The 52,171-nt window shown below is 63.2% G+C and carries 54 protein-coding genes and 1 tRNA gene; 50 read left to right on the plus strand and 5 right to left on the minus strand.

Going from position 1 to position 52,171, the window contains the following annotated elements:
- Positions 1–188: 188 nt before the first annotated feature.
- A complete protein-coding gene (locus JJE66_RS37355) occupies positions 189–974 on the minus strand; it encodes an SDR family NAD(P)-dependent oxidoreductase (RefSeq protein WP_200520794.1) in 786 nt (261 codons plus the stop codon).
- A gap of 133 nt (positions 975–1,107) precedes the next feature.
- Here JJE66_RS37355 and JJE66_RS37360 point away from each other — a divergent pair, with 133 nt between their 5' ends.
- On the plus strand, positions 1,108–1,806 hold the full coding sequence (locus JJE66_RS37360) for a histidine phosphatase family protein (protein ID WP_200520795.1): 699 nt from the start codon (positions 1,108–1,110) through the stop codon (positions 1,804–1,806).
- A 69-nt stretch (positions 1,807–1,875) separates the two neighbouring features.
- Positions 1,876–2,643: an SDR family NAD(P)-dependent oxidoreductase gene (locus JJE66_RS37365; RefSeq protein ID WP_200520796.1), complete on the plus strand. Its 768-nt coding sequence runs from the start codon at positions 1,876–1,878 to the stop codon at positions 2,641–2,643.
- 50 nt (positions 2,644–2,693) lie between these two features.
- Here the strand turns inward: JJE66_RS37365 and JJE66_RS37370 are convergent, their stop codons facing one another.
- A complete protein-coding gene (locus JJE66_RS37370) occupies positions 2,694–3,917 on the minus strand; it encodes a serine hydrolase (RefSeq protein WP_200520797.1) in 1,224 nt (407 codons plus the stop codon).
- 162 nt (positions 3,918–4,079) lie between these two features.
- On the opposite strand from JJE66_RS37370, the gene JJE66_RS37375 reads away from it, so the two are divergent.
- The 12 genes from JJE66_RS37375 to JJE66_RS37430 all read left to right on the plus strand — a co-directional run bounded on the left by JJE66_RS37375 (position 4,080) and on the right by JJE66_RS37430 (position 22,446).
- Positions 4,080–4,155: transfer RNA gene (locus tag JJE66_RS37375), tRNA-Trp, on the plus strand.
- A gap of 343 nt (positions 4,156–4,498) precedes the next feature.
- Positions 4,499–4,690, plus strand: coding sequence for a preprotein translocase subunit SecE (gene secE, locus JJE66_RS37380; protein WP_200520798.1), 192 nt, complete (start codon positions 4,499–4,501; stop codon positions 4,688–4,690).
- On the plus strand, positions 4,690–5,250 hold the full coding sequence (gene nusG / locus JJE66_RS37385) for a transcription termination/antitermination protein NusG (protein WP_129268045.1): 561 nt from the start codon (positions 4,690–4,692) through the stop codon (positions 5,248–5,250). The genes secE and nusG overlap by 1 nt, the downstream gene beginning before the upstream one ends.
- Positions 5,251–5,383: 133 nt before the next feature.
- A complete protein-coding gene (gene rplK, locus JJE66_RS37390) occupies positions 5,384–5,812 on the plus strand; it encodes a 50S ribosomal protein L11 (protein WP_200520799.1) in 429 nt (142 codons plus the stop codon).
- Positions 5,813–5,818: 6 nt separating this feature from the next.
- Positions 5,819–6,511, plus strand: a complete 693-nt coding sequence (gene rplA, locus JJE66_RS37395) for a 50S ribosomal protein L1 (protein ID WP_014494487.1) — start codon at positions 5,819–5,821, stop codon at positions 6,509–6,511.
- Between the two features lie 108 nt (positions 6,512–6,619).
- On the plus strand, positions 6,620–7,576 hold the full coding sequence (locus tag JJE66_RS37400; protein ID WP_200520800.1) for a 2-hydroxyacid dehydrogenase: 957 nt from the start codon (positions 6,620–6,622) through the stop codon (positions 7,574–7,576).
- Positions 7,577–8,157: 581 nt separating this feature from the next.
- Positions 8,158–8,676 (plus strand): 50S ribosomal protein L10, encoded by a 519-nt coding sequence (rplJ, locus tag JJE66_RS37405; protein ID WP_200520801.1) that lies wholly within the window; start codon positions 8,158–8,160, stop codon positions 8,674–8,676.
- 54 nt (positions 8,677–8,730) lie between these two features.
- On the plus strand, positions 8,731–9,102 hold the full coding sequence (rplL, locus tag JJE66_RS37410; RefSeq protein ID WP_148750326.1) for a 50S ribosomal protein L7/L12: 372 nt from the start codon (positions 8,731–8,733) through the stop codon (positions 9,100–9,102).
- Between the two features lie 483 nt (positions 9,103–9,585).
- Positions 9,586–13,707 carry a DNA-directed RNA polymerase subunit beta gene (gene rpoB, locus JJE66_RS37415; protein WP_200520802.1) on the plus strand — a complete coding sequence of 1,374 codons (4,122 nt, stop codon included), beginning with the start codon at positions 9,586–9,588 and terminating at the stop codon, positions 13,705–13,707.
- Positions 13,708–13,836: 129 nt separating this feature from the next.
- Positions 13,837–18,033, plus strand: a complete 4,197-nt coding sequence (gene rpoC, locus JJE66_RS37420) for a DNA-directed RNA polymerase subunit beta' (RefSeq protein WP_200520803.1) — start codon at positions 13,837–13,839, stop codon at positions 18,031–18,033.
- Between the two features lie 192 nt (positions 18,034–18,225).
- Complete coding sequence (locus tag JJE66_RS37425; protein ID WP_200520804.1) at positions 18,226–20,286, plus strand: FAD-dependent oxidoreductase; 2,061 nt, start codon at positions 18,226–18,228, stop codon at positions 20,284–20,286.
- 129 nt (positions 20,287–20,415) lie between these two features.
- Entirely contained in the window at positions 20,416–22,446 is a 2,031-nt protein-coding gene (locus JJE66_RS37430; RefSeq protein WP_200520805.1) for an ABC transporter ATP-binding protein, read from the plus strand.
- On the opposite strand, the gene JJE66_RS37435 is transcribed toward JJE66_RS37430, so the two are convergent.
- The gene (locus tag JJE66_RS37435) at positions 22,362–23,612 is read right to left on the minus strand and encodes an NAD(P)/FAD-dependent oxidoreductase (protein ID WP_200520806.1); all 1,251 of its coding nucleotides are present in this window, start codon (positions 23,610–23,612) and stop codon (positions 22,362–22,364) included. The two genes, JJE66_RS37430 and JJE66_RS37435, sit on opposite strands and share 85 nt — an antisense overlap.
- Before the next feature lie 601 nt (positions 23,613–24,213).
- Here JJE66_RS37435 and rpsL point away from each other — a divergent pair.
- The 32 genes from rpsL to JJE66_RS37595 all read left to right on the plus strand — a co-directional run bounded on the left by rpsL (position 24,214) and on the right by JJE66_RS37595 (position 44,509).
- The gene (gene rpsL, locus JJE66_RS37440; RefSeq protein ID WP_007603006.1) at positions 24,214–24,585 is read left to right on the plus strand and encodes a 30S ribosomal protein S12; all 372 of its coding nucleotides are present in this window, start codon (positions 24,214–24,216) and stop codon (positions 24,583–24,585) included.
- A 15-nt stretch (positions 24,586–24,600) separates the two neighbouring features.
- Entirely contained in the window at positions 24,601–25,071 is a 471-nt protein-coding gene (rpsG, locus tag JJE66_RS37445; RefSeq protein ID WP_200520807.1) for a 30S ribosomal protein S7, read from the plus strand.
- Between the two features lie 30 nt (positions 25,072–25,101).
- On the plus strand, positions 25,102–27,174 hold the full coding sequence (fusA, locus tag JJE66_RS37450; RefSeq protein WP_200520808.1) for an elongation factor G: 2,073 nt from the start codon (positions 25,102–25,104) through the stop codon (positions 27,172–27,174).
- A 40-nt stretch (positions 27,175–27,214) separates the two neighbouring features.
- The gene (gene tuf / locus JJE66_RS37455) at positions 27,215–28,405 is read left to right on the plus strand and encodes an elongation factor Tu (RefSeq protein ID WP_129268061.1); all 1,191 of its coding nucleotides are present in this window, start codon (positions 27,215–27,217) and stop codon (positions 28,403–28,405) included.
- Positions 28,406–28,488: 83 nt separating this feature from the next.
- Complete coding sequence (gene rpsJ / locus JJE66_RS37460; RefSeq protein ID WP_002712302.1) at positions 28,489–28,797, plus strand: 30S ribosomal protein S10; 309 nt, start codon at positions 28,489–28,491, stop codon at positions 28,795–28,797.
- A gap of 53 nt (positions 28,798–28,850) precedes the next feature.
- Entirely contained in the window at positions 28,851–29,567 is a 717-nt protein-coding gene (gene rplC / locus JJE66_RS37465) for a 50S ribosomal protein L3 (RefSeq protein ID WP_200520809.1), read from the plus strand.
- Between the two features lies 1 nt (position 29,568).
- Positions 29,569–30,189, plus strand: coding sequence for a 50S ribosomal protein L4 (rplD, locus tag JJE66_RS37470; RefSeq protein WP_027535291.1), 621 nt, complete (start codon positions 29,569–29,571; stop codon positions 30,187–30,189).
- Complete coding sequence (locus JJE66_RS37475) at positions 30,186–30,488, plus strand: 50S ribosomal protein L23 (protein ID WP_195803897.1); 303 nt, start codon at positions 30,186–30,188, stop codon at positions 30,486–30,488. Before rplD ends, JJE66_RS37475 begins: the two co-directional genes overlap by 4 nt.
- Positions 30,489–30,500: 12 nt before the next feature.
- The gene (gene rplB, locus JJE66_RS37480) at positions 30,501–31,334 is read left to right on the plus strand and encodes a 50S ribosomal protein L2 (RefSeq protein ID WP_200520810.1); all 834 of its coding nucleotides are present in this window, start codon (positions 30,501–30,503) and stop codon (positions 31,332–31,334) included.
- Between the two features lie 12 nt (positions 31,335–31,346).
- On the plus strand, positions 31,347–31,625 hold the full coding sequence (gene rpsS, locus JJE66_RS37485) for a 30S ribosomal protein S19 (RefSeq protein ID WP_008136357.1): 279 nt from the start codon (positions 31,347–31,349) through the stop codon (positions 31,623–31,625).
- A gap of 10 nt (positions 31,626–31,635) precedes the next feature.
- Positions 31,636–32,025, plus strand: coding sequence for a 50S ribosomal protein L22 (gene rplV / locus JJE66_RS37490; protein WP_057745488.1), 390 nt, complete (start codon positions 31,636–31,638; stop codon positions 32,023–32,025).
- Positions 32,026–32,043: 18 nt separating this feature from the next.
- Positions 32,044–32,763 carry a 30S ribosomal protein S3 gene (rpsC, locus tag JJE66_RS37495; protein WP_027535295.1) on the plus strand — a complete coding sequence of 240 codons (720 nt, stop codon included), beginning with the start codon at positions 32,044–32,046 and terminating at the stop codon, positions 32,761–32,763.
- Positions 32,764–32,794: 31 nt separating this feature from the next.
- Positions 32,795–33,208: a 50S ribosomal protein L16 gene (gene rplP / locus JJE66_RS37500; protein WP_148750337.1), complete on the plus strand. Its 414-nt coding sequence runs from the start codon at positions 32,795–32,797 to the stop codon at positions 33,206–33,208.
- A gap of 5 nt (positions 33,209–33,213) precedes the next feature.
- Positions 33,214–33,420: a 50S ribosomal protein L29 gene (rpmC, locus tag JJE66_RS37505; RefSeq protein WP_094895733.1), complete on the plus strand. Its 207-nt coding sequence runs from the start codon at positions 33,214–33,216 to the stop codon at positions 33,418–33,420.
- A 13-nt stretch (positions 33,421–33,433) separates the two neighbouring features.
- Entirely contained in the window at positions 33,434–33,682 is a 249-nt protein-coding gene (gene rpsQ, locus JJE66_RS37510; RefSeq protein ID WP_200520811.1) for a 30S ribosomal protein S17, read from the plus strand.
- 83 nt (positions 33,683–33,765) lie between these two features.
- Complete coding sequence (gene rplN, locus JJE66_RS37515) at positions 33,766–34,134, plus strand: 50S ribosomal protein L14 (RefSeq protein WP_007603030.1); 369 nt, start codon at positions 33,766–33,768, stop codon at positions 34,132–34,134.
- Entirely contained in the window at positions 34,134–34,448 is a 315-nt protein-coding gene (gene rplX / locus JJE66_RS37520; RefSeq protein WP_200520812.1) for a 50S ribosomal protein L24, read from the plus strand. Before rplN ends, rplX begins: the two co-directional genes overlap by 1 nt.
- Entirely contained in the window at positions 34,441–34,998 is a 558-nt protein-coding gene (gene rplE, locus JJE66_RS37525; protein ID WP_200520813.1) for a 50S ribosomal protein L5, read from the plus strand. Before rplX ends, rplE begins: the two co-directional genes overlap by 8 nt.
- Before the next feature lie 46 nt (positions 34,999–35,044).
- On the plus strand, positions 35,045–35,350 hold the full coding sequence (gene rpsN, locus JJE66_RS37530; protein ID WP_200520814.1) for a 30S ribosomal protein S14: 306 nt from the start codon (positions 35,045–35,047) through the stop codon (positions 35,348–35,350).
- Positions 35,351–35,364: 14 nt separating this feature from the next.
- On the plus strand, positions 35,365–35,763 hold the full coding sequence (rpsH, locus tag JJE66_RS37535) for a 30S ribosomal protein S8 (protein WP_200520815.1): 399 nt from the start codon (positions 35,365–35,367) through the stop codon (positions 35,761–35,763).
- Between the two features lie 16 nt (positions 35,764–35,779).
- The gene (gene rplF / locus JJE66_RS37540) at positions 35,780–36,313 is read left to right on the plus strand and encodes a 50S ribosomal protein L6 (RefSeq protein WP_200520816.1); all 534 of its coding nucleotides are present in this window, start codon (positions 35,780–35,782) and stop codon (positions 36,311–36,313) included.
- A gap of 11 nt (positions 36,314–36,324) precedes the next feature.
- Entirely contained in the window at positions 36,325–36,687 is a 363-nt protein-coding gene (rplR, locus tag JJE66_RS37545; protein ID WP_200520817.1) for a 50S ribosomal protein L18, read from the plus strand.
- Between the two features lie 44 nt (positions 36,688–36,731).
- A complete protein-coding gene (gene rpsE, locus JJE66_RS37550; RefSeq protein WP_027535306.1) occupies positions 36,732–37,325 on the plus strand; it encodes a 30S ribosomal protein S5 in 594 nt (197 codons plus the stop codon).
- 25 nt (positions 37,326–37,350) lie between these two features.
- Positions 37,351–37,545: a 50S ribosomal protein L30 gene (rpmD, locus tag JJE66_RS37555; protein WP_011088137.1), complete on the plus strand. Its 195-nt coding sequence runs from the start codon at positions 37,351–37,353 to the stop codon at positions 37,543–37,545.
- 75 nt (positions 37,546–37,620) lie between these two features.
- Positions 37,621–38,106, plus strand: a complete 486-nt coding sequence (gene rplO / locus JJE66_RS37560) for a 50S ribosomal protein L15 (protein WP_200520818.1) — start codon at positions 37,621–37,623, stop codon at positions 38,104–38,106.
- 150 nt (positions 38,107–38,256) lie between these two features.
- Positions 38,257–39,588: a preprotein translocase subunit SecY gene (gene secY, locus JJE66_RS37565; RefSeq protein WP_200520819.1), complete on the plus strand. Its 1,332-nt coding sequence runs from the start codon at positions 38,257–38,259 to the stop codon at positions 39,586–39,588.
- Between the two features lie 277 nt (positions 39,589–39,865).
- Positions 39,866–40,723, plus strand: coding sequence for an adenylate kinase (locus tag JJE66_RS37570; protein WP_200520820.1), 858 nt, complete (start codon positions 39,866–39,868; stop codon positions 40,721–40,723).
- A gap of 185 nt (positions 40,724–40,908) precedes the next feature.
- The gene (gene rpsM / locus JJE66_RS37575; protein WP_014494511.1) at positions 40,909–41,277 is read left to right on the plus strand and encodes a 30S ribosomal protein S13; all 369 of its coding nucleotides are present in this window, start codon (positions 40,909–40,911) and stop codon (positions 41,275–41,277) included.
- Positions 41,278–41,399: 122 nt separating this feature from the next.
- On the plus strand, positions 41,400–41,789 hold the full coding sequence (gene rpsK / locus JJE66_RS37580; RefSeq protein WP_007603045.1) for a 30S ribosomal protein S11: 390 nt from the start codon (positions 41,400–41,402) through the stop codon (positions 41,787–41,789).
- 111 nt (positions 41,790–41,900) lie between these two features.
- A complete protein-coding gene (locus JJE66_RS37585) occupies positions 41,901–42,932 on the plus strand; it encodes a DNA-directed RNA polymerase subunit alpha (protein WP_200520821.1) in 1,032 nt (343 codons plus the stop codon).
- A 137-nt stretch (positions 42,933–43,069) separates the two neighbouring features.
- Positions 43,070–43,486, plus strand: a complete 417-nt coding sequence (rplQ, locus tag JJE66_RS37590) for a 50S ribosomal protein L17 (protein ID WP_200520822.1) — start codon at positions 43,070–43,072, stop codon at positions 43,484–43,486.
- Positions 43,487–43,720: 234 nt separating this feature from the next.
- The gene (locus tag JJE66_RS37595; RefSeq protein ID WP_200520823.1) at positions 43,721–44,509 is read left to right on the plus strand and encodes an SDR family NAD(P)-dependent oxidoreductase; all 789 of its coding nucleotides are present in this window, start codon (positions 43,721–43,723) and stop codon (positions 44,507–44,509) included.
- 112 nt (positions 44,510–44,621) lie between these two features.
- On the opposite strand, the gene JJE66_RS37600 is transcribed toward JJE66_RS37595, so the two are convergent.
- On the minus strand, positions 44,622–45,635 hold the full coding sequence (locus JJE66_RS37600) for a zinc-binding alcohol dehydrogenase family protein (protein ID WP_200520824.1): 1,014 nt from the start codon (positions 45,633–45,635) through the stop codon (positions 44,622–44,624).
- A gap of 127 nt (positions 45,636–45,762) precedes the next feature.
- On the opposite strand from JJE66_RS37600, the gene JJE66_RS37605 reads away from it, so the two are divergent.
- Entirely contained in the window at positions 45,763–46,146 is a 384-nt protein-coding gene (locus tag JJE66_RS37605) for a helix-turn-helix domain-containing protein (RefSeq protein WP_200520825.1), read from the plus strand.
- Positions 46,147–46,187: 41 nt separating this feature from the next.
- On the opposite strand, the gene JJE66_RS37610 is transcribed toward JJE66_RS37605, so the two are convergent.
- On the minus strand, positions 46,188–47,804 hold the full coding sequence (locus tag JJE66_RS37610; protein WP_200520826.1) for an OprO/OprP family phosphate-selective porin: 1,617 nt from the start codon (positions 47,802–47,804) through the stop codon (positions 46,188–46,190).
- 316 nt (positions 47,805–48,120) lie between these two features.
- Here JJE66_RS37610 and JJE66_RS37615 point away from each other — a divergent pair, with 316 nt between their 5' ends.
- The 3 genes from JJE66_RS37615 to JJE66_RS37625 are packed head-to-tail and all read left to right on the plus strand — an operon-like array spanning position 48,121 to position 52,127.
- A complete protein-coding gene (locus JJE66_RS37615) occupies positions 48,121–49,527 on the plus strand; it encodes a DegQ family serine endoprotease (RefSeq protein WP_200520827.1) in 1,407 nt (468 codons plus the stop codon).
- Positions 49,524–50,861, plus strand: coding sequence for a replication-associated recombination protein A (locus JJE66_RS37620; RefSeq protein WP_200520828.1), 1,338 nt, complete (start codon positions 49,524–49,526; stop codon positions 50,859–50,861). The genes JJE66_RS37615 and JJE66_RS37620 overlap by 4 nt, the downstream gene beginning before the upstream one ends.
- A 51-nt stretch (positions 50,862–50,912) precedes the next feature.
- A complete protein-coding gene (locus JJE66_RS37625) occupies positions 50,913–52,127 on the plus strand; it encodes an RluA family pseudouridine synthase (protein WP_200520829.1) in 1,215 nt (404 codons plus the stop codon).
- The last annotated feature ends 44 nt before the right edge of the window (positions 52,128–52,171 follow it).

Raw genomic sequence — 52,171 nt, forward strand, 5'->3', positions numbered from 1 at the left:
GCCATTCCTCACGGAACCAGCCCATCATAGCCCGGCCCGCCAATACAAGGGTGGGTTTGGCGAAGACTCGTCGTCCGGTACTGCTATCGAGCCCTGCAGATAAATCACGCCGTATGGGTCCCGGCCTTCGCCGGGACGACACCAAGAGTGTGGCGGCGCTGCGTAAACCGAAGCCGAAGATACGCCTGCTAAACCGGTTTCCCCGCATACGGCATCGACGCCGTCAGTCCGCCGTCCACCGGGAACGCCTGGCCGTTCACATACGACGCCTCGTCGCTCGCCAGGAACAATCCCATCGCGGCGAGTTCGTGCGGCTGGCCGGGGCGCTTGAGCGGATTGAGCTGGCCGATCTTGTCGGCGGTGCCGCGTTCTTTCGCACGATCGAAGATCGGCTTGGTCATGCCGGTCTCGATCAGGCCGGGGCAGACTGCGTTGATGCGCACGCCGGTGCCGGTCAGCGAATAGGCGGTGGTCTGCACCAGCGAGATCACGCCGGCCTTGCTCGCCGCATAGGGGTGTCCGCTGGCGCCGGCCTTGAGGCCCGCGACCGACGCGGTCAGCACGATGGCGCCGGACTGCTGCTTCACCATGTGCGGCATCGCATGCTTCACCGCGAGGAACGGCCCGATCAGATTGACGCGCAAGACCTCCTGCCACTGCTCGACGGTCTGCTCGCCGAGCGGGACCAGTCCGCCGGAGACGCCGGCATTGGCCCAGATCACGTCGAGCCGGCCGTGCGTCTTCACCGCCTTGTCGATGACGGCCATGACGTCCTTCTCGGAGCCGGCATCGGCGATCATGGCCTCCGCGACGCCGCCGGCCTTCTTCACCTCCTCGACAGTCTCCTTCACCGCCTCGGTGCGATCGACCGCGATCAGTTTCGCGCCTTCCCTGGTGAACAGGAGCGCTGCCGCGCGACCGATGCCGCTGCCGGCGCCGGTGATGATGACGGATTTGCCTTGCAGACGGCCCATGCGTTTCTCCCTTTGGTTGGTCCGCAACGCTTGCCGCGCAACGGAATTTCAAACAGAATTTCAAACGGTAAAGTGTCTTGAGACACGTTCACACCTGACGTACAGCGACATCACACGGGATGGAAGGGTTTCGATGGCAGCCGCAGACAAGTCGAATGTGGTCACGACACGGTGGTGGTGGGTCCGTCACGCGCCGGTGCGCAATGACGGCGGCAACATCTACGGTCAGTCCGATCTCGCCTGCGACACCAGCGACGCCTACGTCTTCAATGCTGTTGCCAAGGTGCTGCCACGCAACGCGGTCTGGTATTCGAGCAATCTGATGCGCACGCACCAGACCGCGGAAGCGATCTGGGAGGCGGGCTATCCGCGGCCCGCGTCGATGACGTGGGAGGCGGATCTCGCCGAACAAAATCTCGGCCGCTGGCAGGGCATGAACCGCGCCGCCTTCATTGCGAGCCGCCCCGTGGGCGCGAGCTGGTTTGCCGATATCAACGAGCCGGCGCCTGGCGGCGAAAGTTTCATGGATCTCTACAACCGCACACGCCGTACCGTCGAGCGCATCAACAATGAAGCGGCCGGGCAGGACGTGATCGCTGTTGCCCATGGTGGCACCATCAAGGCGGCGATTGGCCTCGCACTCGACGGCCAGGTGGAGCGGGCGCTATCGTTCGACATCGACAATGTCTCGATCACGCGGCTCGATTATTTCGCAAGCCCCGAGCGCTCGATCTGGCGACTGCCGATGGTGAACCAGCAGCCGTGGATCGCCGATGACGCGCATGCGGAGATGCATCAGCCGGCCGGACCGGAAGTCAAGAAGCTCGCCTGAGCAATTGTACGATCGCACGGACCCGGCGTAAGCCTCACACCGATCAAAATCATACTCTGGGAGAGAAACATGACCTTGTTCGACATGAAGGGAAAAGTCGCCGTCATCACCGGCTCGACGCGCGGCATCGGGCTTGCGATCGCCGAGCGCATGGCCGAGCACGGCGCCAAGGTGGTGATCTCCTCGCGCAAGGCCGATGTCTGCGATGAGGTGGCGACGTCAATCAACGACAAGTTCGGCAACGGCACAGCGGTGGCGATCGCCGCCAACATCTCGTCGAAGGAGAATCTGCAAAACCTGATCGACGAGAGCAACCGCGCCTTCGGCAAGATCGACGTGCTGGTCTGCAACGCGGCATCGAACCCGTATTACGGTCCGCTCGCCGGCATTTCCGACGATCAGTTCCGCAAAATTCTCGACAACAACATCGTCGCCAACAACTGGCTGATCTCGATGGTGGTGCCGCAGATGATCGAGCGCAAGGACGGCTCAATCATCATCGTGTCCTCGATCGGCGGCCTGAAGGGGTCGACCATCCTGGGTGCCTACGCAATCTCGAAAGCCGCCGACATGCAACTCGCGCGCAACCTCGCGTGCGAATACGGCAAGCACAACATTCGCGTGAATTGCATCGCGCCCGGACTGATCAAGACCGACTTTGCCAAGGCGCTGTGGGACAATCCGGAGAATTTGAAAGCCTCGACCGCGCGCTCGCCGCTGCTCCGCATCGGCATCCCCGACGAGATCGCGGGTGCCGCCGTGTTCCTGGGATCGAGGGCCGGCGACTTCATGACCGGTCAGACCATGGTGATCGACGGCGGCGCGACGATTAGCTGATCTGGCGTGTCCCGGACGCGGTGCATTGCGTCGCGTCCGGGCGCGCAAGCTCAATCGACCGCCGCGTAAACCAGATCCCGCACCAGTGTCCGCGTAAAATCGCGCTGTCCCGGGCCCTGGCTCATGAACACGACGAACATATCCTCCTTCGGATCGATCCAGAAGAACGTCCCCGCAATGCCGCTCCAGAAATACTGGCCGACGCTGCCGGGGAAGGGCGCGATGCCGGTGTCGCGGCGCACGGCGAAGCCGAGGCCAAAGCCGTGGCCGGGCGACAGCAGCGTGCCATTGGTCACGACGTGCGGCCCGAGATGATCGGAGGCCATCAGCTCCAGCGTCTTGCGGCCGATGATCCTGTTGCCGTCGAGCGTGCCGCCGTTGCGCAGCATCAGCGCGAAGCGGGCATAGTCCATCGTGGTTGAGACCAGACCGCCACCACCGGACTCCATGATCGGCTGCTCGAGCATGTTGAAGAGCGCAACCTTGTCGCCGGTCCAGGGATCGGCCGCGAACGGCTCGGTGAGGCGGGCGGCATTGGCCTCAGAGGTCGCGAAGCCGGTTTCGGTCATCTGCAAGGGCGCGAGGATGCGTTCGGTGAGGAAGGCGCCGAGCGATTTGCCGCTGATGATTTCGATGATGCGGCCGAGGATGTCGGTGGAGCGGCTGTAGTTGAACTCGTCGCCGGGGTGGCAGACCAGCGGGAAGCTCGCCACCAGCGCGGCGTGCTCGGCATTGGTGATCTTGCGGCTGCGGACGCGGGACTCCTGGTAGATCTTGTGCACGGGGCCGTCGCCCTGGTGCTCGTAAGTGAGACCCGAGGTGTGACGGAGCAGGTCCTGCACCGTCATCGGCCGCTTCGGTGGAACCAGTTCCAGTCTGCCCCCGCTGACTACGCCGACCTTCTGGTCGGCGAATTCCGGAATGAATTTGGCAACGGGATCGCCGAGGAGGAGGTGGCCGTCCTCGACCAACGTCATGATGCCGACCGAGACGATCGGCTTGGTCATCGAGAAGATCCGGAAGATCGAATCAAGCGCCATCGGCGCGGGGCCAGCCGGGCTCTGCTTGCCGAGCGCCTCGAACCAGCCGACCTGACCGCGGCGGGCCACCAGCACGGTCACACCGGGCACGGTTCCCTTGTCGATCTCGCGCCTGAACGCATCCGACATTGCCTGCAAGCGGGGCCGCGATAGCCCCAACGTCTCCGGCTCGGCCTCAGGCAAAGGCGGGGTTTTCGGCGCGATCGCGGCGTGAGAGGCGGCTGTGGCGGTCATGTTCACTCCCGGGGGCACATTATTATCGGGAACGAACTCTGGCCCAGAAGCAGCCGTACAAACAAGCGAAGCCAGCGCGCTTCACCCTTGCATTCCGGCCTTGCAATCCAGCCGTCCCCTGTGCTTGAAAGCGCCCCTGATCCGCGGCGACGCAGGGTCCGTAGGAGTGTAGCTCAATTGGTAGAGCACCGGTCTCCAAAACCGGGGGTCGCAGGTTCGAGCCCTGCCACTCCTGCCAGCTAATCCCAGACAATCAGGATTGAACGGTAGGACGGCGGCGGGCCGAAAGCTCGAATCGTGGTTCATGGGGATCGGCTAAGCCCTTGATCCCGATCGGGTCCACGGCAAGCGGCTGCGCACGTCCCGGCCCGCCACACCTTGACCTTTGGCCCCATCCGCAGTATCTACCCCCCACTCGCAGCCGGCCCGTTAGACGCGGATCTCCGGCGCGGCTTTGAAATCCCCGAACAATCGAGCCCGGTTTTCCGGCTCATCCTTCGAGACAGAGGGCTGGGCCAACGGCGGCTGTTCGGATCCCTGAAATTCATTCGCGTCTGTCAACGGACGTTGGACCTCAAACGATGGCAGTCAGCCCGTTCAAGTTCTTGCAGGAAGTGCGCTCGGAGACCAACAAGGTCACCTGGCCGACCCGTCGTGAGACCACGATCACCACCATAATGGTGTTCATCATGGTCGCCGTGGCCTCGATCTTCTTCTTCGCCGCCGACCAGATCATCCGTTACCTCATCACCTTCCTTTTGGGCATTCACTGATGGCAACAGCAGCCGCTGCAACCCAATCGACCGACAAGCGCTGGTACATCGTCCACGCCTATTCGAACTTCGAGAAGAAGGTCGCCGAATCCATCCGCGAGCAGGCCAAGCAGCGCGGGCTCGAAGAGCTGTTCGAGCTGGTGCTGGTTCCGACCGAGAAGGTCACTGAAGTGCGCCGCGGCCGCAAGATCGATGCCGAGCGCAAGTTCTTTCCGGGCTACGTGCTGGTGAAGATGAAGCTGACCGACGAGGCGTTCCATCTGATTAAGAACACGCCGAAAGTCACGGGCTTCCTCGGTGCGGAAAACAAGCCGATGCCGATTTCGGAAGCCGAGGCCATGCGGATTCTACACCAGGTGCAGGAGGGTGTGGAACGGCCGAAGGCGTCGGTGTCGTTCGAGATCGGCGAGAACGTGCGCGTGGCCGACGGTCCGTTCGCCTCGTTCTCGGGTGTGGTCGAGGAAATCGACGAGGCGCGCTCGCGCGTGAAGGTCGCGGTGTCGATCTTTGGTCGCGCCACGCCGGTCGAGTTGGAATTCGGTCAGGTCGAGAAGGTCTGATCGGGTAACGCGGGAAGCCGAAAGGCTTCGCGCAACAAGAGGCCGTGGGAGGGAGAGGGCGGTTGCCAGCCGCATCCGACCCAGACCACGAACCTGAAACCGCTGGCCCAGGCCGGCACAACAGGAGTGATACATGGCAAAGAAAGTGACCGGATACCTGAAGCTTCAGGTCCCGGCCGGTGCGGCGAATCCTTCGCCCCCGATCGGTCCCGCGCTTGGTCAGCGCGGTCTCAACATCATGGAGTTCTGCAAGGCGTTCAACGCCCAGACCCAGAAGGAAGAGAAGAACACCCCGATCCCCGTCGTGATCACGATCTACGCCGATCGTTCGTTCACGTTCGAGATGAAGACCCCTCCGATGTCCTTCTTCCTCAAGCAGGCTGCCAAAATCCAGTCCGGCTCGAAGGCGCCGGGCCGTGACAAGGCCGGTGCGGTGACACGCGCGCAGGTGCGCGAGATCGCCGAGAAGAAGATGAAGGATCTGAATTGCGACACCATCGAATCGGCCATGAAGATGGTCGAGGGCTCTGCCCGTTCGATGGGTCTGGAAGTGGCGGGGTAAGGGCTCATGGCAATCGGAAAGCGTTTGAACAAAGCCCGCGAAGGTGTTGACCGCGAAAAGCTTTACCCGCTCGCGGACGCCATCAAGATGGTCAAGGAACGCGCGAAAGCGAAGTTCGACGAGACCATCGAGGTCGCGATCAATCTCGGCGTCGATCCGCGTCACGCCGACCAGATGGTCCGCGGCGTCGTAACCCTGCCGAACGGCACCGGCCGTACGCTCCGCGTCGGCGTGTTTGCCCGCGGCGCCAAGGCCGATGAGGCCAAGGCCGCCGGTGCCGACGTCGTCGGTGCCGAAGACCTGGTCGAGAAGGTGCAGAACGGCTCGATCGATTTCGACCGTTGTATCGCCACCCCCGACATGATGCCGCTGGTCGGCCGCCTCGGTAAGGTGCTCGGCCCGCGCGGCCTGATGCCGAACCCGAAGATCGGCACCGTGACCATGGACGTCACCGGTGCGGTGAAGGGGGCCAAGGGCGGCTCGGTCGAGTTCCGCGTCGAGAAGGCCGGCATTCTGCAGGCCGGCGTCGGCAAGGCCTCGTTCTCCGAGGAGAAGCTGGTCGAGAACATCAAGGCGCTCGCGGATGCGGTCTCGAAGGCCAAGCCCGCCGGCTCCAAGGGCACCTACATCCAGCGCGTTGCGGTGTCCTCGACGATGGGCCCGGGCGTGAAGGTCGAGCCGGGCACCATTCTCGGCTAAGGTCTGCCTCGGTGAGAGGTTTGGAAATTGCATGAGGCGAGGGGCGGAATTGGGCAACCGATTCCGCCCCTCGTCGTTTGTGGGCGACACTCGCCGGAAATAAGAACAATGGCTGACAAGGTCCTGATCTACTCGCGCTTTCCCAAGACGATGATGGCGCGCTTCGCCGAACGGTTCGAGCTGCTCGACACCGGTGGCAAGCCGGCGCGGGAGGTGTTTCCGGCGGACGAGCTCGGCGGCATCCGCGCGATCCTCACCGCGGGCGGCACGCCGCTGGGCGCCGAAGCGATGGACCTGTTTCCAAAACTCGGCGCGATCGTCTGCTACGGCACGGGCTACGACGGTGTCGACCTGAAGGTCGCCGCCACACGCAACATCGCGGTCGGCCACAGCCCGGGCGCCAATGCGGCCTCGGTCGCCGACATCGCGATGACCCTGATGCTGGCGACGACGCGGCGGATCCTGATCGCCGACCAATATGTCCGCAGCGGCGACTGGGCGGCGTCAAAACAGTCGCCAATGATGCGCCCTCGGGCCGGCATGTCCGGTCGCCGCATTGGCATCTACGGCATGGGCGAGATCGGCCGCAAGATCGCTGCACGCTGCGCCGCGTTCGAGGCCGACGTGGGCTATTACAGCCGTACTCGGCGCGACGTGCCGCCCTATCAGTATTTCCAGTCGCTGGAAGCGCTCGCCGACTGGTGCAGCGTGCTGATGATCGCGGTCCGGGCAGGGGCCGAGACCCAGCACGCCGTCAACGCCGATATCCTGAAGCGCCTTGGTGAAGACGGTTATGTCGTCAACATCTCCCGCGGCTCGGTGATCGACGAGAAGGCCCTGGTCGCGGCCCTGACCGACAAGATCATCGCCGGCGCCGGCCTCGACGTCTTCGAGAAGGAGCCGCACGCCCCCGACGGGCTGACGGCGCTCCCCAATGTCGTGTTCGCCCCCCATCTCGGCGGCCACACCCTCGAATCGCACGCCGCCATGCAGAACTGCGTGCTGGCCAACCTGAGCGCGTTTTTCGAGGGCAAGCCGCTGCCTTACGGGGTCAAGTCGGCCTGAATCGGCCATTGCCAGGCCGGGTCAAGCCCGGCCGGCAACGGTTTGGAACTGGTGTGAATTTTGCTCTTGGCAAGCAGGCAGAGAGCGGTTAAAGAAGCGCTTCCGGACGTGCCGGCCTTGGCTGGCGCGTCTGTGCGCGCATTCCGAAAACCCGACGCGACAGGAGATCATTCCTTTTCAGGACGTCCGTAAGGATTTGCCCGAAAAGGAAGGAAAATCCATCGGTTGGTGGGATGCGGGCAGAGGTCAGGCGGTTCGCCGGCTGGCCTTGTCCTGTCCAAGACTGCAGGCGCCCGCGGGAAGTTTCGATTTCTCAACGGCTTAATCGCATGGCCTGCATAGACGGGTGAAGACCGGATTTCACGTCGCATTCCACTCCTTAGGGTGGTTGCGAAACGGGTCTGGTTCGGACCTCGACACGCCGTGGGCTCTGATGGGCTCCCGGAGGGCAGGCTTTGAATTGTCGTCTTGCCCGGCGTGTCCGATGGGGTTTGACCCTGAGGTTCAGGTTTGGGCGGGACGATGGGTGCAACCCGGCGGTCCCGCTTTTTGCGATGACCGCCAACCGGAAAGAGCTTGCTGTGGAACGAGCGGCAAAAAAAGAGGCGGTCGAACAGCTCAATGGGGTCTTCAAGACCACGAGCGTCGCGGTCGTTGCTCAATATTCCGGCCTGACCGTTGCCCAGATGCAGAAGCTGCGCATGCAGATGAAGCAGGCTGGTGCCTCGGTGAAGGTCTCGAAGAACCGTCTCGCCAAAATTGCTCTTGAAGGCACTGACGTCGTTGCCATCGGCCCCATGCTGAAGGGACCGACCGTGATCGCCACTTCGAACGATCCGGTAGCGGCGCCAAAGGTCGCCGTCGAATTCGCCAAGGCGAACGAAAAGTTCGTCATCATTGGCGGATCGATGGGTACGACCGTCCTGAATGTCGACGGTGTGAAGGCGCTTGCCTCGCTGCCGTCGCTTGACGAACTGCGCGCCAAGATCGTCGGCCTCCTCGTGGCCCCGGCGACCAAGCTGGCTCAGCTCGCCAACGCGCCCGCGGGCAAGCTCGCGCGCGTCATCCAGGCTTATGCCTCAAAGAGCGAAGCGGCCTGACGCCCTTCGCAAAACTCAAACCCGAACCAGACTTACATTCAAGGAAACTGAACAATGGCTGACTTGCAGAAGATCGTTGACGACCTTTCGAGCCTCACCGTGCTCGAAGCTGCTGAGCTCGCGAAGCTCCTCGAAGAAAAGTGGGGCGTCTCGGCCGCCGCGGCTGTGGCTGTGGCCGGCCCCGCCGCTGCTGCCGCTGCTCCGGCTGAAGAGAAGACCGAGTTCACGGTCGTTCTGGCCGCCGCCGGCGAAAAGAAGATCGAGGTCATCAAGGAAGTCCGCGCCATCACTGGCCTGGGCCTGAAGGAAGCAAAGGACCTCGTCGAGGGCGCGCCGAAGCCTGTCAAGGAAGGTGTGAACAAGGACGAGGCCGAAAAGCTCAAGGTCCAGCTGGAGAAGGCTGGCGCCAAGGTCGAGCTCAAGTAAGCAACGCTTACTGGCGAGGTCCCGGGCAAGCGTCACGCGAAATCCGGGATCTTGGTCCGCCTCGCAAAGGGGTGGGGCCAGATGCAAAAGGCGTGCGACGGATCGTCCCGACGCAGGCCGAACACGAAAAAGTGTGGGGATTTGAGGGTTTACCCCTCGAATCTCCACTATTGTCGCCCCATATCGGTTCGGCAGCACGAAAGCGCGGTGGGCAGGGATGCCGGATTTCCCTGTAAGCCGTTGGGAGAGCAAGCTATTTCGGGCTTTTGCAGTCCGTGAAGACGATCGTTGTGACGGGCGGGCGTGCCTATGCGCCCCGCGCGTCGTTTTGCGTTTTGAAGGTCTGAAGAACAGATTCGGGCATGACGGCCTGAAACTGGATTTTCGGTCCCCAAGACGGGTTCGAAAAATTCAACCCGGGGAGCGGCGGTAGCCGCGTCCTGGACGGCGCGCCCAGAGCGGGCGACGAAATGAGAGGCCACAATGGCGCAGCAGACATTCACCGGTCGCAAACGCGTTCGCAAGTTCTTCGGACACATCAAGGAAGTCGCCGAGATGCCGAACCTCATCGAGGTTCAGAAGGCGTCCTATGACCAGTTCCTGATGGTCGATGAACCCGCCGGCGGGCGCCTCGACGAGGGCCTGCAGGCCGTGTTCCGTTCGGTGTTCCCGATCTCTGACTTTTCGGGCACCTCGATGCTGGAATTCGTCCGCTACGAGTTCGAGCAGCCGAAGTATGACGTCGACGAGTGTCGCCAGCGCGGCATGACCTTCGCGGCCCCCCTCAAGGTGACGCTGCGCCTCATCGTGTTCGATATCGACGAGGAAACCGGCGCGAAGTCGGTCAAGGACATCAAGGAGCAGGACGTCTACATGGGCGACATCCCGCTCATGACGATGAACGGCACCTTCATCGTCAACGGCACCGAGCGCGTTATCGTCTCGCAGATGCACCGTTCGCCGGGTGTGTTCTTCGACCACGACAAGGGCAAGACCCATTCCTCGGGCAAGCTGCTGTTCGCTGCCCGCGTGATCCCGTATCGCGGTTCCTGGCTCGACATCGAGTTCGACGCCAAGGATATCGTCTATGCGCGTATCGACCGTCGCCGCAAGATTCCGGTGACGTCGCTGATGTTCGCGCTCGGCCTCGACGGCGAGGCGATCCTATCCACCTTCTACAAGAAGATCCTTTACAAGCGGACCAAGGAAGGCTGGCGCGTTCCGTTCGACGCCAACCGCTTCCGCGGCTACTCGACCATCAACGATCTGATCGACGCCGACACCGGCAAAGTCGTGCTCGAAGCCGGTAAGAAGCTCACCGTGCGCGGTGCGCGTCAGATGCAGGAGAAGGGCCTGAAGGCGCTGCGCCTCTCGGATGAGGAGCTCGTCGGCAACTATCTCGCAGAGGATCTCGTCAACCCGAAGACCGGTGAGATCCACGCCGAAGCCGGTGAAGAGATCACCGACAAGTCGATGAAGGCACTCAACGAGCACGGCTATAAGGAGTTGCCGCTGCTCGACATCGACCACGTCAATGTCGGCGCCTACATCCGCAACACGCTCTCGGCCGACAAGAACATGACGCGTGAGGACGCGCTGTTCGACATCTACCGCGTGATGCGCCCGGGCGAGCCGCCGACGCTGGATTCGGCGCAGGCGATGTTCCAGTCGCTGTTCTTCGACGCCGAGCGTTACGACCTCTCCGCGGTCGGCCGCGTCAAGATGAACATGCGCCTCGACCTCGATGCGCCCGACACCCAGCGCACGCTGCGCAAGGAAGACATCCTCTGCGTCATCAAGACGCTGGTGGATTTGCGCGACGGCAAGGGCGAGATCGACGACATCGATCATCTCGGCAACCGCCGTGTGCGTTCGGTCGGCGAGCTCATGGAGAACCAGTACCGCATCGGCCTGCTGCGCATGGAGCGCGCGATCAAGGAGCGTATGTCCTCGGTCGACATCGACACGGTCATGCCGCAGGACCTGATCAATGCGAAGCCGGCGGCTGCCGCCGTGCGCGAGTTCTTTGGCTCCTCGCAGCTCTCGCAGTTCATGGACCAGACCAACCCGCTGTCGGAGATCACCCACAAGCGCCGCCTGTCGGCGCTTGGACCGGGCGGTCTGACCCGCGAGCGCGCCGGCTTCGAGGTGCGCGACGTGCATCCGACGCATTACGGCCGCATCTGCCCGATCGAGACGCCGGAAGGTCCGAACATCGGCCTGATCAACTCGCTCGCCACCTTCGCGCGCGTGAATAAGTACGGCTTCGTCGAGACGCCGTATCGCAAGGTCAAGGACGGTCGCGTCACCGACGAGGTCGTGTACCTCTCGGCGATGGAGGAAGGCCGCTATTCGGTCGCTCAGGCCAACGTGCCCATCGACGCCAAGGGTCGCTTCACCGAAGACCTGGTGGTCTGTCGCGCGAGCGGCACCCGCGACGTCGTGCCGTTGTCGCCGGACAAGGTCGACTACATGGACGTGTCGCCGAAGCAGCTCGTTTCGGTTGCCGCGGCGCTGATCCCGTTCCTCGAGAACGACGACGCCAACCGCGCGCTGATGGGCTCGAACATGCAGCGCCAGGCGGTGCCGCTGGTTCGCGCCGAGGCGCCGTTCGTCGGCACCGGCATGGAAGGCGTGGTTGCGCGTGACTCGGGTGCCGCGATCGCGGCACGCCGTTCGGGCGTGATCGATCAGATCGACGCGACCCGCGTCGTCATTCGCGCCACCGAAGATCTCGATCCGACCAAGTCGGGCGTCGATATCTATCGTCTGATGAAGTACCAGCGTTCCAACCAGTCGACCTGCATCAACCAGCGTCCGCTGGTGAAGGTCGGCGACATCGTCAAGAAGGGCGACATCATCGCTGACGGTCCGTCGACCGATCTCGGTGAGCTCGCGCTCGGCCGTAACGTGCTGGTCGCGTTCATGCCGTGGAACGGCTACAACTTCGAAGACTCGATCCTGCTCTCCGAGCGGATTGTGAAGGAAGACGTCTTCACCTCGATCCATATCGAGGAGTTCGAGGTGATGGCCCGTGACACCAAGCTCGGACCTGAGGAAATCACCCGCGACATTCCGAACGTCTCGGAAGAAGCGCTGAAGAACCTCGACGAAGCCGGTATCGTCTACATCGGCGCGGAAGTGCGCGCCGGCGACATCCTGGTCGGCAAGATCACGCCGAAGGGCGAAAGCCCGATGACGCCGGAAGAAAAGCTTCTGCGCGCCATCTTCGGCGAAAAGGCCTCCGACGTTCGCGACACCTCGCTGCGCGTTCCCCCGGGCGTGCAGGGCACCATCGTCGAAGTCCGTGTGTTCAACCGTCACGGCGTCGACAAGGACGAGCGTGCGCTGGCGATCGAGCGGGAAGAGATCGAGCGTCTGGCCAAGGACCGCGACGACGAGCAGGCGATCCTGGACCGCAACGTCTACAACCGTCTTGCCGAGCTCCTCGAGGGGCGGCAGGGCATTGCCGGTCCGAAGGGCTTCAAGAAGGACACTAAGATCACCCGTGCGGTGCTCGAGGAGTACCCGAAGTCGCAGTGGTGGCTGTTCGCTTCGCCGAACGACAAGCTGATGGCCGAGATCGAGGCCATGCGGAAGCAGTACGACGAATCGAAGAAGGGGCTCGAGCAGCGCTTCCTCGACAAGGTCGAAAAGCTTCAGCGCGGCGACGAATTGCCGCCCGGCGTGATGAAGATGGTCAAGGTCTTCGTCGCGGTGAAGCGCAAGATCCAGCCCGGCGACAAGATGGCCGGCCGCCACGGCAACAAGGGCGTGGTGTCGAAGATCGTGCCGATCGAGGACATGCCGTTCCTCGAAGACGGTACGCATGCCGATATCGTGCTCAATCCGCTCGGCGTGCCCTCGCGCATGAACGTCGGGCAGATCCTCGAAACCCATCTCGGCTGGGCCTGCGCCGGCCTCGGCAAGCGTATCGGCCAGACGGTCGATGCCTATTTGTCGAAGCAGGACATCAAGCCGCTGAAGGAAACCTTGAAGAAGGTCTACGGCGAGGACGAGACGATCAAGACGCTCAACGACAACGAGCTGCTTGAACTCGGCCATAACCTGAGCCGCGGCGTGCCGATCGCGACGCCGGTGTTCGACGGTGCCAAGGAAGCCGACATCGAGGAGATGCTGAAGCTTGCCGGTCTCGACGCTTCGGGTCAGTCGACCGTCTATGACGGCCGCACCGGCGATGCCTTCGACCGCAAGGTGACGGTAGGCTACATCTATATGCTCAAGCTGCACCATCTCGTCGACGACAAGATCCATGCGCGTTCGATCGGTCCGTACTCGCTCGTCACCCAGCAGCCGCTGGGCGGCAAGGCGCAGTTCGGCGGCCAGCGTTTCGGCGAAATGGAGGTGTGGGCGCTCGAAGCTTACGGCGCGGCCTACACGCTCCAGGAAATGCTGACCGTGAAGTCGGACGACGTCGCCGGCCGTACCAAGGTGTACGAGGCGATCGTGCGTGGCGACGACACCTTCGAGGCCGGTATCCCGGAATCATTCAACGTGCTGGTCAAGGAAATGCGCTCGCTCGGCCTCAACGTCGACTTGCACAATTCGAAGGTCGGCCCCGGGACGGCGGAAGCGGCCGAGTAATACGACCTTTCATGCCCGGCCTTCGCGGCCGGGCATTGGCGCCCCTCCCGATGCCTTGAGGGCAGGGCGCCCCGCTCGAGTGATTTTCGAATTTGCGGCCGGAGGCGACCGGCACGCGAGGAGAAGACGATGAACCAAGAAATTATGAATCTCTTTAACCCGACGACGCCGGCTCAGGTCTTCGACCAGATCCGGATCTCGATCGCGTCCCCGGAGAAGATTCTGTCCTGGTCCTACGGCGAGATCAAGAAGCCGGAGACCATCAACTACCGTACCTTCAAGCCCGAGCGCGACGGCCTGTTCTGCGCCCGCATCTTCGGGCCGATCAAGGATTACGAGTGCTTGTGCGGCAAGTACAAGCGCATGAAGTACAAGGGCATCATCTGCGAGAAGTGTTCGGTCGAGGTCACGCTGTCGCGCGTCCGGCGCGAGCGCATGGGCCATATCGAGCTCGCGGCCCCGGTCGCCCACATCTGGTTCCTGAAGTCGCTGCCGTCGCGCATCGGCCTGCTGCTCGATATGACGCTGAAGGATCTCGAGCGGATCCTTTACTTTGAATATTACGTCGTGCTTGAGCCCGGCCTCACCGCGCTGAAGGACCGTCAGTTGCTGTCGGAAGACGAGTATCTGAAGGCGCAGGACGAGTACGGCCAGGACTCCTTCACCGCCATGATCGGCGCGGAAGCGATCCGCGAGCTGCTCAAGGGCATGGACCTCGAGAAGCTCGAGCTGACCTTGCGCGCGGAGATGCAGGAGACGGACTCCGACATCAAGCACAAGAAGCTCGCCAAGCGCCTGAAGATCGTCGAGGCGTTCCGCCACTCCGGCAATAAGCCGGAATGGATGATCCTGACCGTCGTCCCCGTGATCCCGCCGGACCTGCGTCCGCTGGTGCCGCTGGACGGCGGCCGCTTCGCGACCTCGGATCTCAACGACCTCTACCGCCGCGTCATCAACCGCAACAACCGCCTGAAGCGGCTGATGGAGCTGCGTGCGCCCGACATCATCATCCGCAACGAGAAGCGCATGCTTCAGGAAGCGGTCGATGCGCTGTTCGACAACGGCCGCCGCGGCCGCGTCATCACGGGTGCCAACAAGCGCCCGCTGAAGTCGCTCGCCGACATGCTGAAGGGCAAGCAAGGCCGCTTCCGCCAGAACCTGCTCGGCAAGCGCGTCGACTATTCGGGCCGTTCGGTGATCGTGGTCGGTCCCGAGCTGCGCCTGCATCAGTGCGGCCTGCCGAAGAAGATGGCGCTCGAGCTGTTCAAGCCGTTCATCTATTCGCGGCTTGACGCCAAAGGCCTGTCCACCACCGTCAAGCAGGCGAAGAAGCTGGTCGAGAAGGAGCGGCCCGAGGTCTGGGACATCCTGGACGAGGTGATCCGCGAGCATCCGGTGCTGCTCAACCGCGCGCCGACGCTGCATCGTCTGGGCATCCAGGCGTTCGAGCCGGTGCTGATCGAGGGCAAGGCGATTCAGCTTCACCCGCTGGTCTGCTCCGCGTTCAACGCCGACTTCGACGGCGACCAGATGGCCGTGCACGTTCCGCTGTCGCTGGAAGCGCAGCTGGAAGCGCGCGTGCTGATGATGTCGACCAATAACATCCTGCATCCGGCGAACGGCCAGCCGATCATCGTGCCGTCGCAGGACATCGTGCTCGGTCTCTACTACGTCTCGATCATGCGCGAAGGCCTGCCCGGCGAGGGCAAGCTGTTCGGCGACATGGCCGAGCTCGAGCACGCCCTGCACGCGAAAGTCATCCACCTCCACACCAAGATCAAGTACCGGTGGGAAGGCATGGACGAGACCGGCAAGATCTCCAAGCGCTGGATCGAGACCACCGCCGGCCGCGTCATGCTCGGCAATTTGCTGCCGAGGAACCCGCGCATCTCGTACGAGATCATCAACAAGCTGATGACCAAGCGCGAGATCTCGGGCGTCATCGACCAGGTCTACCGTCACTGCGGCCAGAAGGAGACTGTGATCTTCTGCGACCGCATCATGGCGCTCGGCTTCTACAATGCGTTCAAGGCCGGCATCTCGTTCGGCAAGGACGATATGGTCGTGCCGCACAGCAAGTGGAAGATCGTCGACACCACCCGTACGCTGGCGAAGGATTTCGAGCAGCAGTACAACGACGGTCTGATCACCCATGGCGAGAAGTACAACAAGGTCGTCGACGCCTGGTCGAGGGCGACCGAAGAAATCGCCAAGGCGATGATGAAGGAGATCTCCTCGACCAAGAAGACGGCGAGCGGGGCGGATGCCGACATCAACTCGATCTACATGATGGCTCACTCCGGTGCCCGCGGTTCGCCGGCCCAGATGCGCCAGCTCGCCGGCATGCGCGGCCTGATGGCCAAGCCGTCGGGTGAGATCATCGAGACGCCGATCATCTCGAACTTCAAGGAAGGCCTCTCGGTTCTCGAGTACTTCAACTCGACCCACGGCGCCCGCAAGGGCCTCGCGGACACCGCGTTGAAGACCGCGAACTCCGGCTATCTGACCCGACGTCTGGTCGACGTCGCGCAGGACTGCATCATCACGCAGAGTGACTGCGGCACCAAGCTCGGCATCAAGATGCGCGCCATCGTCGACGCCGGCACCGTGGTCGCCTCGCTCGGTTCGCGCATTCTCGGACGCACGGCCTGCGAAGACATCCGTGACAGCTCCGGCAAGGTGATCATCAAGCGCGATACGCTGATGGAAGAGAGCCATCTGGACGCCATCCAGCAGGGTGGTGTGCAGGAGGTGAAGATCCGCTCGGCGCTGACCTGCGAACTCGTCAACGGCATTTGCGGCATGTGCTACGGCCGCGACCTCGCCCGCGGCACGCCGGTCAACCACGGTGAAGCCGTCGGCGTCATCGCGGCGCAGTCCATCGGCGAGCCGGGCACCCAGCTCACCATGCGCACCTTCCACATCGGCGGTGCGGCGCAGCTCAACGAGCAGTCCTTCGTCGAAGCCAACTTCGACGGCAAGATCGTGATCAGGAACAAGGCCATCGCCCGCAACAGCGAAGGTCACCTGGTCGCGATGGTGCGCAACATGGTGGTGGCGATCGTCGATACCGACGGCACCGAGCGTGCGACGCACCGTATCCAGTACGGCGCGCGCCTGCACGTCGACGAGGGCGACACGGTCAAGCGTGGCCAGCGTATCGTCGAGTGGGATCCCTATACGCGTCCGCTTCTCACCGAGGTCGAAGGAACCATCGGCTTCGAGGATCTGGTCGAAGGGCAGTCCATCTCGGAAACGCTGGACGAAGCGACCGGTATCGCCAAGCGCGTGGTCATCGACTGGCGCTCGATGCGCGGCGGCGGAGACCTGCGTCCGGCCATCGTGGTCAAGGGCAAGGACGGCAAGGTGCTCAAGCTCGCCCGTGGCGGCGATGCCCGCTACATGCTTTCGGTGGACGGCATTCTGTCGGTCGACATCGGAGCCAAGGTCCAGGCCGGCGACATCCTCGCCCGTGTCTCGACCGAAAGCGCCAAGACGCGCGACATCACCGGCGGTCTGCCGCGGGTGGCGGAGCTGTTCGAGGCACGGCGTCCGAAGGATGCGGCGATCATCGCCGAAATCGCGGGCACCATCCGGTTCGGGCGCGACTACAAGAACAAGCGCCGCATCTCGATCGAGCCGATGGACAAGACGGATGAGGCGCGCGAATACCTGATCCCGAAGGGCAAGCACATCCACCTTCAGGACGGCGACATCGTCGAAAAGGGCGACTTCATCGTGGAAGGCAACCCGGCGCCGCACGACATCCTGGCGGTCAAGGGCATCGAGGAGCTCGCGGCCTATCTGGTCAACGAGATCCAGGAAGTCTACCGGCTTCAGGGCGTGCTCATCAACGACAAGCACATCGAGGTGATTGTCCGTCAGATGCTCCAGAAGGTGGAAGTCACCGACCAGGGCGATACGGACATGATCTCGGGCGAGCAGGTCGACAAGATCGAGTTCGACGCGCTCAACGAGAAGGCCAAAGAAGAGGGCAAGAAGATCGCCACGGGAACGCCGGTTCTGCTCGGCATCACCAAGGCGAGCTTGCAGACCCGTTCCTTCTTCTCGGCGGCCTCGTTCCAGGAGACCACCCGCGTCCTCACGGAAGCGGCGGTCAACGGCAAAGTCGATCCGCTCGAAGGCCTCAAGGAGAACGTCATCGTCGGCCGGTTGATCCCGGCAGGCACCGGCGCCTCCATGGCCAAGATCCGCGAAGTCGCAGTGAAGCGCGACAAGATGATTCTCGACGAGCGCGAGAAGCAGGCGGCCGTCGTGTCGCCCGCGCCGGAAGCGGAGCTTCCCGCGCTGCCGCCCGCGGAATGATGGTTCATCCGTAGGAATACCGAGGACAGTGAAAAGGCCGGCGCAAGCCGGCCTTTTTGCTGCTTTGTTTGCCTGTTGCGATGCGGAATCAACCTTTGTTCATCTTCCCTTCAGTCAGAAAAGCGCTTCTGCTAGGGCAACTTAGACCGGTGGTCCCGTGACGGGGGCAGGGCCGGAGACCACGGAACTGACATGCTTGATCTCGCAATCGTAGGCGGCGGCCCCGGCGGGCTGATGAGCGCCTGGTATCTGAAGCGTAAGCTCGGCGACCTCTGCCGCATCACTATCTACGAAGCCTCCGATCGGCTCGGCGGCAAGATCGTCACGCGCAAATTCGATTCCGCGCCGGCGATGTACGAGGCCGGCGTCGCGGAGATCTACGATTACTCGATGACCGGACCGGATCCACTGCGTGAGCTGATTCAGCATTTCGGCTTGCAGACGATTCCGATGGACGCCGAGCAGGTGCAGTTTGGCGGCGAGCTTCTCAACGACGTCGCCGGCATGCGCCGCAAATATGGCGTCAAGACCGCGGCGGCGATCGAGTCGTTCCGCGAGCGCTGCGCCGAGAAGATGTCGCCGATCGAATATTACGAGGGCATCGGCGCCCACGACAACGAGAATCCATGGGCCTACAAGACCGCCGAGCAGGTGCTCGACGAAGAGGTCGAGGACGAAACGGCAAAACGTTTCTTCAAGGTGATGGCGCGCTCTGATATCGCCACCGAGAGCCACAACACCAACGGCCTCAACGCGCTCAAGAACTATCTGATGGATGTCGACGGCTATATCGGCCTCTATTCCATCCAGAATGGCAACGAGCAACTGATCGAATGCCTCCAGTCGGAGGTCAACGCCGACATCCAGCTCAATCACCGCGTGCTCACCGTCGGCAAGGCGCCGACCGGGCGTTATCAGCTGAAGATGATGAACGGCAAGGGACCGGAGACGCGCGACTTCGATCTCGTGCTGGTTTGCCTGCCGCATTCCTGGCTCGGCACTGTGGGCTGGGAAGGCGAGCAGCTGCGCAAGTCGATGGTCAAGCACGTCTCCTATTTCGACCGTCCCGCGCATTATCTGCGGGTCTCGATCCTGTTCGATAGTCCGTTCTGGGGTGACCAGATTTCCGGCGCCTGGTTCATGTCGGAAGCCTTCGGCGGCTGCTGCGTCTACAACGAAGGCGCGCGTCACGATGTCGGCAAGCACGGCGTCCTGAACTGGCTCATTCCCGGTTCCGATGCGCTGGCGTTCGCCAATCTGTCGGACCAGGAGCTGATCGACGCCGCGCTGAAATCGCTGCCGGCCTCGCTCGGCGATGCGCGTGCGCATTTCTTGGAAGGCAAGATTCACCGCTGGCTATCGTCGGTGAACGCAGTTCCGGGCGGTCTGCCCGTGCGCGACGTCATGACCAATCACCGGCCCGAGCCGAAGGAGCACCCCGGCATCGTCGTGGTCGGCGACTATCTGTTCGACTCTACGCTGAACGGTCTGCTCGACTCCTCGGATGCGGCGACCGACATCATCCTGACCGAGACGATGCGGCTGCGCCGCGAGCACGGCCAGGACGGCAAACCGATCTCGGACAAGATCGATCGCGACTATTTCGAGAACTATCGTGGCGTCGGTCCTTACAGCGAGGCGTGGAGTCACTTCACCGATCCCGACTATCTCGCAAAGCTGATCGGCATCGTCTGGGGCAAGGCGAAGGGCGCCAAGCTCCTGGTCGCGGGCTCCGCCAGCGGCGAGCTGGTCGGTGCGCTGCGCGAGCGCGGCATCGATGCCTGGGGCATCGAGAACAACCGCGCGATCCACGCCAAAACGCCGCAGGCGCTGAAGAAGTACAACAAGCTGGGATCGATCCTGGACATGCCGTTCAATGACGGCGCGTTCGACATCGTATTCGAGACAAGCCTCTGCCACGTCGCCCCGAAGCAGGTGGTCCGCGCAATCCGCGAGTTGAACCGTGTGGTCAAGACCGGCCTCGTGTTCGGCTCGATCACCTCGGACATGGCGTCAATCGTGATCGACCGCTACGACCTGTTGCGCGGCGTCAGGAAGCTCGGCACCTGGTGGGAATGGTCCGAACTGTTCTTCGGCAACGGCTTCGATCTGTCGATGCACCGCAAGGACTGCACTGATGCGCTCTGGGCAGCGACGCTCGCCGCGAACAAGGGGCCAGGCCAGTGGTATGCCGACGCCGACAGCCTGCGTTATTCCTTCTTCGACAAGATCGCGGACGAAGACGACGACTAGCCTCACGATGAATTCGCCAATTGTTTTGCCGAATTCATCCTGATCGCATAGAATCGGCGCAAATGGCGGCGTTCCGCTATTTCCCTGCTTTCTCTGCGGTCATGCCGGCCGTCAGCATCGGTTGGTTTCATGGCGTCCAAGCCTCTCTCTCCCGACAAACAGAAGCTCGCCGCGCAAGAGGCGGCCGAGCTCGACGATAAGCTCGCCGCGGGTGCCGAGCCCGAGCTGGACGACAATGAGGAGGACGAAGACGAGGACGACGACGAGCTTGAGCTCGACGACGATGATGACGAAGACCTCGTCGTCTTTACCGCACGCGAAGCCGCGGGCGCGCTCGCGACCATCTGGGGTTTCGTCAAACCCTTTCTCACGAACTACAAGCGGACATTGTCGTACGTGGCGTTCGGCGTTCTGGTCGAGACGCTGTTCAACGTCATCATGCCGCTCAGCCTCAAATTCCTGATCGACGACGCGCTCGGCGAGGAGGATTTCCAGGCGCTGTACAAGATCCTCGGCGTGCTCGCGGCCGCCGGCATCTTCACCTCGATCGTCGCGGTCTGGTACGAGCGCTGGGATGCCCGGTTGGCGGCCTGCGTCATCTCCGACGTCCGCAAGCGCCTGTTCGAGCACGTCCAGGACCTGCCGGCGGCCTATTTCGGCCGCACCAAGCGCGGCGAGATCCTGTCGCGCTTCTCGGTCGACCTCTCGGCCTTCGAAGGCTCGGTCAAGACCTTCGCCAACAGCGCCGCGCTGCCGTTCCTGGAATTGATCGCCGGCATCATCCTGATGTTTTTCTTGAACTGGCAGCTCGCGGTGGTCGCGCTCCTGGTGTTTCCGATCACCCTGATCGGCCCGCGCATCCTGACGCCGAAGGCGGTACAGGCCAATTACGAGCAGAAGCTCAACGAAAGCGCGCTGCTCGGCATGGTGCAGGAGAACGTGGCGGCGCAGGCCGTGATCAAGGCGTTCAGCCTGCAACGCAAGATGTTCGGCTTCTTCACCTTCCGCAACGACGAGACGCGCAACAGGATTGCCTCCGCCGGGTTCCTGTCGACGATGGTGGAACGGACGGTCACCATCTCGGTGCTGCTGTTGCACCTCGTCGTGCTAGCGATCGGCGCGTATCTCGCGACCAAGGGGCAGATCACCATCGGCACCTTCGTCACCTTCGAGAGCGCGTTCTGGGAGGTTTCCTACAACATCGCCCACGTGATGCACTTCATCCCGGTCTCGATCTCCTCGGCCGCCGCGATCCGCCACATGCAGGAGTTGCTCGACGAGCCCACGCGCGGCGCCGATCGCCCCGGCGCGCCCGATCTGCCGCGCATTACCCACGACATCACTTTCGATCATGTGACATTCCAGTACGAGGGCGGCCAGACGCCGGTACTGGACAATCTCAGTCTCAAGCTCAACGCGGGAAAGCGCATCGCCGTCGTCGGCCCCTCCGGCTCCGGCAAGAGCACGCTGCTCAATCTGATCCTGCGGCTCTACGTGCCTGACGAAGGCCGCGTCACCATCGACGGTGTCGACGTCCGCAAGGTGACGCTGGATTCGCTGCGGCGGAGCATGGCGGTGGTGTTCCAGGAGAACATGCTGTTCAACATGTCGATCCGCGAGAACATCCGGCTCGGCAAGGAGGGGGCCACCGACGAGGAGGTGGAGGAGGCGGCCAAGAAGGCCGAGATCCATCGCTACATCATGAGCCTGCGGCAGCGCTACGACACTTTGGTCGGCGAGCGCGGCGACACTCTGTCGGGCGGCCAGCGCCAGCGCATCGCGATCGCCCGCGCGATCATCCGCAATCCGTCCGTGCTGCTGCTCGATGAAGCGACCTCGGCGCTCGACCAGACCACGGAGGCTGCGATCAACCGCACGTTGCTGAAGGTCGCCAAGGGCCGCACCATGATCTGGTCGACCCACCGCCTGACCTCGGTGGTCGAGATGGACGAGATCATCGTGATCTCAGGGGGCAGGGCGATCGAGCGCGGCTCGCATGCCGAGCTGCTCGCCAGGAATGGCACCTATCGCAAGCTGTGGAACGACCAGATCCATCAGCCGCACGGCATGGCCGCTCAGGCGGACGACGACAGCGACGATGACGACGAGGATGAAGAAGACGATATCGAGGACGATGAGGACGAGGACGAGGAGGAGTGACCGAGGAAGTTCGGCGCCAGATGGACCCCTCCGCCAAGCCGTCGCATCAATCCTTGGGTCGACCAGGCGATGAAGCGCGCCCAGCGCTGCGCCGTCCAGTAGGGGCTTGTCGCGATCGAGACTGAGCGGAAGTCGAACGCCTTCGCCGCCGACCATTCATCGCAGGCCCGCTTGACCGGATCGCCGTAGAATGCGGCGATCTTGCCCGCATCCATCCCGTCGGATGCCAGCCATTGCGGGATGTGGACGTTGCAGAGCCGTTCGACGTCGGTGAAGACCTTGTCGCAGCCGGTGCCGGCGACCGGGCAGGAGGTTGCGAAGGCATCGCCCGCCAGCACCACGCCGGGCTGATGGCTGGCATCGTTCACGTAGAGATCGACCGGGCGAATCTTCAGCTCGCCCGGAATGTCGAACGGGCCGGTGATGCGTTTCAACCGGGGCAGGGCGGTGTCCAGCGTCGCTGCCGGTGCGCGGCGCAGCTCGCGCAGCCAGGGATCATCGAAGCCGCGATACACGAACAGATTGGCGCGCATCCGCTTGCCGATCGGAAACAGCGAAATGTAGGGGATACGGTCGCTCGGCCGCTCCGAGAAATAGGTCAGCGCCGGGAAGTCGAACGCATTCTGCCCGGCCGGCACCACGTCGAACCCGATCGAGATCGAATGGCAGGCGCTGACGATGTTGCGCCTGATGCCAAGCTGGTGGCGCAGGCCGACGTTCAGACCGTTGGCGAGCACGACCAGACGGGCCGAGACGGTCTCGTCGTTGGCGAGCGTGATTCTCTGCCGCTCGGGACTGGTCTCGACCGACACCGCCTTGGTCCAGATCCGTTCGACAGGCTCCGGAATCTCGTCGCGAATCGCGTTGACCAGGGAATCATAGAGGATGTTGAACTGCCGGCTCGGCGCCTTGTCGAGAAGGTGGCCGAACCGTGCGATCCAGTTCTCGCCGGAGAAAGTCGCGCGGCGCAGCACTGATTCTGCGATTCCCGTCCTTTGGAATCGCTCAACCTGCCCGTGACCGCTGAGCTTTTCGACGCGAAAATCGGCCGGATAGAATTCATGAGGGTCGATTAGCACGGCCGGGATGCCAGCCCGGCCTAGCATTGCGGCGGCGGTTGAGCCGGCAAGTCCCCCACCGATAATGGCAATGTCGATGTACCGCATGGGCGCTAATCTCCGCCGAAGGGGCAGATTGACGCATCAACAGGAAAAAAAGCCTTAGCACTGGTTATAAAAGTATATTTCTTCCGGGTATAATTCAGCTCCGGGGCTGGCGGAACCAGCAGTCAGCCCTCATATCAAGCAGGCGCGGCGAGAGAGCGAACAGGCTTTTTCTCCAGGCGCGATAAGAGCTTTCTGACGGTCATTTCGCCTTGACTTGATCGATTCTCGCTTATAGAAAGCGCCTCACTTGACGACAGGCGGTGAGCATAGCCAACGTCGGAACGGGCCACCCGTTGATCCCTAGGGATCGCTAAAAGGCGGGCACCAACCTCGACCAATGCCGCTCAAACGCTGTCGATAATAGCTAGGCAATGCCAGTGCGATTTTAGGTCTCATGAGCTCGTTCTCTTGAGGTCGAATTCGGATGCATGACCTCGGTGCGCGGGCTGCAGCTTCACGCTGATCGGCTCAACTACTGCGGTCCTCTGTGGCGTCGAAACGCTTTCCGCTCAGTGATGATGCGGTTGGCGCAATTTCGCTTGGTGCGGATTATTCCGCGGACCCGCAAGGGTACCGCGGCAGAACAAAGGGTAAGGCCAGGATGCCGACGATCAACCAGCTGATCGCACAGCCGCGGGAAGTGCAGAAGTCGCGCAAGAAGGTGCCGGCGCTGCAGCAGTCGCCGCAGAAGCGTGGTGTTTGCACGCGCGTCTACACCACGACCCCGAAGAAGCCGAACTCCGCGCTTCGTAAGGTCGCCAAGGTGCGTCTGACCAATGGTTTCGAGGTGATCGGCTACATTCCGGGTGAAGGCCATAACCTCCAGGAGCACTCGGTGGTCATGATCCGCGGCGGCCGCGTCAAGGACTTGCCCGGCGTGCGCTACCACATCCTCCGCGGCGTTCTGGATACCCAGGGCGTCAAGAACCGTAAGCAGCGTCGTTCGAAGTACGGCGCGAAGCGTCCGAAGTAAGCGGGAACCAGCTCAATGTCTCGTCGCCACTCAGCGGAAAAGCGCGAAGTCCTTCCCGATCCGAAGTTCGGGAACATCATCGTCACGAAGTTCATGAACTCGGTGATGTACGCCGGCAAGAAGTCGGTCGCCGAAGGCATCGTTTACGGTGCGTTCGGCCTCATCGAATCCAAGACCAAGCAGAGCCCACTCGGCGTGTTCGAGCAGGCACTCGAGAACGTCATGCCGACGATCGAAGTGCGCTCCCGCCGCGTCGGTGGCGCGACCTACCAGGTCCCGGTTGAGGTTCGCTCGGTCCGCCGTCAGGCGCTGGGTATCCGCTGGCTGATTTCGGCCGCGCGCGAGCGCAACGAGAAGACGATGACCGAGCGGCTCTCCGCGGAGCTCCTGGATGCATCGAACAACCGTGGAAACGCCGTCAAGAAGCGCGAAGACGTGCACCGGATGGCGGAAGCCAACCGCGCCTTCTCGCACTATCGCTGGTAACGGCGAAACACGGAATCTAAGGAACAGCCCATGCCTCGCGTTCATGCCATAGAGAATTACCGCAATTTCGGTATCATGGCGCATATCGATGCCGGCAAGACCACGACGACCGAGCGCATCCTTTATTATACCGGCAAGAGCCACAAGATCGGCGAAGTGCACGAAGGTGCCGCGACGATGGATTGGATGGAGCAGGAGCAGGAGCGTGGCATCACGATCACCTCGGCTGCCACCACCGCGTTCTGGGCCGGCAAGCGCCTGAACATCATCGACACTCCCGGCCACGTCGACTTCACCATTGAAGTCGAGCGTTCGCTGCGCGTGCTCGACGGCGCCGTCTGCGTGCTCGACTCGAACCAGGGCGTCGAGCCCCAGACCGAGACCGTCTGGCGCCAGGGCGACAAGTACAAGGTTCCGCGGATCGTCTTCGCCAACAAGATGGACAAGACCGGCGCCGACTTCTTCAAGTGCCTGGCCGACATCGTCGACCGCCTCGGCGCCAAGCCGATCGCGATCCAGCTGCCGATCGGCGCCGAGAACAACTTCAAGGGTCTCGTCGACCTCGTGAAGATGCAGGGCATCATCTGGAACGATGAGTCGCTCGGCGCGAAGTTCGACTATGTCGACATTCCGGAAGATATGGTCGACCAGGCCAAGGAATACCGCGAGAAGATGGTGGAAGCCGCCGTCGAGCTCGACGACGATGCGCTTGCCGCGTTCCTCGACGGTAACGAGCCGGACGAAGCCACGCTGAAGCGGCTGATCCGCAAGGCGGTGCTGACCGGCGCGTTCTATCCCGTGCTGTGCGGTTCGGCCTTCAAGAACAAGGGCGTGCAGCCGCTGCTCGACGCCGTCGTCGACTATCTGCCGTCGCCGGTCGACGTGCCCGCGATCAAGGGCACCGACGATCGCGGCAACGAGGTCGTGCGCAAGGCTGACGACAAGGAGCCGCTCGCGCTGCTCGCGTTCAAGATCATGGACGACCCGTTCGTCGGCACCATCACCTTCTGCCGCATCTACTCTGGCGTTCTCCAGAGCGGCACGGGCGTCGTGAACTCGACGCGCGAGAAGAAGGAGCGCATCGGGCGCATGCTGTTGATGCATGCGAACAACCGCGAAGACATCAAGGAAGCCTATGCCGGCGACATCGTCGCGCTGGCCGGCCTGAAGGAAGCGCGCACCGGTGACACGCTGTGCGATCCCGACAAGCAGGTGATCCTGGAGAAGATGGAATTCCCCGAACCGGTCATCGAGATCGCGATCGAGCCGAAGTCCAAGGCCGACCAGGAAAAGCTGGGCGTCGCGCTGGCGAAGCTCGCTGCGGAGGATCCGTCCTTCCGCGTGTCGACCGACCAGGAGTCCGGCCAGACCATCCTCAAGGGCATGGGCGAACTCCACCTCGACATCAAGGTCGACATTCTGCGCCGTACCTACAAGGTCGACGCCAACATCGGCGCGCCGCAGGTGGCGTTCCGTGAGCGCGTGACCAAGAAGGCCGAGGTCAAGTACACCCACAAGAAGCAGACCGGTGGTACCGGTCAGTTCGCCGAAGTGTCGATCATCGTCGAGCCGAACGAGCCCGGCAAGGGCTACGAGTTCGAATCGAAGATCGTCGGCGGCGCGGTGCCGAAGGAATATATCCCCGGCGTCGAAAAGGGCCTCAACAGCGTGATGGGCGCGGGCGTGGTCGCGGGCTTTCCCGTGGTCGACGTCAAGGTTTCGCTGGTCGACGGCAAGTATCACGACGTCGACTCGTCGGCGCTCGCCTTCGAAATCGCTTCGCGCGCTGCATTCCGCGAAGCCCTGCAGAAGGGCAAGTCCGTCCTGCTCGAGCCGATCATGAAGGTCGAAGTGGTGACCCCGGAAGACTATACCGGCTCGGTCATCGGCGACCTGAATTCCCGGCGCGGTCAGATCCAGGGGCAGGACATGCGCGGCAACGCCAACGTCATCAACGCGATGGTGCCGCTCATGAACATGTTCGGGTACGTGAATAACCTGCGCTCGATGAGCCAGGGTCGCGCGACCTTCACCATGCAATTCGACCACTACGCAGAAGCGCCGGCGAACGTGTCGGCAGAAGTCCAAAAGAAGTTTGCCTGATTATCGTCGGTCTCAAGCTGACGATTGAACGGAGAGTCAAATGGCCAAAGCAAAGTTTGAACGTAACAAACCGCACTGCAACATCGGCACCATCGGTCACGTCGACCATGGCAAGACGTCGTTGACGGCTGCGATCACCAAGATCCTCGCCGAGACCGGCGGTGCGACGTTCACGGCGTACGACCAGATCGACAAGGCGCCGGAAGAGAAGGCGCGCGGCATCACGATCTCGACCGCACACGTCGAGTACGAGACCAAGAACCGCCACTACGCCCACGTCGACTGCCCCGGCCACGCCGACTACGTGAAGAACATGATCACCGGCGCCGCCCAGATGGACGGTGCGATCCTGGTCGTGTCGGCCGCTGACGGCCCGATGCCGCAGACCCGCGAGCACATCCTGCTCGCCCGCCAGGTCGGCGTTCCCGCGCTCGTCGTGTTCCTCAACAAGTGCGACATGGTCGACGATCCGGAACTGCTCGAGCTCGTCGAGCTCGAAGTCCGCGAGCTGCTCTCGAAGTACGAATTTCCGGGCGACAAGATTCCGATCATCAAGGGTTCGGCGCTCGCCGCTCTCGAAGATTCCGACAAGAAGCTCGGCCACGACGCCATCCTCGAGCTGATGAAGAACGTCGACGAGTACATCCCGCAGCCGGAGCGTCCGATCGACCAGCCGTTCCTGATGCCGGTTGAAGACGTGTTCTCGATCTCGGGCCGCGGCACCGTCGTCACCGGCCGTGTCGAGCGCGGTATCGTCAAGGTCGGCGAGGAAATCGAGATCGTCGGTCTGCGTGCGACGCAGAAGACCACGGTCACCGGCGTCGAAATGTTCCGCAAGCTGCTCGACCAGGGCCAGGCCGGCGACAACATCGGCGCGCTGCTCCGCGGCACCAAGCGCGAGGACGTCGAGCGCGGTCAGGTTCTGGCCAAGCCGGGTTCGGTCAAGCCGCACACCAAGTTCAAGGCTGAGGCTTACATCCTCACCAAGGAAGAGGGCGGTCGCCACACCCCGTTCTTCACCAACTACCGTCCGCAGTTCTACTTCCGCACCACCGACGTGACCGGTGTCGTGCACCTGCCGGAAGGTACCGAGATGGTGATGCCGGGCGACAACATCGCGATGGAAGTGCACCTGATCGTGCCGATCGCGATGGAAGAGAAGCTCCGCTTCGCGATCCGCGAAGGCGGCCGTACCGTCGGCGCCGGCGTCGTCGCCTCGATCATCGAGTAATTACGAGAATAGGGATCGGCGAGTAGCGGATGGTGACATTCGCTATTCGCTATTCGCCACCCCACTGAAGAGAGACCACGGCAATGAACGGCCAAAATATTCGTATCCGTCTCAAGGCGTTCGACCATCGTATCCTCGATACGTCGACCCGCGAGATCGTGAACACGGCGAAGCGCACCGGTGCGCAGGTTCGCGGACCCATTCCGCTGCCCACCCGCATCGAGAAGTTCACCGTCAACCGTTCGCCGCACGTCGACAAGAAGAGCCGCGAACAGTTCGAGATGCGCACCCACAAGCGCCTGCTCGACATCGTCGATCCGACCCCGCAGACCGTCGATGCTTTGATGAAGCTCGACCTGGCCGCCGGTGTCGACGTCGAGATCAAGCTCTAAGATTTTTGGATCACGTTCGCGATTAGCGGACAGAAAGAACAGGAAGCACGCCGATGCGCTCCGGAGTGATCGCACAAAAGGTCGGGATGACGCGGGTCTTTACAGAGGCCGGCGAACATATCCCCGTGACCGTGCTGAAGCTCGGCAATTGCCAGGTCTTAGGCCACCGCACCGAAGAGAAGAACGGTTACGTCGCGCTCCAGCTTGGTTCTGGCAGCCGCAAGACCGTGTACATGCCCAAGGCGGAGCGCGGCCAGTTCGCGGTCGCCAAGGTCGAGCCGAAGCGGCAGGTCGAGGAATTCCGCGTCTCCGCGGATGCCATGATCCCCGTCGGCGCCGAGATCCTCGCCGATCATTTCGTCGTCGGCCAGTTCGTCGACGTCACCGGCACCTCGGTCGGTAAGGGCTTCGCCGGCGGTATGAAGCGCTGGAACTTCGGCGGTCTGCGCGCCACGCACGGTGTGTCGGTTTCGCACCGTTCGATCGGTTCGACCGGTGGTCGTCAGGACCCTGGCAAGACCTGGAAGAACAAGAAGATGCCCGGCCATATGGGTGTCGACCGCATCACCACGCTCAACCTCCGCGTTGTTCAGCTCGATGTCGAGCGTGGCCTGATTCTCGTCGAGGGCGCCGTTCCCGGCTCCAAGGGCGGTTGGATCCGTGTGCGCGATGCCGTCAAGAAGCCGCTGCCGAAGGAAGCTCCGAAGCCCGGCAAGTTCAAGGTTGCGGGCGGCGAAGCCGAGGCTGCGGCCCAGCAAGAGGGTGCGTGAGATGGAATTGAAGGTCACCACCCTCGAGGGCAAGGAAGCCGGCTCGGTCCAGCTTTCCGACACCATTTTCGGCCTTGAGCCGCGCCAGGATATCATTGCGCGTTGCGTGCAGTGGCAGCTCAACAAGCGCCAGGCCGGTACCCACAAGGCCAAGGGGCGCGCCGAGATCTGGCGCACCGGCAAGAAGATGTACAAGCAGAAGGGCACCGGCGGTGCTCGTCACGGCTCGGCTCGCGTGCCGCAGTTCCGTGGCGGCGGCCGTGCCTTCGGTCCGGTGGTGCGTTCGCACGCCACCGACCTGCCGAAGAAGGTCCGTGCGCTCGCTCTCAAGCACGCGCTCTCAGCCAAGGCCAAGGACGGCGATCTCCTCGTGATCGACAAGGCCGCGCTGGAAGCCGCCAAGACCAAGGCGCTGCTCGGTCACTTCTCGGGCCTGGGGCTCACCAACGCGCTGATCATCGACGGCGCCGAGCTCAACAACGGCTTTGCCGCCGCGGCCCGCAACATCCCGAACATGGACGTGCTGCCGATCCAGGGCATCAACGTCTATGACATCCTGCGCCGTCAGAAGCTCGTTCTGACCAAGGCCGCCATCGATGCGCTGGAGGCGCGCTTCAAATGACGAAGAACATCGAGGCTCGCCATTACGACGTGATCGTCGCCCCGGTCGTCACCGAAAAGGCGACGCTGGCGTCCGAGCACAACAAGGTCCTGTTCAAGGTGGCCGCGAAAGCGACCAAGCCGCAGATCAAGGAAGCGATCGAGAAGCTGTTTGACGTCAAGGTCAAGAGCGTCAACACGCTGGTCCGCAAGGGCAAGACCAAGATCTTCCGCGGCAATCTCGGCTCGCAGTCGAACACCAAGCGCGCGATCGTGACCCTCGAAGAGGGCCACCGGATCGACGTCACCACCGGTCTGTAAGGTCGTACGACGATGGCACTGAAGACATTCAATCCCACGACGCCGGGCCAGCGCCAGCTGGTCATGGTCGATCGTTCGGCGCTCTACAAGGGCAAGCCGGTCAAGGCGCTCACCGAAGGCAAGCACTCTTCGGGCGGCCGCAACAACACCGGCCGCATCACCGTCCGCTTCCGCGGCGGTGGTCACAAGCGGACGCTGCGCACCGTCGACTTCAAGCGTGAGAAGATCGACGTTCCCGCAACCGTCGAGCGGCTGGAATACGATCCGAACCGCACCGGCTTCATCGCGCTGATCAAGTATCAGGATGGCGAGCAGGCCTACATCCTGGCGCCGCAGCGCCTGGCGGTCGGGGACACCATCATTGCCGGCAACTACGTCGACGTGAAGCCGGGCAACGTCATGCCGCTCGGCAACATGCCGGTCGGCACGATCATCCACAACATCGAGGTCAAGATCGGGAAGGGCGGCCAGCTCGCCCGCTCCGCCGGCACCTACGCCCAGCTCGTCGGTCGCGACCAGGACTACGTGATCATCCGCCTGAACTCGGGCGAGCAGCGCCTGGTGCACGGCCGTTGCCGCGGCACGATCGGCGCGGTGTCGAACCCGGACCACATGAACACGTCGATCGGCAAGGCCGGCCGCAAGCGTTGGATGGGCCGTCGTCCGCATAACCGCGGCGTCACGATGAACCCGATCGACCATCCGCACGGCGGTGGTGAAGGTCGTACCTCGGGCGGTCGCCACCCGGTCACCCCGTGGGGCAAGCCGACCAAGGGCAAGAAGACCCGCTCCAACAAATCGACCAACAAATTCATTCTCCTAAGCCGCCACAAGCGGAAGAAGTAAGGAACGCCGGACATGGTTCGTTCAGTCTGGAAAGGCCCGTTCGTCGAGGGTTCTCTGCTCAAGAAGGCAGATGCCGCGCGCGCGTCCGGCCGTCACGACGTCATCAAGATCTGGAGCCGTCGCTCGACGATCCTGCCGCAGTTCGTCGGCCTGACCTTCGGCGTCTACAACGGTCAGAAGCACGTGCCGGTGGCCGTCAACGAGGAAATGGTCGGTCACAAGTTCGGCGAGTTCTCGCCGACCCGGACCTTCCATGGCCACTCCGGTGACAAGAAAGCCAAGAAGGCTTGAGGATTAAACGATGAGCAAACCTAAGCGCGAACGGAGCCTCGCCGAGAACGAGGCCAAGGCGGTCGCCCGGATGCTGCGGGTGAGCCCGCAGAAGCTCAACCTGGTCGCCCAGCTCATTCGCGGCCGGAAGGCTTCCGCTGCGCTCGCCGACCTGCAGTTCTCGCGCAAGCGGATCGCGGTCGATGTGAAGAAGTGCCTGGAATCGGCGATCGCCAATGCCGAGAACAACCACGACCTCGACGTCGATGATCTCGTCGTGGCGCAGGCCTTCGTCGGCAACGGCCTCGTGATGAAGCGCTTTGCCGCCCGCGGCCGCGGCCGCTCGGGCCGTGTCTACAAACCATTTTCGCAGCTGACGATCATTGTTCGTCAGGTCGAAGCCGAAGCAGCAGCGGCTTAAGGGTCGCAGGAGAAAACGATGGGTCAAAAGATCAATCCGATCGGTCTGCGTCTCGGCATCAACCGGACCTGGGATTCCCGCTGGTTCGCCGGCAAGCAGGAATACGGCAAGCTGCTGCACGAGGACGTCAAGATCCGCGAGATCCTGCACAAGGAGCTCAAGCAGGCGGCCGTCGCCCGCATCGTGATCGAGCGTCCGCACAAGAAGTGCCGCGTCACCATCCACTCGGCGCGTCCGGGCGTGGTGATCGGCAAGAAGGGCGCCGACATCGACAAGCTGCGCAAGAAGGTCGCGGACATCACCTCGTCCGACGTCGTCATCAACATCGTCGAGATCCGCAAGCCGGAGCTCGATGCGACGCTGGTGGCGGAATCGATCGCACAGCAGCTGGAGCGCCGCGTGGCGTTCCGCCGTGCCATGAAGCGCGCCGTGCAGTCGGCGATGCGTCTCGGCGCGGAAGGCATCCGCATCAACTGCTCGGGTCGTCTGGGCGGTGCGGAAATCGCGCGCATGGAGTGGTATCGCGAAGGTCGCGTGCCGTTGCACACGCTGCGCGCCGACATCGACTACGGCGTTGCGACCGCGTTCACGACCTTCGGCACCTGCGGCGTCAAGGTCTGGATCTTCAAAGGCGAGATCCTCGAGCACGATCCGATGGCCCAGGACAAGAGAATGGCCGAAGGCGAGACCGGTGGCGGTGGTGATCGTGGCGGCCGTCAGCGCCGTGACGCGGCCTGAGCCAGCACAGAGAATTTGAGGGCTTACAGCCATGATGCAACCTAAGAAAACGAAGTTCCGGAAGGCGCATAAGGGCCGGATTCACGGCGTTGCGACTTCGGGCGCGACGTTGGCGTTCGGCCAGTTCGGCCTGAAGGCGACCGAGCCTGAGCGCGTCACTGCGCGCCAGATCGAGGCCGCCCGCCGCGCCCTGACCCGCCACATGAAGCGCGCCGGCCGCGTCTGGATCCGTGTGTTCCCCGACGTCCCGGTGTCGAAGAAGCCGGCCGAAGTCCGCATGGGCTCCGGCAAGGGCGCGCCCGAATTGTGGGTGGCGCGCGTCAAGCCGGGCCGGGTGCTGTTCGAAATCGACGGCGTCAACACCCAGACGGCGCGTGAGGCGCTGACGCTGGCAGCCGCCAAGCTGCCGATCAAGACGCGCTTCGTCGAGCGCATTGCGGAGTAATGGCCATGGCCCAGATGAAGATCGAAGACATCCGCGCGATGAGCCCCGACCAGCAGGACGACGCCGTCCTGAACCTGAAGAAGGAGCGCTTCAACCTGCGCTTCCAGCGTGCCACCGGGCAGCTCGAGAACACCTCGCGCCTGCGCGAGGCTCGCCGCGACATCGCCCGCATCAAGACCGTCGCCGCGCAGAAGCGCGCGAAAGAGAAGTAAGGGGCTTACGAATATGCCGAAACGTACTTTGCAAGGCGTGGTCGTCAGCGACAAGACTGCCAAGACCGTCGTGGTGCGCGTCGATCGCCGCTTCACGCATCCGATCTACAAGAAGACGATCCGCCGTTCGAAGAACTACCACGCGCACGACGAGAACAACGAGTTCAAGCCGGGCGACATGGTGTGGATCGAGGAATCGAAGCCGATTTCGAAGTTGAAGTCCTGGGTCGTGATCCGGGGCGAACACAAGAAAAGCGCCTGATCTGTTGGCTTTGGCCGACTGACTTCAGGGAAATGTTGAGCGCCGGCTAGGCTGGCGCAAAGAGAAGAGGACGAGGTGCATCAATGATTCAGATGCAGACCAACCTCGACGTGGCCGACAATTCTGGCGCACGCCGTGTCATGTGTATCAAGGTGCTCGGAGGCTCCAAGCGCCGCTACGCCACGATCGGCGACATCATCGTCGTCTCGATCAAGGAAGCGATTCCGCGTGGCAAGGTGAAGAAGGGCGACGTGATGAAGGCCGTCGTGGTGCGTGTCCGCAAGGACATCCGCCGCGCCGACGGTTCGGTCATCCGCTTCGACCGCAATGCCGCCGTTCTGATCAACAATCAGTCCGAGCCGGTCGGCACCCGTATCTTCGGGCCCGTGCCGCGCGAGCTGCGCGCCAAGAACCACATGAAGATCATCTCGCTCGCGCCGGAGGTGCTGTGATGGCTGCGAAGATCCGCAAGGGCGACAAGGTCGTCGTGCTGACCGGTCGCGACAAGGGCCGCACCGGCGAAGTATTCGAAGTGCGCCCCGACGCCGGCACGGCGCTCGTGCGCGGCGTCAACATGGTCAAGCGTCACCAGAAGCAGACGCAGGCCCAGGAGGGCGGCATCATCTCGAAGGAGTCGCCGATCCAACTGTCAAACATCGCGTATGTCGGCAAGGACGGAAAGCCGACCCGCGTCGGATTCAAGATTCTGGCGGACGGCAAGAAGGTTCGCATCGCCAAGAGCTCGGGAGCTGAGATCGATGGCTGAGGCCGCTTACACGCCGCGCCTGCGCGCGGAATACGACGCGAAGATCCGCACGGAAATGACCGAGAAGTTCGGTTATGAGAACGTGATGCAGGTTCCGCGCCTGGACAAGGTCGTGCTGAACATGGGCGTCGGCGATTCCGTCAACGACCGCAAGAAGGCCGAGACTGCCGCCGCCGAATTGACGCAGATCGCCGGCCAGAAGGCGATCGTGACCTATTCGCGCATCGCCATCGCGACCTTCAAGTTGCGTGAGAACCAGCCGATCGGCTGCAAGGTCACGCTGCGCAAGGCCCGCATGTACGAGTTCATCGATCGCCTGGTGACGGTCGCGCTGCCGCGCGTCCGCGACTTCCGCGGCCTGAACCCGAAGAGCTTCGACGGCCGCGGCAACTACTCGCTCGGCATCAAGGAGCACATCATTTTCCCCGAGATCGACTTCGACAAGGTCTCGGAAGCCCGCGGTATGGACATCACTGTCTGCACCACGGCCAAGACCGACGACGAGGCGAGGGCCTTGTTGACCGCTTTCAATTTCCCGTTCCGGCAGTGAGACGCTGACCTAAAGCCTCTCAAACGCGGATACCCAGGAGCCAAGCATGGCAAAGAAGAGTTCAGTCGAGAAGAACAACCGGCGCACGCGGATGGCGAAGAACGCCGCCCCCAAGCGTGCGCGGTTGAAGGCGATCATCGCCGACAAGACGCTGCCGATGGAGGAGCGGTTCGCCGCGACCCTGAAGCTTGCGGAAATGCCGCGCAATTCGTCGGCGACCCGCATCCGTCTGCGTTGCGAGCTGTCGGGCCGTCCGCGCTCGAACTACCGCAAGAACAAGCTGTCCCGTATCGCGCTGCGCGAACTTGGCTCCAAGGGCATGGTCCCGGGCCTCGTGAAGTCGAGCTGGTAAGGAGGGTCGTTTAGATGTCTACGCACGATCCAATCAGCGATCTGATCACCCGCATCCGCAACGCGCAGATGCGCGCGAAGAGCAAGGTTTCCACGCCCGGCTCGAGGATGCGCGAGAATGTGCTCGAGGTGCTGAAGAGCGAGGGCTATATCCGCGGCTACGCTACGGTTGAACATGCCTCGGGCCGCAGCGAGATCGAGATCGAGTTGAAGTATTTCGACGGCGAGCCCGTCATCCGCGAGATCGAACGAGTCTCCAAGCCCGGGCGTCGTGTCTACGCCTCGGTCAAGGCTCTGCCGCGGGTCAATAACGGACTCGGTATTTCGGTGCTGTCGACGCCGAAGGGGATCATGGCCGACCACAGTGCGCGTGAAGCGAACGTGGGCGGTGAAGTCCTCTTCACGGTGTTCTGAGAAGGATTTTTGATCCATGTCACGTGTTGGCAAAAGACCTGTAGCGGTGCCGTCGGGCGTTACGGCGACCGTCGACGGGCAGACCGTCAAGATGAAGGGGCCGAAGGGCCAGCTTCAGTTCGTCGTCCATAACGACGTCGAAGTGAAGCTCGAGGGCGGCCAGGTGAAGGTTGCACCGCGGGTCGAGACCAATCGCGCGCGGGCGCTGTACGGCACCGCTCGCGCCCAGGTCGCGAATCTGGTCGAAGGTGTCACCAAGGGCTTCGAGAAGAAGCTCGAAATCACCGGCGTCGGTTACCGCGCCGCGATGCAGGGCAAGAACCTGCAGCTCGCGCTCGGCTACAGCCACGACGTGGTTTATGCGATCCCCGAGGGGATCACGATCACCGTGCCGAAGCCGACCGAGATCACGGTGACCGGCAGCGACATCCAGCGTGTCGGCCAGGTCGCCGCCGAGATTCGCTCCTATCGTCCGCCGGAGCCCTACAAGGGCAAGGGCGTGAAGTATGTCGGCGAATTCATCTTCCGCAAGGAAGGCAAGAAGAAGTAACGGAGCCGGTCATGTCGAAAGTCAAGGTTACGAATGCCCGGCGCAAGCGGAGTGTGCGGCTGAAGCTGCGTCGCTCCGGTGGCGGCCGTCCGCGCCTGTCCGTGTTCCGCTCGTCGAAGCACATCTATGCCCAGGTCATCGACGACCTGAAGGGCGAGACGCTGGCCTCGGCCTCGTCGCTCGAGAAGTCGATGCGCGACGGCGGCAAGACCGGCGCCGACATCGATGCGGCGAAGGCGGTCGGCAAGCTGCTGGCCGAGCGCGCTGCCGAGAAGGGCGTCAAGGAAGTCGTGTTCGATCGCGGCAGCTACCTCTACCACGGGCGCGTCAAGGCACTGGCCGACGCGGCGCGTGAGAGCGGGCTGAGCTTCTAACAGAATTTGAGGATTGAGGCGTAAGCCTCTGAAGGATTGGAAAAATGGCAGAACGCGAACAACGTGGTGGACGCGATCAACGCGGCGGTGGACGTGACCGCCAGCAGCGCGAGGAGCGCGACAGCGAGTTCGTCGACAAGCTCGTCCACATCAACCGCGTCGCCAAGGTCGTCAAGGGCGGCAAGCGCTTCGGTTTCGCAGCGCTGGTCGTGATCGGCGATCAGAAGGGCCGTGCCGGCTTCGGTCACGGCAAGGCGCGCGAAGTGCCAGAGGCGATCCGCAAGGCCACCGAATCCGCCAAGCGCAACCTGACCCGCGTGTCGCTGCGCGAGGGCCGCACGCTGCATCACGACATCGCCGGCCGTCATGGCGCGGGCCGTGTCTATCTGCGTGCAGCTCCGGCCGGTACCGGCATCATCGCCGGCGGCCCGATGCGCGCCGTGTTCGAGACGCTCGGCGTCCAGGACGTGGTGGCGAAGTCGATCGGCTCGTCGAACCCGTACAACATGGTGCGCGCGACCTTCGATGCGCTGAAGCATCAGGACAGCCCGCGTTCGGTCGCGGCGCGCCGCAACATCAAGGTGTCCACCCTTCAGGGTCGTCGCGTCGGCGGCGATGCCGAGGCGGCGGCGGACTAACCAACGCTTTTCGGAGTAGACCACGATGGCCAAGGCCGCAAAGACGATCAAGCTTGAGCAGACCGGCAGCGCGATCCGCCGCCATCACTCGCAGCGTTCGACCCTGATCGGGCTCAAGCTCAACAAGATCGGCCGCACCAGCGAACTGCCGGACACCCCGGCGGTCCGCGGCATGATCGAAAAGGTTCACCATCTCGTTCGCATTGTCGACGAGAAGTAAAATTGCGCGCATGATCCCGAAGAGCGGCTACCGGTTTTCGGACCAGATCATGCGCAAAACACAAGGAGCAGGGCGATGAAGCTCAGCGATATCGCCGACAACGCCGGCTCGCGCAAGAAGCGTATGCGCGTCGGCCGTGGCATTGGTTCGGGCAAGGGCAAGCAGTCCGGCCGCGGCGGCAAAGGCCAGACCGCGCGTTCGGGCGTGCGCATCAAGGGTTTCGAAGGCGGCCAGATGCCGTTGCATCGCCGCCTGCCGAAGCGCGGCTTCAACAACATCTTCCGCGTCGAGTTCGCCGAGATCAATCTCGACCGGCTCCAGGATGCGGTCGATGCCAAGAAGCTCGATACCGGCAGCGTCGTGAACGTCGAGGCCCTGGTGAAGGCGGGCGTGCTGCGCCGCGCCAAGGCCGGCCTGCGGCTGCTCGGCCGGGGTGAGCTCAAGGCCAAACTGAACATCGAAGTGCATGGTGCCACCAAGACCGCGATTGAAGCGGTCGAGAAGGCCGGCGGTTCGGTGAAGATCCTCGCTGCCCCCAAGGAAGAAGGCGAGGCGGCGTAACAACTGCGTCATCGGCCCGCGCCTCGCGGGCCTTTGCGCATGCGGGACGATGGACTTATCGAAGCCGAAGCCCCAGATAATGTCCGGCGTCCGCGAAAGTAGCCCGGCCGCGGGTATGACGGCGCAAAAGGCGGCGGGAGAAAGTCCAATATGGCCTCTGCAGCGGAACAACTGGCAGCCAACCTCAATTTCGGCGCGTTTGCCAAGGCCGACGAGCTGAAGAAGCGCATCTGGTTCACCCTGGGTGCGCTGCTCGTTTATCGGCTCGGCACCTACATCCCGCTGCCTGGCATCGATCCCAACATCTGGGAGCAGGTCTTCCGCTCGCAGGCGGGCGGCATCCTCGGCATGTTCAACATGTTCGCCGGCGGCGGTATCCACCGCATGGCGATCTTCGCGCTGAACATCATGCCGTATATCTCGGCCTCGATCATCATCCAGCTCCTCACCACCGTCTCGCCGCAGCTCGAGGCGCTGAAGAAGGAAGGTGAGGCGGGCCGCAAGACGCTGAACCAGTACACCCGCTACCTCACGGTGATCCTGGCTGCGTTCCAGTCCTACGGCATTGCGGTCGGTCTCGAAGGCGCCGGCAACGTCGTCAGCGACCCCGGCATGTTCTTCCGGATCTCCACCGCGATCACGCTGACCGGCGGCACCATGTTCCTGATGTGGCTGGGCGAGCAGATCACCTCGCGCGGCATCGGCAACGGCATCTCGCTGATCATTCTCTCCGGTATCGTCGCCGAGCTGCCCGCAGCACTGGCCAATATGCTCGAGCTCGGCCGTCAGGGCGCAATGTCGACCGGCCTCATCCTGGTCGTGATCGTGATGGCGGTCGCCGTGATCGCCTTCATCGTGTTCATGGAGCGCGCCCAGCGCCGGCTGCTGATCCAGTATCCGAAGCGCCAGGTCGGCAACAAGATGTTCGAGGGCCAGTCCTCGCATCTGCCGCTCAAGCTCAACACCTCCGGCGTGATCCCGCCGATCTTCGCGTCCTCGCTGCTGTTGCTGCCGACCACGGTTGCGAACTTCAACGCGGGCCGCGGGCCGGAATGGTTCCAGTGGATCACGACCCAGCTCGGCCACGGCCGCCCGCTGTTCCTGGTCCTCTATCTCGCGCTGATCGTGTTCTTCGCCTTCTTCTACACCGCGATCGTGTTCAACCCGACCGAGACCGCGGACAATCTGAAGAAGCATGGCGGCTTTATCCCGGGCATCCGTCCGGGCGAGCGCACCGCGGAATACATCGACTACGTGCTGTCGCGCATCACCGTGCTCGGCGCGATCTACCTCGCGATCGTCTGCTTGATTCCGGAAATCCTGATCTCCTATGCCTCAGTGCCGTTCTACTTCGGTGGCACCTCGCTGCTGATCGTGGTCAGTGTCACCATGGACACGGTGGCGCAGGTGCAGGGCTATCTGCTCGCCCATCAGTATGAAGGCCTGATCCGGAAGTCGAAGCTGCGGGGCCGCCGCCGCTAAGACGCGGCGTCCTCTCGAGGCGGCGCGCCTGTGCCGCCGATTCGCCGCGCGAGTAACGCGCGGCGCCCGCCGAGGTGATCAGCCGGTCATTCGGTCGTATCGGCAGAGCGGCTCTCACTGCGACGCAAACCCTGATTTCAAAGGCCTTCTTGGCGTCCGGGCATTCGCTCACCCATGATATGGGTAGCGGTGCGGCGCTGATTGTGGTTTGCACTATTCTCGATCTTCAAACACAGGTGCGCGACGTATCGCTCACCAATCCGGGGGGCGTACGCCAATGAGAATTATACTTCTGGGACCGCCGGGCTCAGGCAAGGGGACCCAGGCGCAGCTGCTGGTGCAGCGCTATGGCATCGTTCAGCTCTCGACCGGCGAGATGTTGCGTGCAGCGGTAGCGGCCGGAACGCCGGTCGGGCTGAAGGCCAAGGAGATCATGGCCGGTGGCGGCCTTGTCCCCGACGAGGTTGTGGTCGGCATTATCTCCGACCGCATCGACCAGCCGGACGCGAAGAACGGTTTCATCCTTGACGGCTTCCCGCGCACCGTGCCGCAGGCCGAGGCACTGGACGAACTGCTCAAGCACAAGCACCTGAAGCTCGACGCCGTGATCGAGCTCCGCGTCAACGAGAGCGCGCTGTTGAGCCGTGTCGAGACCCGCGTGGCCCAGATGCGGGAGCGCGGTGAGGAAGTCCGAGTCGACGACACCCCGGAGGTCCTGACCAGGCGACTCGCCAGCTACCGCAGCCAGACAGAACCGTTGATTCACTACTATTCCGAGCGGCGGAAGCTCTCCACCATCGACGGCATGATGGCTATCGACGAGGTGACCCGCGCCATCCACCGCCAGCTGCTGGCGCTGGGGGCGGTCGAGCCCAAGAGCCACGCCAGAAGCGCGGCCAGGGCGGCGCCGGCCAAGAAAGCCAAGAAAACGGCTCGAAAACCGGAAAAAGCTGCCAAAAAGGCCGCCAAATCGGTCAAGTCCCCTAAAAAGGCAGCCAAGAAGGCTGTGAAGGGCGCCAAGAAGGCAGCCAAGAAAGCGGTCAAAAAGACCTCCAAAAAGGCCGCTAAGAAGGCCGTCAAAAAAGGTTCGAAGAAGGGTCCAAAAAAGGTCACGAAAAAGCGAGCCAAGCGCTAGCAGCGGTTGACGAAAGCCCCCTGAATCCCTTAATAAGCCCCGCATCCAAGTCGGATAGTTTCAAACGATGCCGGGCCCCAGGAAGACCAGGGGTGGGCGTCGTGTTCGCGTTTGTGAACACCTGCCCGAGAAACCAAGCACTTAAAGACCGCTTCCTGACGAGGAATCGGCAACAGGAGAAGGCCGTGGCCCGTATTGCCGGCGTGAACATTCCGACCAACAAGCGCGTGCTGATCGCGCTCCAGTACATCCATGGCATCGGCCAGAAGATCGCTGGTGAGATTCTCGAAAAGGTGAAGATCCCCGAGGATCGCCGCGTCAACCAGCTCAGCGACGCCGAGGTGCTCCAGATCCGCGAAGTCATCGACCGCGACTATCTCGTCGAGGGCGATCTGCGTCGTGAGGTCGGCATCAACATCAAGCGTCTGATGGACCTCGGCTGCTATCGCGGCCTGCGTCATCGTCGCGGTCTGCCGGTGCGTGGCCAGCGTACCCACACCAATGCGCGTACGCGCAAGGGTCCGGCCAAGGCCATCGCCGGCAAGAAGAAGTAAGTTTTCGAATCCAACCACGGCGTGTGGCGAAGCGGGGCGACCCGTTCGCCACACGCCTTTCGTTCCACAGGTGTAGCCGCTGGCATTACGGCGGCGTTTGAGATCTCCAGGAAAGGTACTCTATGGGCAAGGAAGCCACCCGCGTTCGTCGTCGTGAGCGCAAGAACATCGCCTCCGGCGTCGCGCACGTGAACTCGTCGTTCAACAACACGACCATCACCATCACCGATGCGCAGGGCAACACGATTGCCTGGTCGTCCGCCGGCACGATGGGCTTCAAGGGCTCGCGCAAGTCGACCCCGTATGCCGCGCAGGTAGCAGCCGAAGACGTGTCCAAGAAGGCGCAGGAACACGGCATGCGCACGCTGGAAGTCGAAGTCGCTGGTCCCGGTTCGGGCCGTGAGTCGGCGCTCCGTGCGCTGCAGGCCGCGGGCTTCACCGTCACCTCGATCCGCGACGTGACCACGATCCCGCACAACGGTTGCCGTCCCCGCAAGCGTCGGCGCGTTTGATACCAAGTTGCGGGCGCATGGTCGCCCGCAACGACTTTTTGCGAAGCCGCGGGAATGATCTGCGGCCTTTCTCCAACGCCAGTATTTGAGTTCTCAAATCGACTGGCCCGTATGGGTGAAACAGTGACGATCCAGAAAAATTGGCAAGAACTGATCCGGCCGAACAAGCTCCAGGTCATTGCTGGTAGCGATCCGGCCCGTTTTGCGACCGTGGTTGCCGAACCGCTCGAGCGCGGCTTCGGCCAGACGCTCGGCAACGCGCTGCGCCGCATCCTGCTCTCCTCGCTCCAGGGCGCGGCGGTGCAGTCGGTGCACATCGACGGCGTGCTGCACGAGTTCTCCTCGATCGCTGGCGTCCGTGAGGACGTCACCGACATCGTGCTCAACATCAAGGACATCGCGATCAAGATGCAGGGCGAAGGCCCCAAGCGCATGGTCGTGAAGAAGCAGGGCCCGGGGAGCGTCACTGCCGGCGACATCCAGACCGTGGGCGACGTCGTGGTGCTCAACCCCGACCTCCAGATCTGCACGCTGGACGAAGGCGCCGAAATCCGCATGGAGTTCACGGTCGCAACCGGCAAGGGCTACGTGCCCGCCGAGCGCAACCGTCCCGAGGACGCGCCGATCGGCCTGATCCCGGTCGACAGCCTGTACTCGCCGGTCCGCAAGGTCTCCTACAAGGTCGAGAACACCCGCGAGGGCCAGATCCTCGACTACGACAAGCTGACCATGACGATCGAGACCAACGGCGCGCTGACGCCGGATGATTCCGTGGCCTATGCCGCGCGCATCCTGCAGGACCAGCTCAACGTGTTCGTCAACTTCGAAGAGCCGCGCAAGGAAGTCGCCCAGGAGATCATCCCGGACCTCGCCTTCAACCCCGCCTTCCTCAAGAAGGTGGACGAGCTCGAGCTATCGGTGCGTTCGGCCAACTGCTTGAAGAACGACAACATCGTCTACATCGGCGACCTCGTGCAGAAGTCGGAGGCGGAAATGCTCCGCACTCCGAACTTCGGCCGCAAGTCGCTGAACGAGATCAAGGAAGTGCTGGCCCAGATGGGTCTGCATCTCGGTATGGAAGTGCCGGGCTGGCCGCCGGAGAACATCGACGAGCTCGCCAAGCGGTTCGAGGATCACTACTGAGTTAGGCGAATAGGGAGTGGCGAATAGCGAATAGCTACTCGCCATTCGCTTCTCGCTATCTGGGCGAACGCAGGCAGCCCACCTGAGCAACTGGTCCGACGAACCATCGCGGCAGTTCATACGTAAGGAATAGTTACATGCGTCACGGCAAGGTTCATCGGAAGCTCAACCGCACCGCCGAGCATCGCCGCGCGATGTTCGCCAACATGTGCGCCGCGCTGATCAAGCACGAGCAGATCGTCACCACGCTGCCCAAGGCGAAGGAATTGCGTCCGATCGTCGAGAAGCTCATCACCCTCGGCAAGAAGGGTGGGCTGGCGATGCGCCGTCAGGCGATCTCCGAGATGCGCGACAAGGACCAGGTCCGGAAGCTGTTCGACACGCTCGCGCCCCGCTACAAGGACCGCCAGGGCGGCTACACCCGCATCATCAAGGCGGGCTTCCGCTACGGCGACAACGCCGCGATGGCCGTGATCGAGTTCGTCGACCGCGACGTCGATGCCAAGGGCCAGGACTCCGGTCCGGTGCAGGCCAAGGAAGCCGAGGCGGCGTAAGGCCGGCTGGTCGGTACTCTGAGTTTCGAGAAAGCGGCGCCTCTGGGCGCCGTTTTTTTTGATGTTGTAGGGTGGGCAAAGGCGCGCTTGCGCCATGCCCACCTCTTTCTCGCACCAAGGGACGATGGTGGGCACGCTGCGCGTTGCCCACTACAGGCTCACGCATCGGTGAGCGGCGATTGCATCCGCTTCCGCAGCGCACGATATCGGCATCGACATCGAAGGAGATATCCCATGAAGATCGACCTTTCCGGAAAGACCGCACTCGTGACCGGCTCGACCGCCGGCATCGGCCACGCCATCGCCAAGGGCCTTGCCGGCTCGGGCGCGAGCGTGGTGATCAACGGTCGTAGCCAGGACAAGGTCGACGCGGCCGTGCGCAAGCTGGAAGGGACGGGTGCCAAGGTGCGTGGTATCGCCGCCGACGTCTCGACGGCTTCGGGATGCAAGGCGCTGGTCGCGGCACTGCCCGACGTCGATATCCTCATCAACAATGCCGGTATCTTCGAGCCAAAAGACTTTTTCGAGATTCCGGACGAGGATTGGAGCCGCTTCTTCGAGGTCAATGTGATGAGCGGCGTGCGGCTCTCGCGCGCGTATATGAAGGGCATGCTCAAGCGCAGTTGGGGCCGCATCGTCTTCATCTCCTCCGAATCCGGGCTCAACATCCCCGTCGAGATGATCCATTACGGCATGAGCAAGACGGCCCAGCTCTCGGTCGCCCGCGGCCTGGCGCAGCTGACCCGCGGCACCGGCGTCACGGTGAATTCGGTGCTGCCGGGGCCGACCATGTCGGAAGGCGTCGAGACCTTCGTGAAGGATCTCGCCAAGCAGAACGGCCAGTCGTTGGATGAAGCCGCTGCCAATTTCGTCAAGCAGCATCGCCCGAGTTCGCTGATCCAACGTTTTGCGAGTGTCGACGAGATCGCCAACATGGTGATCTACGTCGCGTCGAAGGAAGCCTCCGCGACCAACGGCGCGGCGCTGCGCGCGGAAGGCGGCATCGTCAATACGATTGCTTAGCACGAGGACTCGTAGGGTGGGTTAGCCGAAGGCGTAACCCACCTCTTTACATTCCGCGCGTTGACAGGTTGTGGGTTACGCTTCGCTAACCCAACCTACGTGGCGAGTGTGTTTACCACCCCTCCAGCACGATCTTGCCGCGCGACTTGCCGCTCTCGAGCAGCGCATGCGCGCGCTTGAGGTTGGCTGCGTTGATCGTGCCAAAAGTCTGGTCGAGCGTGGTGCGCAGCACGCCCTTGTCGATGAGGTCGGCGACGTCGTCCAGCAGATGATGCTGCGCGATCATGTCCGGCGTCTGGAACGAGGAGCGCGTGAACATCGATTCCCAGTGCACCGAGATCGCCTTGCCCTTGAATGCGGCAACCGTGAATTCCGGGGGATCGTCGATCAGGCCGAACCGGCCCTGCGGCGCCATGAAATCGGCAATGCTCTTGTAGTGCTGGTCGGTGAAGGTGAGGCTCGCCACCAGCGCGACCGGCGGCAGCTTCAGTTTCTCGATCTGCTCCTTCATCGGCTTGCCGTGATCGATCACCGCATGCGCGCCGAGATCGAGGCACCATTTTTGCGATTCCGGCCGCGTCGCGGTCGCAACCACGGTGAGGCCGGTGAGGCGGCGCGCGAGCTGGATTAGGATCGAGCCGACACCGCCGGCGCCACCGGTGATCAGCAGCGTCCGCGGATCGACGCTCTTGCCGGGGAGGGCGCCGAGCCGGTCGAACAGCAATTCCCACGCCGTGATGGAGGTGAGGGGAAGAGCGGCGGCTTGCGCGAACGTGAGCGACTTCGGCTTGTTGCCGACGATGCGTTCGTCAACCAGGTGGAATTCGGAATTGGTGCCCTGGCGCAGGATCGAGCCCGCGTAAAACACCTCGTCGCCCGGCTTGAACAGCGTGACCTCGGGCCCGACGGAATCGACCACGCCGGCCGCGTCATAGCCCAGAATCTTGGTCTCGCCTTCGGGCGGGACGGCGCGCTTGCGCACCTTGTAGTCGACCGGATTGGCCGAGATCGCCTTCACCGCGACGCGGATGTCGCGTCCCTTGGGGTCTAGCTTGGCGGTCTCGAAATCGATCAGCGCGTCCTGATCCTCGATCGGAAGCGATTTCTTGTAGCCGACGGCCTTCATGGCTTGTCTCCATCAGATGGCGTGTTCGCCCGCCGCTTCTTAACTGTCGCGCTAGCTCCAATTTGGCAAGTACTGTAAATTCGGGGAACTAATTAGGCCCTGTTTGGATACTATCAGGAAAACACGCATGAAGCGGCGCAACTTTGCCCGTCGTCCCGGCTGCTCGGTCGAGGCGACGCTGGATCTGATCGACGGCAAGTGGAAGGGCGTGATCCTGTACCACCTCCAGGACGGCACCCAGCGCTTTGGCGAACTGCGCCGCAGGATGCCCGGGATCACCCAGCGCATGCTGACCAAACAGCTTCGCGCGCGGGAGCAGGACCAGCTCGTCATCCGCAAGGTCTACGCAGAGGTGCCGCCGCGGGTGGAATACACGCTCTCCGAACTCGGCGAGAGTCTGCGCCCGGTGATCGACATTCTGAAAGCGTGGGGCGAGGGCCATCAGGAGCGGCTGTCCTGCGTGCCGGCGCCTGAAGCCGAGCCTGTCAAGAAGCCGAAGCGCGCGGCGTGAGTGTCCGGGAGCGGACCGTATCGCTCCCGGATGAGATCGCCTCAGAACGCGAACTGCGTGCGCATCGCGACCGCGTCGAAGTTCGAGCCCGTATTCGCGAATGCCGTGGGCGGCAATGTCTGTTTGGAGACGTTGCCGTGCAGGTAGTCGAGCATGAAGCGGACGTTGCCGTTGACGTACCAGTTGAGCGCCAGTGTGTAGACGTTCTGGCGCCCACCCGCGACGCCGTTGGCGCTCGCAAGCTGATCGTTGAGGTCGATTGTCGAGAAGCGTCCAGCGATTTCCCACGCACCCCAGCCGCCGCCATCGAGCGAGAACGGATGCGCCGGCTTGACGCCATTATAGGCGGCGTTTCCAGCGTTATAGGTGTGGGTCTCACCCGTCAGCACATAGCCAGCCTGGGCGTAACCGCCCTGGAATTTGAGGCTCGGTGCACCGACCAGCGGCACGCTGGTGCTCGCGGTGCGGTCGACATTGTACCAGAAATATTCGCCCTGGACGATGAACGAACCGTAGGTCGCCGCCGCTTCGACGCTGTAGACCTGCGCGCCCGAGACGTTGGCGATAGCGCCCGTCGACACCAGTGTCGTCGGGTCGAGCCGCAATTCCGGACGATCGCTGAGCGCGAGCGTTTGCGTGTTCGCGATCAGATTGCGCGGCGGCTGGATCAGCCACTGCGCGTCGGCGCCGATATGCACCGAGTAATCCTTGCCGCTGATGGGGTTGCCCGCAACGCGCGCCACTGCGCCATACTGCTCGCTTGTGCCGGCCGGCGCGGCGCTCGATGCGGAGTGGATCGCGCCGCTCGACGGACCGGTGGCATAGCCGCCGATCCAGAGCTGGTCGTTGAACCAGCGCGCGCCGGCCGCTGAGCGGAAGTCGCCGGCAGCGATGTTGGTGGCGACCACGCCGGGCGAAGCGCGCTCCATGAACATGATGTCGTTGGAGCTGGTGGCCTCATCCAGGGTATAGGGCAGGTCCATGATGCCGGCTTCGACCGCCATCCTGCCGCCGAACGGCTTCAGGCCGGTGTAGCTCAGATAGGCGTTCTCGATGCCGGAGGTGCCGCCGCCCGGCAGCGATCCCGGCGCAGCGCCGCCGAAACCGTCGGACGAGCCGCCGAAATCGTAGACCAGCGCGAAATTCCAATCGTTGAAGAATTTGCCGACGATGCCGATGCGCGCGCGGCGGACGTTCTCGCCGCTGTCGAGCTTCTGCGGCACGGTAGCGGCCGTGTTGGGACGATAGTCGTAGCCGCCGACATCCCAATGCACGCGGCCGGTGATCGCGACGCAGTTTGCCCCGTCGGCGGTGCAGATGGTCGGCCGGTTGTTCGGCATCGTCACGATGACGCCGGATAACGGTGGCGCGCCTTTGACCGGATACGCTGCGTTGGCGTTGGCGACGACTACCTTCGCCTCGGAGCGGGCTTCGGCCTTGGCCTCGGCCTTTGCTTCAGCCTTGGTTTTCGCCGTGGCCGCCGTGTTCGCGGCAGTCTGGCTTTGGAGCTTGTCGAGCTTCTGCTCCAGCATCTTCAACTGCTGCTTCAGGAGCGCGATCTCCTGATCGCTGTTGCTTGCTGATTGGGCCTGGGCCTGCGAGGCCGCCAGTGCGCCGGCGAGACCAATCGCCGCGGCTGCAATTCTTGTCCTGCTCACGTCACCACTCCATCGGTTAGACCAACTTCCCCAAGTCGCCACGGGAGAGCCTAAGAAGGATCGATGACTGTCCCACGACGGCGCGCCACGGCTGCAACGGTTCCCACTGATGTAAATTCGCCGCAGCCGAATCCGCCATCCGACAACATGCAAGATGACGCGCGTCATGCCAATGAGCGGCGCCAGCCAGATTGTCTTTTTGCACGCGGAGCTTGCGTTCCGGTCACACCGGGAGGGCGCCGAATATTGCCCCCTTGCGCCCTTCTATTGGGGGGCGAACGCGCCTATATTCCGGCGTCTTTTCCAAGAGGTAGGAATGTTTCGATCGATCTCGACCGCCGTTGTCACGGCAATGTGCATGGCCTTTTCGGCCGGTCTCAATCCTGCCCGCGCGCAGGATCGCCGGGTGCCGTCATCGCCGGCCGAACTGCGGCTGTCCTATGCACCGATCGTGCAGCGAGTGCAGCCTGCGGTCGTCAACGTCTATGCCGCCAAGGTGGTGCAGAACCGCAACCCGTTGCTGGACGACCCGATCTTCCGCCGCTTCTTCGGCGTGCCGGGCCAGCAGCAGGAGCAGGTGCAGCGGTCGCTCGGTTCGGGCGTGATCGTCGACTCGTCCGGGCTCGTCGTCACCAATGTCCATGTCATCGAAGGCGCCGACCAGGTGAAGGTGTCATTGTCGGACAAGCGCGAGTTCGAGGCCGAGATCGTGCTGAAGGATCCCCGCAGCGACCTTGCGGTGCTGCGCCTCAAGGACAGCCATGAAAAGTTTCCGGCTCTCGACTTCACCAATTCGGATGAGCTGATGGTCGGCGACGTCGTGCTCGCGATCGGCAATCCCTTCGGCGTCGGCCAGACTGTGACCCACGGCATCATCTCGGCGCTCGCGCGCACACAGGTTGGCATCACCGACTACCAGTTCTTCATCCAGACCGACGCACCGATCAATCCCGGCAATTCCGGCGGCGCACTGGTCGACATGAACGGCCGGCTCGCCGGTATCAACACCGCGATCTACTCGCGCTCCGGCGGCTCGCAAGGCATCGGCTTTGCGATCCCTGCTAACATGGTGCGCGTGGTCGTCGCCTCCGCCAAGAGCGGCGGCAAGGCGGTGAAGCGGCCATGGCTTGGTGCCAAGTTGCAGGCCGTGACGCCTGAGATCGCCGAAAGCCTCGGCCTGCGCTCGCCAACCGGCGCGCTGGTCGCAAGCGTGGTGCCGAACGGCCCCGCGGCGAAGGCCGGCCTGAAATCCTCCGACCTGATCATTGGCATCGACGGGCAGACCGTCGATGATCCCAATGCCTTCGAGTATCGTTTCGCGACGCGCCCGCTCGGCGGCACCGCGCAGATCGACGTGCAGCGTGGCGGCAAGCCGGCAAAGTTGACCGTGGCGCTGGAGTCCGCGCCGGACGCCGGCCGCAACGAGCTCGTCGTCACCGCGCGCTCGCCGTTCCAGGGCGCCAAGGTCTCGACCATTACGCCGGCAGTAGCCGACGAGCTGCATCTCGATGCCGACACCGAGGGCGTCGTCATCACCGAACTCGGGGATGACTCGCCGGCCGCTCAGGTCGGCTTCCAGAAGGGAGACATCATCCTGGCCGTCAACAACCAGAAGATCGGCAAGACCGGCGACCTCGAGAAGGTGGCAGGCGTAAGCCAGCGGATCTGGCGCATCACGCTGGTGCGTGGCGGTCAGCAGATCAACGTCACGCTGGGCGGATGAGTCCGAAGCGACCACGGGAGACGCCAACTCTCTTTGCCGCGGCAGGGCTCGATCACGACGCTCCGCATCCGCTGCCGGACCGGCTGCGGCCGCGTGCGCTGTCGGAGGTCGTCGGCCAGGATCACATCCTCGGCCCCGACGGCGCGCTGACGCGCATGCTGGAGACGCGTACGCTCGGCTCGCTGGTGTTCTGGGGGCCGCCGGGCACCGGCAAGACCACGGTGGCGCGGCTGCTGGCGGATGCGACCGATCTGCATTTCGAGCAGATCTCTGCGGTGTTCTCCGGCGTCGCCGACCTGAAGAAGGCCTTTGACGCCGCGCGGGCCCGCCGCGAGATGGGCAAGGGCACGCTGCTGTTCGTCGACGAGGTTCATCGCTTCAATCGGGCCCAGCAGGATTCGTTTCTGCCTGTCATGGAAGACGGCACAGTGGTGATGGTCGGTGCCACCACCGAAAACCCGTCCTTCGAGCTCAACGCGGCGCTTTTGTCCCGCGCACGCGTGCTGGTGTTTCGCTCGCTCGATGCCGCCGCGATCGAAAAGCTGTTCGCGCATGCCGAGGAGGTCGAGGGCCGCAAGCTGCCGCTCGATGCGGAAGCGCGTGCCGTGCTGGTGCGCATGGCCGATGGCGATGGCAGGGCCGCGCTGACGCTCGCCGAAGAGGTCTGGCGCTCGGCGCGGGCCGACGAGATATTCAACGCGGCGCAGTTGCAAGAGATTCTACAACGCCGCGCGCCGATCTACGACAAATCCGCCGATGGCCATTACAACCTGATCTCGGCGCTGCATAAGTCGGTGCGTGGCTCCGATCCGGATGCCGCGCTGTATTACCTCGCGCGCATGCTGGACGCCGGCGAGGATCCGCTGTTCCTGGCGCGCCGCGTCGTGCGCATGGCGGTGGAGGATATTGGGCTCGCCGATCCGCAGGCGCTCGTCATCGCCAATGCGGCGAAGGACGCCTTCGACTTCCTCGGTCATCCCGAAGGCGAGCTCGCCATCGCGCAGGCGGTGGTCTATCTCGCCACGGCGCCGAAATCGAATGCGGTCTACGCCGCTTTCGGCACGGCGATGCAGGTTGCAAAACAGGCCGGCTCGCTGCTGCCGCCCAAGCACATCCTCAATTCCCCGACCAAGCTGATGAAGTCGGAAGGCTACGGCGCAGCCTACGAATACGATCACGACGCGCCCGACGCCTTCTCCGGCCAGGACTACTTTCCGGAAGCCCTGGGCCGCCAGACCTTCTACGACCCGCCCGAGCGCGGTTTCGAGCGCGAGATCCGGAAGCGTTTGGATTACTGGGCGAAGCTGCGCAAGGAGCGGGGTGGTTCGCGCTAGAAACGGCCATTTCGCCGTGACGGGAGCCGGCTTTTGGGGTACGCAGGCAGCATGAGCCGCCGCATCAAAAGAACCGATCCAAAGCCCCGTTCGCGCGACGAGCGCAAGGAAACGCGCCCATTCAAGGCGCGTAGCGCGAAGACAGCCGGGCCGCGTCCGGGCGGTAAGGCCGGTGCGAAGCCGCCGCGGTTTGCTTCCGAGCGCGCCGAGCGGCGGGCGCCCAAAGCTGAGATGGAAAAGCCGGCGCCCGAAAAGCCGGTCGAGGCGTTGCTGCCGACCAAGGTGCAGACCGTCACTGTCACGGCCGATGAGAACAACATGCGTGTCGATCGTTTCCTCGAAGCGCGCTTTCCCGGCCTGTCGTTCTCCCACATCCAGCGCGTCGTGCGCAAAGGCGAGCTGCGCGTCGACGGCAAGCGCGTCGACAGCAAGGATCGGCTCGAGGAAGGGCAGAGCGTGCGCATTCCGCCGCTGAAGCTCGACACGCCGAAGGCGGCCAGCCCGCAGTCGGAAGCAGCCCAAAAGACGCTTGCCACGCTGAAGGAGATGACGATCTACGAGGACGATGACGTCCTCGTCCTGAACAAGCCTGCGGGCCTCGCCGTGCAGGGTGGCTCGGGCATGACGCGCCACGTCGACCAGATGCTGGAGGTGATGCGCGATTCCAAGGGGCAGAAGCCGCGCCTCGTGCACCGCATCGACAGGGAGACGTCGGGCTGCCTCCTGATCGCGAAGACGCGCTTTGCCGCCTCGTATCTGACCGGCGCATTCCGCGAGCGGTCGGCGCGGAAAACCTATTGGGCGCTGGTGCCGGGGCTGCCGAAGCCGAAGCAGGGCCGCATCTCGACTTTCCTCGCCAAGGAAGAGAGCGAGGACGACACCATCATGCGCATCGCGCAGCATGGCGACGAGGGCGCCAGCCACGCGGTGACCTATTACGCGGTGGTCGAGACCGCCGGCAGCAAGCTGACCTGGGTGTCGCTGAAGCCGGTGACGGGGCGCACCCACCAGCTGCGCGCGCACATGGAGCATATCGGCCATCCCATCGTCGGCGATCCCAAATATTTCAATATCGAGAACTGGCAATTGCCGGGCGGCCTGCAAAACCGGCTGCATCTCTTGGCGAGGCGTATTGTCATTCCGCATCCGCGCGGCGGCGTGATCGACGCCACCGCGCCATTGCCTCAGCACATGCAGCAGTCGTGGAATTTGCTCGGGCTGGACGCAAGCCGGTTCGATCCGATCGAGAACGCGCCGGAAGAGTAGGGGCGCTGGGGAGCGCAGTGTTTCTCCGAAGTCGTCCCGGCCTA

Source organism: Bradyrhizobium diazoefficiens, from assembly GCF_016612535.1.
In the GTDB taxonomy this organism is placed as follows: Bacteria; Pseudomonadota; Alphaproteobacteria; order Rhizobiales; family Xanthobacteraceae; genus Bradyrhizobium; species Bradyrhizobium diazoefficiens_C.

What these genes read in the sequence shown, in the direction of transcription:
- JJE66_RS37370 (WP_200520797.1), bottom strand. Translation starts at nt 3,917, where the DNA reads ATGACCGCCACAGCCGCCTCTCACGCCGCGATCGCGCCGAAAACCCCG.
- rpmC (WP_094895733.1), top strand. Translation starts at nt 33,214, where the DNA reads ATGGCCCAGATGAAGATCGAAGACATCCGCGCGATGAGCCCCGACCAG.
- rplK (WP_200520799.1), top strand. Translation starts at nt 5,384, where the DNA reads ATGGCAAAGAAAGTGACCGGATACCTGAAGCTTCAGGTCCCGGCCGGT.
- JJE66_RS37360 (WP_200520795.1), top strand. Translation starts at nt 1,108, where the DNA reads ATGGCAGCCGCAGACAAGTCGAATGTGGTCACGACACGGTGGTGGTGG.
- rplA (WP_014494487.1), top strand. Translation starts at nt 5,819, where the DNA reads ATGGCAATCGGAAAGCGTTTGAACAAAGCCCGCGAAGGTGTTGACCGC.
- JJE66_RS37355 (WP_200520794.1), bottom strand. Translation starts at nt 974, where the DNA reads ATGGGCCGTCTGCAAGGCAAATCCGTCATCATCACCGGCGCCGGCAGC.
- JJE66_RS37400 (WP_200520800.1), top strand. Translation starts at nt 6,620, where the DNA reads ATGGCTGACAAGGTCCTGATCTACTCGCGCTTTCCCAAGACGATGATG.
- JJE66_RS37620 (WP_200520828.1), top strand. Translation starts at nt 49,524, where the DNA reads ATGAGTCCGAAGCGACCACGGGAGACGCCAACTCTCTTTGCCGCGGCA.
- rplF (WP_200520816.1), top strand. Translation starts at nt 35,780, where the DNA reads ATGTCACGTGTTGGCAAAAGACCTGTAGCGGTGCCGTCGGGCGTTACG.
- rplN (WP_007603030.1), top strand. Translation starts at nt 33,766, where the DNA reads ATGATTCAGATGCAGACCAACCTCGACGTGGCCGACAATTCTGGCGCA.
- fusA (WP_200520808.1), top strand. Translation starts at nt 25,102, where the DNA reads ATGCCTCGCGTTCATGCCATAGAGAATTACCGCAATTTCGGTATCATG.
- secE (WP_200520798.1), top strand. Translation starts at nt 4,499, where the DNA reads ATGGCAGTCAGCCCGTTCAAGTTCTTGCAGGAAGTGCGCTCGGAGACC.
- JJE66_RS37435 (WP_200520806.1), bottom strand. Translation starts at nt 23,612, where the DNA reads ATGCGGTACATCGACATTGCCATTATCGGTGGGGGACTTGCCGGCTCA.
- rpoB (WP_200520802.1), top strand. Translation starts at nt 9,586, where the DNA reads ATGGCGCAGCAGACATTCACCGGTCGCAAACGCGTTCGCAAGTTCTTC.
- rpsH (WP_200520815.1), top strand. Translation starts at nt 35,365, where the DNA reads ATGTCTACGCACGATCCAATCAGCGATCTGATCACCCGCATCCGCAAC.
- rplX (WP_200520812.1), top strand. Translation starts at nt 34,134, where the DNA reads ATGGCTGCGAAGATCCGCAAGGGCGACAAGGTCGTCGTGCTGACCGGT.
- rplC (WP_200520809.1), top strand. Translation starts at nt 28,851, where the DNA reads ATGCGCTCCGGAGTGATCGCACAAAAGGTCGGGATGACGCGGGTCTTT.
- rplR (WP_200520817.1), top strand. Translation starts at nt 36,325, where the DNA reads ATGTCGAAAGTCAAGGTTACGAATGCCCGGCGCAAGCGGAGTGTGCGG.
- rplV (WP_057745488.1), top strand. Translation starts at nt 31,636, where the DNA reads ATGAGCAAACCTAAGCGCGAACGGAGCCTCGCCGAGAACGAGGCCAAG.
- rpmD (WP_011088137.1), top strand. Translation starts at nt 37,351, where the DNA reads ATGGCCAAGGCCGCAAAGACGATCAAGCTTGAGCAGACCGGCAGCGCG.
- JJE66_RS37570 (WP_200520820.1), top strand. Translation starts at nt 39,866, where the DNA reads ATGAGAATTATACTTCTGGGACCGCCGGGCTCAGGCAAGGGGACCCAG.
- rplE (WP_200520813.1), top strand. Translation starts at nt 34,441, where the DNA reads ATGGCTGAGGCCGCTTACACGCCGCGCCTGCGCGCGGAATACGACGCG.
- rpsG (WP_200520807.1), top strand. Translation starts at nt 24,601, where the DNA reads ATGTCTCGTCGCCACTCAGCGGAAAAGCGCGAAGTCCTTCCCGATCCG.
- JJE66_RS37425 (WP_200520804.1), top strand. Translation starts at nt 18,226, where the DNA reads ATGCTTGATCTCGCAATCGTAGGCGGCGGCCCCGGCGGGCTGATGAGC.
- rplD (WP_027535291.1), top strand. Translation starts at nt 29,569, where the DNA reads ATGGAATTGAAGGTCACCACCCTCGAGGGCAAGGAAGCCGGCTCGGTC.
- JJE66_RS37615 (WP_200520827.1), top strand. Translation starts at nt 48,121, where the DNA reads ATGTTTCGATCGATCTCGACCGCCGTTGTCACGGCAATGTGCATGGCC.
- JJE66_RS37475 (WP_195803897.1), top strand. Translation starts at nt 30,186, where the DNA reads ATGACGAAGAACATCGAGGCTCGCCATTACGACGTGATCGTCGCCCCG.
- rpsE (WP_027535306.1), top strand. Translation starts at nt 36,732, where the DNA reads ATGGCAGAACGCGAACAACGTGGTGGACGCGATCAACGCGGCGGTGGA.
- JJE66_RS37430 (WP_200520805.1), top strand. Translation starts at nt 20,416, where the DNA reads ATGGCGTCCAAGCCTCTCTCTCCCGACAAACAGAAGCTCGCCGCGCAA.
- rpsN (WP_200520814.1), top strand. Translation starts at nt 35,045, where the DNA reads ATGGCAAAGAAGAGTTCAGTCGAGAAGAACAACCGGCGCACGCGGATG.
- JJE66_RS37600 (WP_200520824.1), bottom strand. Translation starts at nt 45,635, where the DNA reads ATGAAGGCCGTCGGCTACAAGAAATCGCTTCCGATCGAGGATCAGGAC.
- rpsK (WP_007603045.1), top strand. Translation starts at nt 41,400, where the DNA reads ATGGGCAAGGAAGCCACCCGCGTTCGTCGTCGTGAGCGCAAGAACATC.
- tuf (WP_129268061.1), top strand. Translation starts at nt 27,215, where the DNA reads ATGGCCAAAGCAAAGTTTGAACGTAACAAACCGCACTGCAACATCGGC.
- JJE66_RS37625 (WP_200520829.1), top strand. Translation starts at nt 50,913, where the DNA reads ATGAGCCGCCGCATCAAAAGAACCGATCCAAAGCCCCGTTCGCGCGAC.
- secY (WP_200520819.1), top strand. Translation starts at nt 38,257, where the DNA reads ATGGCCTCTGCAGCGGAACAACTGGCAGCCAACCTCAATTTCGGCGCG.
- rpsL (WP_007603006.1), top strand. Translation starts at nt 24,214, where the DNA reads ATGCCGACGATCAACCAGCTGATCGCACAGCCGCGGGAAGTGCAGAAG.
- rplP (WP_148750337.1), top strand. Translation starts at nt 32,795, where the DNA reads ATGATGCAACCTAAGAAAACGAAGTTCCGGAAGGCGCATAAGGGCCGG.
- rpsQ (WP_200520811.1), top strand. Translation starts at nt 33,434, where the DNA reads ATGCCGAAACGTACTTTGCAAGGCGTGGTCGTCAGCGACAAGACTGCC.
- rpoC (WP_200520803.1), top strand. Translation starts at nt 13,837, where the DNA reads ATGAACCAAGAAATTATGAATCTCTTTAACCCGACGACGCCGGCTCAG.
- JJE66_RS37595 (WP_200520823.1), top strand. Translation starts at nt 43,721, where the DNA reads ATGAAGATCGACCTTTCCGGAAAGACCGCACTCGTGACCGGCTCGACC.
- JJE66_RS37365 (WP_200520796.1), top strand. Translation starts at nt 1,876, where the DNA reads ATGACCTTGTTCGACATGAAGGGAAAAGTCGCCGTCATCACCGGCTCG.
- rplB (WP_200520810.1), top strand. Translation starts at nt 30,501, where the DNA reads ATGGCACTGAAGACATTCAATCCCACGACGCCGGGCCAGCGCCAGCTG.
- rplL (WP_148750326.1), top strand. Translation starts at nt 8,731, where the DNA reads ATGGCTGACTTGCAGAAGATCGTTGACGACCTTTCGAGCCTCACCGTG.
- JJE66_RS37585 (WP_200520821.1), top strand. Translation starts at nt 41,901, where the DNA reads ATGGGTGAAACAGTGACGATCCAGAAAAATTGGCAAGAACTGATCCGG.
- JJE66_RS37605 (WP_200520825.1), top strand. Translation starts at nt 45,763, where the DNA reads ATGAAGCGGCGCAACTTTGCCCGTCGTCCCGGCTGCTCGGTCGAGGCG.
- rplQ (WP_200520822.1), top strand. Translation starts at nt 43,070, where the DNA reads ATGCGTCACGGCAAGGTTCATCGGAAGCTCAACCGCACCGCCGAGCAT.
- nusG (WP_129268045.1), top strand. Translation starts at nt 4,690, where the DNA reads ATGGCAACAGCAGCCGCTGCAACCCAATCGACCGACAAGCGCTGGTAC.
- rplO (WP_200520818.1), top strand. Translation starts at nt 37,621, where the DNA reads ATGAAGCTCAGCGATATCGCCGACAACGCCGGCTCGCGCAAGAAGCGT.
- rpsJ (WP_002712302.1), top strand. Translation starts at nt 28,489, where the DNA reads ATGAACGGCCAAAATATTCGTATCCGTCTCAAGGCGTTCGACCATCGT.
- rpsS (WP_008136357.1), top strand. Translation starts at nt 31,347, where the DNA reads ATGGTTCGTTCAGTCTGGAAAGGCCCGTTCGTCGAGGGTTCTCTGCTC.
- rpsC (WP_027535295.1), top strand. Translation starts at nt 32,044, where the DNA reads ATGGGTCAAAAGATCAATCCGATCGGTCTGCGTCTCGGCATCAACCGG.